Below are 57,046 nucleotides of genomic sequence, written 5' to 3' on the forward strand. Positions count from 1 at the left end.
TCCACAGGGCCAAAATACCAGACCTCATGGCGTCCGTTTTTCGGGGGCCAGTTCAAACCGCGCAAGTCCAACGGTCGCGGAGCAGGCCATGCCAGCGGCAGCCGTGGCCGGGGTTTTCCCTGGCCACAGGCTGCGCCCCTAGTGCAGTGTTTCGCCCTGACAGGCACTTATAGAAGCCAGAAAAGGGCTTGCGGCAAGGCGCGGTTCGCAGCCAATGCTGGCGGCCTTGGCAAGAATCGCAACGCCGCCGCGAGCCTTTTTCTGGCTTCCCGCAGGGCGAGCCGCCAAGGGGCCATCTGCCTTGTTGCGCGGCCTTGACATGGGCCCGCCATGCCTGCGGCCACGCGCCGCGCAGCTGGCCCCTTGGCGACTCGCTATAAGCACCTGTCAGGGCGAGACACTGCACCAAAGGGGGGAGGCGCAACATCGCGCAGCGAGTGGAGCCACGGGGGTGGGCACATCACGCCGGTCGGTCCGGTACCACGGGAAACCGGCGCGGCGCGACCAGCAGCATGACAAGCATCAGCACCCCCATCGCCGCCATGCCAAGGTAGAGTTGCACCATGGCGCTGCCGATGGCGTCGTGCAGGTAGTCGACCACGGGGGCCGACGCGGCGCCGCCCTGCACCACCGCCATGACGCCATCGACCGTTGTCGGCAGGCCGTCCTGCAGCGCCTGCGGCGCGTGGGCCAGGCGCGCTCCCAGCGCGCCGTTGAAGATGGCGCCGAACATCGCCGCGCCCAGGCTCTGGCCCAGGTAGCGCGAGAACATGTTGGAGCCGGTGACGACCCCGCGCCGGCCCCAGTCGACCACCGACTGCATGCCCACCAGCAGCGGCGTCGACAGCAGGCCAAGCCCTGCGCCCAGCGCGATCTGGTCCAGCACCACCAGCCACACCGGCTGCGGCCGCGGCAGCAGCACGAAGCCGAGCGACGCCACGATGACCAGCGCCGCCCCGGCCAGCGCCGCGTCGCGAAAGCCAATGCGCAGGTAGACGCGCGGTGACAACGCCGAGGCCACGGGCCAGCCCAGGCTGAGCGTCGCCAGCACCAGTCCCGCTCCGATCGCGCCCAGGCCCTGCACCGACTGCAGCAGGGTCGGCAGGTAGATGCTGGGCGCCATCATCACCACGCCCATGGCGATGGTGGCCAAGTTCGGCCCCACCAGCACGCGCCGGCGCCACAGCCAGCCGGGCAGCACCGGCTCGGCGGCGCGGCGCTCCACCCACACCAGCAACGCCATGGCCAGCGCGGCCGTGCCGAACACCAGGGCCGAGGGCAGCGACCACCAGGGCCAGGCCTGGCCACCCTGCAGCAGGCCGAAGATGAGGGTGCCCAGCGCCGCCAGCACCAGCGCGCCGCCCGCGTAGTCGATGCGCGGCTTGCGACGCTGGTGCGATTCGTGCAGGAAGCCGCCAATCAGTGCCAGCGCCAGCACGCCGACCGGCAGGTTGACGAGGAAGATCCAGGGCCAGGAGGCGTAGTCGACGAAGGCGCCACCCAGCAGCGGCCCGGCGATCGCCGCCACGGCCCACATGCTGGACAGCCAGCCCTGCACCACACCGCGCTCCTCGATCGAATACAGGTCGCCGGCCAGCGTGTTCACCGTGGCCATGATGGCGCCTGCGCCCAGGCCCTGCAGGCCGCGGAAGGCGATCAGGCTGTGCATGTTCCAGGCCAGCGAGCAGGCCACCGAGCCAAGCAGGAAGATCAGCGTGCCGATCATCAGCACCGGCTTGCGGCCGAACTGGTCGGACAGCTTGCCGTAGATCGGGATCGTGACCGTCTGCGCGACCAGGTAGATCGAGAACACCCAGCTCACCAGCGCCAGGCCGCCCAGGTCGCCGACGATCTGCGGGATGGCGGTGGAGACGATGGTGGTGTCCATCGCCGCCAGCATCATCATCGCCATCAGCCCACCCAGCACCCAGCGGCGCGAGGCCTGGCGCGACGGTGCGGGTGCGGGAGCGGGTGCAAAGGGCATGCGCGCCGATGTTCGCACAGCGGCGCGGCGCGCGCCCGGACCCGCGGCGCGACGCGGTTTTCAGCGCGGTCCTGCGCTAAGCCAGCCAGTCGCGCGGCACGCGCACCGGCATGGCCAGCAGGATCTGGCCCATGCCCTTGCCCAGGGCGTCGTTGCGCAGCGAAGCCATGCCGCCTCCGCCCAGTGCCTGCTCGCAGACGAAGTTGAAGGCGTGGATGCCGGGCACCTCGTAGCGCGTCACCTTGCCCAGCACCAGGTGCGCGAGCCATTCCTTGACCCGTGCCTCGGTCAGTTGCGCGCGCAGCAGCGGCAACCATTCGGGGCGGCGCGCGATCACACCGATGTTCGAGCTGTCGCCCTTGTCGCCCGAGCGCGCCCAGGCGACGCGGATCAGGGGTACCTCGACGCAGTTCGCTGGATCGACCTGCTCCACCGGATATTCGGTCACGGTCACTTCCTCGACCGGCCGCGCATCGGCCGGCACCGGGACCTCGGGCAGGGGCACGGCCTGGCCGTCGAGCCGCACCTGCGGCAGGACGCGGGACTTGTCCAGCAGGAAGGCGTACTGGCGGATCAGCGGCGACACGCCGGCGCGACCGCCCGCCCCGGTGGTGCCGGGCGCCCACGAGGTGCCGGCGGGCGCCACCTCGCGCGCCAGCAGCTGCAGGGCCGCCCGCTCCGGGTGGCGCACCGTGAGCCGCAGCACGACCTCGCGCATGTGGGCGGCCGCCGGATGCGCGTGCGGGCCATAGGGCGTCTCGGACCCCAGCACCTCGATGTGCGTGGCGCTGAACGGCCCGAGGCCCTGCCGTGCGAGCAGTTCACCCACGCGCTCGAGGATGGCCTCGCCGGTGCGCTGCGCCTTGGCCACGGCGTCGAAGCCGACGATGGTGAGCTGCGCCGAGGTCTTGTAGCCGTCGACGTAGGTGGCGCTGACCTTGTAGCTGGACGTTGGCGGCAGGCCGCGCGCCCCGGCCACGCGCACGCGCTCCGGGCCGTCGGGCGTGATCGTGACCCGGGTGAAGTCGCACACCACATCGGGCAGCAGGTAGCGCGCCGGGTCGTGGATCTCGTAGAGCAGCTGCTCGGCGACGGTCTGCGGCGCGATCAGGCCGCCGGTGCCGGCCGGCTTGGTGACGCTGAAGCTGCCGTCGGCCCGGCACTCGACGATCGGGTAGCCGATGTGCGCCCAGTCGGGCACGGCCTCCCAGTCGGTGTGCAGGCCGCCCGTGCCCTGGCAGCCGCATTCGATGATGTGCCCCGCCAGGCTGCCGCCCGCCAGCCGGTCGTGGTCGTCCGGCGACCAGCCGAACTCGTGCATCAAGATGCCCAGCGTCACCGCCGAATCGACGCAGCGGCCGGTGACGACGATCTGGGCGCCGGCATCCAGCGCGGCCTTGATCGGCAACGCGCCCAGGTAGGCGTTTGCCGTGACGACCCTGGCCGGCAGCGGCGCGCCGCTCTGCAGCTCGGCAACGGGTGGCTGCTGGCTGCGCAGCTCGGGGATCAGCGGCAGCACGTCATCGCCGCTGACGGTCGCGATCTTCACCTCGACACCCAGCTCCTGCGCCAGCGCCCGCAGCGCGTCGGCGCAGCCCTCGGGGTTGACGCCGCCGGCATTGCTGACGACGCGGATGCCCCTGGCCACCACGTCCTTGAGCACCGACTTCATGGCCACCGTGACGAAGTCGGTGGCATAGCCCAGCTCGGGCTGCTTCATCCGCGCGGCGGCCAGGATCGACATCGTCAGCTCGGCCAGGTAGTCGAACGCCAGGTAGTCGACCTGGCCGCTGGCCACGAGTTGCGGCGCGCCGACGCTGGAATCGCCCCAGAAACCGCTGGCGCCGCCGATGCGGACCAGTCTCTCTTGTGCAGGTGCGTTCATCGTCCGCTCCAGCTCGGCTTGCGCTTTTCACGAAAGGCCGCCTGGCCCTCGGCCGCATCCTCGGTCAGGGCAAAGAGGCCGATCTGGCTTTCGGTGAAGGCCATCGACTCCTCGAACGACATCGCGCCGATGCGCTTCATCAGGTAGAGGCCGCGCCGGATGGCAGCGGGCGACTTGTCCAGGAAGCGATCGAGCAGGGCCTGTACGCCGGCATCCAGGTCCTCGGCCACCCGATTGATCAGGCCGAGCTCCAGCGCCTGCTGCGCCGTGATCGGCTCGCCGGTGATGCACAGCTCGGCCAGCTGGCGCGGGCCGATCAGGCCGTTCAGCACCGACAGCACCTGGGCCGGGAACAGGCCGACCTTGACCTCCGGCAGGCCGAAGATGGCGTGCGGCGCGGCCACCACCAGATCGCACATCGCCATCAGCCCCATGCCGCCCGCCATGCAGGCGCCATTGATGCGTCCGACCAGCGGCACGTTGAGCTGGCGCGACAGGCGGAACAGGTTGGCGATCGACTGCGTGGGCTCGGAATAGTCGAACTTGAACGACTTGCCGGTCTGCAGGTCGGCCCCGGCGCAGAAGGCCTTGTCGCCCGTGCCGGTGAGCACGATGGCGCGCAGGTCGCGGTTCGCGTTGGCGCGCGCCAGCGCCTCGGACAGGCCCCCGATGACCGCGGCATTCATGGCGTTGCGCCGTTCGGGACGGTTGATGGTGAGCCACAGCACGCCGTCTTCCTCGCGCTGCAGCAGTTCGGTCGGTTCGGTCTGGCTGGTCATGATGACTCCCGTCGTTCGATGGTCAAGCGGTGGCGGCGCCCGGCAGCGGCATGCCAAGTACCTCGTCGATCGCCAGGCCCTGGCGCCGAATCGCGTCCTTCTGGGCCTGCTGGGCGCGCGCATAGCCGTCGCGCCGGGCGAGGCGCTGCCAGTAGGCGCGCACCTGCGGGCCATACTGGGCGTCGAGCTGCAGCAGGGTGCCCAGCAGCAGTGCGTAGCCGACGGAGATGTCGGCCACGGTGAAGCGCTGCGCGCACAGGAACTCGCGCCCGTCCGCCAGGATGGATTCGATCGCGCGCAGCCGCGCCAGGAACCACTTGGCGTAGTCGTCGGCCACCTGCGGCTGGCGCCGCTCCTTCGGCTCGAAGCGCGAGTAGCGCAGCACCAGGGTCTGCGGAAAGGTCAGCGTGGCCTCGCCGAAGTGGGTCCAGTTCAGGAACGCGCCGTAGTCCGGCTCGTCGACCGCCACGGCCAGCGGACTCGGCCCGTGGCGCGTTGCAAGGTAGTGACAGATCGCCGCCGACTCGGTCATGCGCGTGTCGCCGTCGAGCATGAGCGGGATGGTGCCGAGCGGATTGAGCTGCTTGTATTCGGGCGCCAGCGCCCGTGGCGGGAACGGCAGCACCGTGAGCTCGTAGGACAGGCGCATTTCCTCCAGCGTCCACAGGGGCCGGAAGGAGCGCGCGTTGATGCAGTGGTAGAGCCGGATCATAGCCATCCCCTCATTCGCCAAAGGCCCGGGCCGCGAGCTCGGCAAACTGCTGGCGCAGCCGGTGCTTCTGCACCTTGCCGGTGGAGGTGGCCGGCAGCTGGTCGACGAAATGCACCAGCTTGGGCACCTCGAAGTCGCCCAGGTGGGCGCGGCAGTGCGCCAGCAGGGCAGCCTCGTCGACCTCGGCGCCGGGTTTCTTCATCACGAAGGCGCATACGGCCTCGGTCCAGCGCGGATGCGGCATGCCGATCACCCCGGCCGCGGCCACGGCAGGGTGCGACAGCAGCACGGCCTCGACCTTGACGCTGGCGACGTTCTCGCCGCCGGTCTTGATCATGTCTTTCTTGCGGTCCAGGAACATCATCTGCCCGCCCGGCCCCCACATGCCGAGGTCGCCCGTGTGGTGCCAGCCGAACTTCTGCGCCGCCGCCGTGGCCTCGGGGTCCTTGAAGTAGCCGAGCATGGCGTTGGCGCCGCGGTGCACGATCTCGCCCGGCTGGCCCTCGCCCAGCAGCCTGCCGTCGTCGTCCATCACCGCGGTCTCGTTGTGCGGCAGCGAGACGCCCCAGTAGTTGGCGTCCAGGTCCGGGTGATCCAGCGGGCGGAAGGTCATGGTGCCGGGGTACATCTCGGTCTGGCCGGTGGCCAGCATGACGTTGGCCGACATGCGCTCGGCGATCAGCGGGATCAGCGGCTTGGGAATGGGCGCCATGGCATAGATGCACATGCGCATGTGCTCGTCGCAGCGGAAGGCCGGATCCGCCAGCAGCGCGCCGTACATCATTGGCAGGCCAGTGAAGGCGGTGTATTTCTCCTTCAGGATCGAGGCGCGCACCTCGTCGGGCACGAAGCCGCGCAGCAGCACCACGCAGGCACCGGCCGCGTGCACGGTGGCCACGAGGCAGTGCTGGGCGCAATGGAACAGCGGCAGCACGCCCGAGAACACGTCCTGCTCGGTGATCCCGAAGCCTGCCATGTTGCCCATCACCGACGCCGCCACCGAGGCGTGTGAATGCACGGCGCCCTTGGGATGGCCGATGGTGCCGCTGGTGTACATGATCAGGGCCGGCGCATCGCCGTCGATCTCGATGCCGGGCAGTTCCGCGCCCTGGCCGTGTTCGGCCTGCGCCAGCGTCGTCGCGCCGGCGATGGCGCTGCCTGCCTGGCCGGCCATCGTCACGACGAGCGGCACGCCGAGCCTGGCCAGCATGTCGGCAATGCCCGGCGCGGCGTGGTAAGCCTCGTCGACGACGACCGCCGAGACCTCGGCGTGGCGCAGGATGTAGTCGATGGCCGCCACGTCGAGCCGGATGTTGACCGGCACCCAGACATTGCCCGACTTGTGGATGCCGTTGTAGGCCACGGCCATGTCGGCCGAGTTGGCGCACAGCATGCCGACCTGCCGCCCGCTGCCGACCGCGCCGATCAGATAGTGGGCAAAGCGCGAGCTGCGCGCGTCGAACTGGCGGTAGGACAGGCGCGTGTCGCCGTCGACCACGGCGATGCGCTCGGGGAACTTGAGCGCGCTGCGGTGCACGAAGTCGCCCAGGGCGACGCGGCGGACGCGGCGCAGTTCCGGGCTCTCATTCATCTGAATCATGGATTCCGACCTCCGAATTGCCGCCACCTGGCAGCGAAACATCAAGATCTGGCCGTGAGGCAAGACCGGACCCGATCACTTGTTCCTGAAACGCCTGGCATAACGAGCGCGGACCTCCGTGGCTTCTGGCTCGACCCCCGTGTACATCATGGTGAACAGGTCACTCGCGGGATCGGGCAGCAGGCTTCGGGCCGCCTCCCGGATCGTGGTCACGGAACTCAGGACCACCGACTGCGCGTGCCCCCCGATCCGCTTCGCCACGTCATCGACGTATGCGGCAATCCGATCGCCCGGGACGATGTTGCTCAGAAAGCCCGACATCCTCGGGTCGCTCATGGGGATCCGGTTGCAGGTCAGGACCAGCTCCGCGACCGTCGCCAGCCCGATGTGCCGGGCCAGCAAGGCATTGGCGCCGAGCGAGAAAGGCACCCCCAGGTCGAGCTCGGGCACATAGGCAACCGCGTCTTCGGTGGCGTAGCGAAGGTCACACGAGGCAGCAAAGATCAGTCCCAGGCCCACCACCATGCCCTTCAGTTCGCAGATGGTGGCCACCGGCAGATCGCGCACACGCTCGAACGCCTTCTGGATGCTGCGATTCAGCATCCACTGCTTTTTTGCAGCCAGGTCATCCAGCTCGGTTGCCAGGTCGAAACCCGCACTGAAGTTCGGCCCGACCGTCCGGAAGACGATGCATCGGACATCGTTCCTGCGGCTGATCTCCTCCGCCCGATCCGCGATGTCCAGGCACATCTGCGGCGTCAGTGCGTTCATCTTCTGGGGGCGATCGACGATGATCTCCGCCCAGGTCTGATGCTCATTCGATTTGATGTATTCCATTTCAGTCCCCAACGCGGGATGTTGCATTTCACTTCGGAGATGGCCGTGCACAGCGATAGGCAAAGTCTCCCAGCGCGATGCGCTGGATGCGGCGCAGGGCGTCAGAAGCGGGCATGTCGATCATGGTCTTGTCACCGGTTCGATCAGCGGGTCACCGATGCAGGGGTGCGCAGTCAGCGCTGCACGGCGGCACCCGCACCACCGAACTGTTGGCGCAGCTCGCGCTTGAGCAGCTTGCCGGTGGCGGTGCGTGGCAGCGTGTCGACGAACTTCACGACGCGCGGGCACTTGAAGCCGGCCAGGCGCTCGCGCGCCCAGGCGATGAGCTCGTTCGCGTCCAGCTGCTGACCGGGCTTGAGCGCGATCACGGCGGTGACGGCCTCGCCCCATTTCGGGTCGGGCGTGCCGAGCACGGCGACTTCGGCGATCTCGGGGCGCTGGTAGAGCACCTGCTCGACCTCGGCCGGGTAGACGTTCTCGCCGCCGCTGATCACCATGTCCTTCTTGCGGTCGACGATGAAGTAGTAGCCCTCGGCGTCCACACGCGCCAGGTCGCCCGAGTGGAACCACCCGTCCTCGTCCAGCACCTCGCGCGTGGCCTCGGGCTTCTGCCAGTAGCCGACGAACACGTTGGGACCGCGGATCAGCAGCTCGCCGACCTCGTCGGTGGCGACGTCGCGGCCGGCATCGTCGACGACGCGATATTCGACGTGCGCGATCGGCTTGCCGACGGAGCCGGCATGCGCGATGACCTCGTCGGCACCGAGCGCCGAGGCCACCGGCGCGGTCTCGGTCAGGCCGAAGCCTTCGGTGAACACCATGCCGTGCTCGCGCAGCTGGCGGATCAGGACCAGCGGGCACGGTGCGCCGCCGGAAATGGCGTAGCGCAGGAAGGAGAAATCGCGCCCCTCCAGGCCCGCCGCCGCGATCGCGGCCCACATCGCCGGCACGCAGAACGCCAGCGTCGGGCGGTGCTTTTCTACGGCGTCGAGCCACGCGACCGGGCTGAACGACTCCAGGATGACCGAGGTGCCGCCCAGGTAGATCAGCGGCAGCGTGAAGATGCCGAAGGCCCCGATGTGGAACAGCGGCGCCGACACCAGCGAGACGTCGCGCGGCGTCAGGCCCTCGGTCATGGCGAAGTGGGTGAAGGCATTCCACAGGTGATTGCCATGCGTCAGCATCGCCCCCTTGGGGAAGCCCGTGGTGCCCGAGGTGTACATCAGCGAGGCGACGTCGTCGGCACGCACGCGCGCTGGCGCACGCGTTGCCTCGCCCGCGGCGATCCACTGCTCGTAGGCGGCGCCATCGCCGGCGGCCCGCTTGTCGGCCGAGGCGATCTCGACCACCTCGCGCACCAGGCTGCCCGCGGCGGCCTCGCGCGCGGTCTGCAGCGTCTGCGTGGACGCGAACAGCACGCAGGGCGCGGCGTCGTCGAGGATGTAGCGCACCTCGGGCGCGGTCAGCCGGAAGTTGATCGGCACGAAGATGGCGCCCAGCTTGGCCACCGCGATCGCCACCTCGAGGAAGTGCGGGCTGTTCAGCGCCAGCAGCGCCACGCGGTCGCCCGGGCGCACGCCCCGCCCGCGCAGGGCACTGGCCAGCGCGTTCGTGCGCGCCTCCAGCTCGCCGAAGCTGAAGCTGCGGCCGGTGTTGGCGTCCACCAGCGCCAGCCGCTCCGGGTTGCGCTGCGCGTGCACGGTGGTCCAGTTGCCGATGCCTTGATCCAAGGTGTGTCTCCTGTCGATCGTTTGTTCAAGAATGAAAAGCCGCTTCAGCCGACCGGCGCCCCGTCGTGCCCGAGGCATGGGCGGCTGCGCTTCGTCACACGAAGCCCCACTGGCGCGCCGCCAGCTCCTTCATGATTTCCTCGGTACCGCCGCCGATGGTGACGACCTTCACCTCGCGGTAGATGCGCTCGCACACGGTGCCGCGCATGAAGCCCATGCCGCCCAGGATCTGCACCCCGGCGTCGGCACAGAACTGCATGGTCTGCGTGGCCTGGTTCTTGAGCGTGCAGACCTCGGCCACCCAGTCACCGCCACTCTCGCCGGCGTCGCCGCGTGCGGCCACATCCTCCAGCCAGGCGCTGGTGGCACAGATGCGCTGGCGCATGTCGACCAGCTTGTGGCGGATCACCTGGTGCGCGACCAGCGGCTGGCCGAAGGTCTGGCGCTGCTGTGCCCAGGCCAGTGCCTCGTCCAGGCAGGCCTCGGCGTAGCCGATGGCGCCGGCCGCCAGGCCCAGGCGCTCGCCGTTGAAGTTGGCCATGATGGCCTTGAAGCCCTGGCCCTCCTCGCCCAGCAGGTAGCGTGCCGGCACGCGCACATCGTCGAAACGCAGGTGCGCGGTGTCGGAGCACAGCCAGCCCATCTTGTCGAGCCGGCTGCGAGACAGTCCCTTGCTGTCACCCGGCACCAGCAGCAGGCTGATGCCGGGGGCGCCCTTGCCTTCACTCGTCCTCACGGCCAGCGTGATCCAGTCGGCGCGCATGCCCGAGGTGATGAAGGTCTTCTCGCCGTTCACCACGTAGTCGTCGCCCTCGCGCCGCGCCGTGGTCCTGAGCTGCGCCACGTCCGAGCCGCCGCCCGGTTCGGTGATGGCCAGCGCCGCGATCTGCTCGCCTGCCAGCACGGGCGGCACCACCGCCTGCCGCACATCGTCACGTGCCAGCAGCACCACCGGCGGCAGTCCGATGTTGTGCGAGAACAGGCTCGCCTGCACGCCACCCGAGGTGCCGTAGCGGCACAGCGCGCGCCACACCGGCAGGCGCAGCGCCAGGGGCGCGGGCGTGCCGCCGTACTCCTCGGGATAGCCCAGGCCGAGCAGGCCGAGCTCGGCGGCGCGGCGATACAACGTGCGTGGGAACTCGCCGGCCGTGTCCCATTCCGTCACGTGCGGGGCGATCTCGGTGCGGGCGAAGCGCGCCACCGTGTCGACCAGCGCGCTGCGCGCCTCGCGCAGTTCATCAGGCGTCATCTCAAGCATCCGTGGTTTCCTTTTGCGTGGCGGACGCGGCCGCGTCCTCGGCAGCAAAGCGCAGCAGCACCTGGCCCGGCGTGACCTGCTGACCCTCGCTCACCAGCACCTCGGCCACGGTCACGGCGGCACGCGGCGCCAGACTGTGCTCCAGTTTCATCGACTCGATCACCACCGCGGTCTCGCCGGCTTCAAGCGCTTGGCCGGCCTGCGCCGCCACACGCACCACGCGGCCGTTGAAGGGTGCCTTGAGTTCGGCCGCCGCGCGCGCGCCGCCGCCGGCCACCACGGGCTCGAACGAGACATCGTCGAACCACCAGTCCACGCCGCCGGCCTGCGCATGCCAGCGCGGCGCGTCCTGCGTCGCCGGCACGCGCACCGCGCGCACGAGCCGGCTCGCGCCGCCGCTCTCGGTGCAGCGCACGCGGCCATCCGGCAGTGCCTGCAGGGCCAGGCTGCGCGCCTCGGCCGACTCGCCACCGGGCTGCACCTGCACGCGACCGGCGTCGGCTCGCACCGCGAGGGCCAGCACCTGTTCGCGATGCGCCAGCCTGAGCGGCAGCGCGAAGCGGCACGGCAGGCCGTCGATCCCATGGGGGAAAACCACCGCCAGCGCCTGGCCGGCATGCGCCAGCCGCTCCTTTTCCAGGAGCCGATCGCGCAAGGCGTCGCCATGCTCGGCGAGGAACGAAATCAACGCCTCGCCGCGCCGGAAGCGCGCGTCATCCAGGCATTCCATCAGGAAGCCGCGGTTGCTCGGCAGCCCGAGCAGCTCGGTCTGCGCCAGGGCCGCCAGCAGCGCGTCGATGGCCTCGTCGCGCGTCGGCGCATGCACGATCAGCTTGCCGAGCATGGCGTCGTAATACGGCGTGACTTCGCTGCCGGATTCGATCGCGTGATCGAAGCGCAGCGCACCGCGCTCGAACGCCGCCGCGGCGGGTGCGCTGAAGTGCAGGATGCGGCCGGCGTGCGGCACGTAGTTCTCGTCCTCGGCGCACAGGCGCACCTCGATCGCGTGGCCCTGCAATTGCACCTGCCCCTGCGCGAGCGGCAACGGCTCGCCACGTGCGACGCGGATCTGCCATTCCACCAGATCCAGCCCGGTCAGGGCTTCCGTGACCGGGTGCTCGACCTGCAGGCGCGTGTTCATTTCCATAAGGAAAAATTCCGTGCCTTCCAGCAGGAACTCCACTGTGCCGGCACCCACGTAGCCCGCGCCGCGCGCCAGCGCCACCGCGCATTCGCCCATGCGCGCACGCAACTCGGGCGAGACCGCCGGGCTGGGCGCTTCCTCGATGATCTTCTGGTGACGTCGCTGCACCGAGCAGTCACGCTCGCCCAGGTGCACGGCGTTGCCGTGCGCGTCGGCAAAGACCTGGATCTCGACGTGGCGCGGCTGCATCACGGCACGCTCGATCAGCAGGTCGCCGTTGCCGAAGCCGGCCTGCGCCTCGGAGCGTGCACTGGCCAGCGCCGCGGCGAGCTGGCCCGGCTCGGTCACCAGCCGCATGCCGCGCCCGCCGCCGCCGGCCACGGCCTTGACCATGACGGGGTAGCCGATCTTCTCGGCCTCGGCGACGAAGCGCGCCTCGGACTGGTCGTCGCCCGCGTAGCCCGGCAGGCAGGGCACGCCCTGCTTCAGGCCCAGCGCCTTGGCAGCGGCCTTGTCGCCCAGCGCCCGGATGGCAGCTGGCGGCGGGCCGATCCAGGTCAGGCCGGCGTCCTGCACCGCCTGGGCAAAGCCCGCGTCCTCGCTCAGGAAGCCGTAGCCCGGGTGCACGGCGTCGGCACCGGTGGCGCGTGCCGCCTCCAGCAGCTTGTCCACGCGCAGGTAGCTCTCGGCCGAGGTGTTGCCGCCCAGCGCCCAGGCCACGGTGGCCTCGCGCACGTGCGGGGCATTGGCATCGGCGTCGGAATGCACGGCGACGGTCTCGATACCCACGCGATGCGCCGTGGCGATGACGCGGCGCGCAATCTCGCCGCGATTGGCGATGAGGATCTTCTTCATGTTGCAGATGTCAGTAGTAAAGCGCAGCGGCCCTCACCCCAGCCCTCTCCCGAAGAGAGAGGACGAAGGGCCGCAGAGCAGGCCAATCCAGCGGCAGCCGGGCCCGGACCTGCGCCGGGCACTGGCTGCGTCTCCCCTCGCGCAGCAGAGGGGGGAAGCGGCTTCAGCCGCTCAGGGGGGTGCTTCATCTTTTCGCCATGCCCATGGTCTTGGCGATGATCCCCATCATCACCTCGTCGGCGCCGCCGCCGATGGAGGCCAGGCGGCCGTCGCGGTACAGGCGCGAGACGCGGTTGTCCCAGGTGTAGCCCATGCCGCCCCAGAACTGCAGGCAGGTGTCCGAGACCTGGCGCATCAGGCGCCCGGCCTTGAGCTTGGCCATGCTGGCCCACTGCAGTACGTCGTCGCCGGCGATGTAGCGCTCGCCCGCGGCCCAGGTGAGGGCGCGCAGGGCCTCGACCTCGGTCTGCAGTTCCACCAGCTTGAACTGCACCCACTGCTGGTCCAGCAGCGTGCTGCCGAACATCCGGCGCTCGCGTGCCCAATCGATGGTCTCGCGGATGCATTCGTCCAGGGCCAGCAGCGCGTTGGCGGCCGCCCACAGGCGCTCCTCCTGGAACTGCTGCATCTGGTAAATGAAGCCTTGCCCCTCGGCGCCGATCAGGTTGCGCTGCGGCACCCGCACCTCGTCGAAGTAGATCAGGCCGGTGTCGCTCGAATCCATGCCGATCTTGCGGATCTTGCGCGCGACCTCGATGCCTTTCATCAGCTTGCCGTTCGGACGGTCGCGCATCGGCACCATGACCAGGCTCTTGTTCTTGTGCACCGGCCCATCGCTGGTATTGACCAGCATGCACATCCAGTCAGCCTGCAGGCTGTTGGTGATCCACATCTTCTGGCCGGTGATGACGTAGTCGTCGCCATCCTTGCGTGCGTGGCTCCTGATGGCCGAGACGTCGCTGCCCGCGCCGGGCTCGGACACGCCGATGCAGCCCACCATGTCGCCGGCGATCGCCGGAGCCAGGAATTCGCGCTTGAGCTCGTCGCTGCCGAAGCGCGCCAGCGCCGGCGTGCACATGTCGGTCTGCACGCCGATCGCCATCGGCACGCCGCCGCAGCGGATCAGGCCCAGGGTCTCGGCCATCACCATGCTGTAGGAGTAGTCCAGCCCCATGCCGCCGTATTCGACCGGTTTGGTCAGGCCCAGCAGCCCCAGGTCGCCCAGGCCCTTGAACACCTGGTGGGCGGGGAAGATCTGGGCCTCCTCCCATTCGTCGACGTGAGGATTGATGTGCTCGTCGATGTAGCGCTTGAGCGTGTCGCGGATTTGCTCGTGTTCGTGGGTCAGTTGCATGGTTTGTTTCCTTGAATTTCAAGACAGCCGGACGCGAAGGACGCGAAAACTCGCGAAGGACGCAAAAAAGTCAATTTCCTGGTGCGCAAGCAGCACCCCGATCGTCAGGCAGGATTCCTGAACCCCACTCTGGCGCCGCCCCATTCAAATGGTTTCTTTCGCGCCCTTCGCGCATCTTTCGCGTCCTTCGCGTCCGGCCGTTCAAGCGCCTCACATCCTCGCCACCCCGAACTGCATCGGCCGCATGGTGCGTGCCGCGCCTTCGGCCAGGGTGTCGAGGCAGAACGCCAGCACCGCGCGCGTGTCGCGCGGGTCGATGACACCGTCGTCCAGCAGCAGGCCGCTGGTGGTGAAGGCATCCTGCTGGCGCTCGAACATGGCGACCACGGCGTCGAACTGCTGCTGCATCTTGGCCGGGTCGGGCTCCACGCCCTTGCGCCGCAGCGCCGCCTCGGTCACCATGCGCATGGTGCCGGCGGCCTGCTCGCCGCCCATCACCGCCGTGGTCGCGCAGGGCCATGAGAACAGGAAGCGCGGCGCGAAGCCGCGCCCGCACATGCCGTAGTTGCCGGCACCAAAGCTGGCGCCGCACTGGATCGTGAGCTGCGGCACAGTGGCGTTGGTGACGGCCTGGATCATCTTGCTGCCGTGCTTGATCATGCCGGCCTGCTCGACGTCCTTGCCGACCATGTAGCCGGTGGTGTTCTGCAGATAGATGATGGGGTGGCCAAGCTGGCACATCCACTGGATGAAGTGCGTGGCCTTGTTGGCGCCCGCGTTGTCGATCGGGCCGTTGTTGGTGATGATGCCGATGGCGTGCCCGTGGATCGCTGCCTGCGCGCACACCGTCGCGCTGCCGTAGCCGGCCTTGAACTCCAGCAGCTCGCCGCCATCGACCAGGCGCACCGCCACCTCGCGCATGTCCACCGGCTCGCGGTGGTGCACCGGCATCAGCGTCAGCAGCTCCTCGGCCGGCCAGGGTGGCTCGGCAAAGGCAGCGCGGCCCGGGCGCGCACGGTCCCACTGCAGCTGCGCCACCACGCGGCGCGCGATGCCGAGCGCCTCGCGGTCGTCGCGCGCCAGGAATTCGCCCAGGCCCGAGACCGTGGTGTGCATCAGCGCGCCGCCCAGCTCCTCCTCGGTGGCGATCTCGCCGGTGGCGGCCTTGAGCAGCGGCGGGCCGGCCAGGAAGGCGCGCGAGCGGCCCTCGACCATGATCACGATGTCGGACAGGCCCGGCATGTAGGCGCCGCCCGCCGTGCCGGATCCGTGCTGCACCGTGATCACCGGGATGCCGGCGGCCGAGAGCCGCGCGAGGTTGCGAAAGAGCGAACCGCCAATCACGAAGCCCTCGACGCGGTAGCGCATCAGGTCGGCGCCGGCACTCTCGACCAGGTGCAGGAATGGCAGGCGCTCGGCCAGCGCGATCTCCTGCACGCGCAGCATCTTGTCCAGGCCGCCTGGCTGGATGGCCCCGGCATCGATCCCGGAGTCGCTTGCCACCACCATGCAGCGTGTGCCCGCGACGAAACCGATGCCCGCGACCAGCCCGCCGCCGGGCACGGATTTTTCCGGATCGGGCACGTCGCGCAGGTAGCCCGCCAGCGACGCCAGCGGCAGCCAGGGCGCGCCGCGGTCCAGCAGCAGCGCCACGCGCTCGCGCGGCAGCAGCTGCCCGCGCTTGGCAAAGCGCGCCGCCGCCGCGCCGGACTTGGCCTCGGTGCGCTGCTCCAGCGCGCGCCAGCACGCGATGCGCTCCAGCATGTGGGCACGTCGCGCCTCGGCCTGGGGGTTGCCGGTGTTCCAGCCGGATTCGAATGGGATCATGGGTATGTCAGGGTTGATGGACGAACAGGCGCAGCGCCTGCTCGGTCAGCTCGTCCAGGGTCAGCGGCCCCTGGGGGTTGAACCATTGCGCGGCCCAGTTGAGCGCACCGAAGATCAGCAGGCGCGCAACCTCGGGCCGGGCCCTGAGCTGGCCGTCGCGGTGCAGGCGACGCAGGGCCGGCATCCAGGCGGCCTCGTAGGCATCCTTCTGCTTCGCCACGTCGCGCCGCTGCTCGGGCGTGAGGGCGCGCCACTCGTAGAGCATGACCGGGATGAAGTGGCTGTCCGGCCCCACGACCACGGCCAGATGGTGGCGGACCAGCGCGCGCAGCCGCTCCAGCCCCGTGGCGCGCCGGCCGAGCTGGCGCAGGAGCAGCGCCTGGCTTTCCGAAACCGCTGCCATTCCCGCCTGCATGACGGCGTGGAGCATGGCACCCTTGCTCTCGAAATAGTAGAACGGCGAGCCGCTCTGCATGCCCGCCGCTGCGGCGATGTCGCGCGTGCTGGTGGCGTCGTAGCCCTGGCTGCGGAACAGCCGTGCCGCCGCCTGCAGCAGCTCGGCACGGCGCTCGCTCTCCTCGCGCTCCTGCAGTGTCTTGCGCGGCCGTCCGCGCCGCGCCGGCGGAGGCGAGGCGGCGTGGGCTGCGGTGGACGATTCGGTCATGGCCGAAGAATAATCCATCGCCTTAATTAATTCAAGCGTATGCTTTGTAAAAATCGTCCGGGATTTCCCGATGCCCCCCAGCGGCTGCGCAGGAAGCTGGCCCAGCCACCCCGCACCGGGGTAGGCGGCAGCACCTCGCGCGGGACACGATCGGGTCCGGCGCGGGTCCGCCACAACGCCCCCCGATGCGAAGCGCCGGGGTGCTGGAAGGATCTGGGACGCCGCGGCGCGGCAGCTTCAGGCGGGCAGCAGCAGCTCGGCGCAACCCGCGCGGTGCGTCAGCGCAACGGCTGCGACGACCGCGTCGCAGGCGGCCTGTGCCGCCTCGGCCAGCGAGGCCCCCGCCAGCAGGCGTGCGCCCAGCGTGGCACTGAACAGGTCGCCCGTGCCCTTGGGCGCGGCGTCGACGCGCTCGTGCTCGATCACCTGTGTTTCATGGGCACTGACCACCGCCACGCGCATGCGGCCGCGTGGCCACTCTCGCGGGGCGGCGCTGGTCACCACGACCCAGCGGGTGCGACCCTGCAGCAGCCCGCGTGCCGCGGCCAGCACCTGCTCCAGCGTCTGCACCGGCGCACCGGTCAGCGTGCCGAGCTCGAAGCTGTTGGGCAGCAACCCCGTCGCCAGCCCCAGCAGCTCTTCCCGGTAGGCCTGCACCAGCGCCGGATCGACGTAGACGCCCACGTCCGCGTCGCCAATCACCGGGTCGATCAGCACGTTCAGATCCGGCAGCGCCGCGCGCCGCGCCGCGATCCAGCGCCCCAGCACTTGCGCCTGCGCCGCGCGGCCCAGGTAGCCCAGTTGCACCAGGCGCAGCCGGCGCAGGCAGTCGCGCGCCACCAGATCCTCCAGCCAGCCGGCAAACCACTCGTCCGGCGGCGGCCCACCGTGCAGCGTCGGATAGTGCGGCGTGTTGCTGAGCAGCACCGTGGGCACGGCCGCCGCCGTCAGCCCATGGCGCTGGAACGCGGCCAGCGCGACGTTGTTGCCCACGCGTCCGTACACCACCTGCGACTGCACCGACACCACGTCAAGCTGCAGCGGCTGCAGTGCGCTCGCGTCAGGCGTCTCTGCGTTCATGACCCACCTTTCATTTCAGCTGCTCCACCGCGCTTCGTGATCCGCGACGCATGAAACTCCGAGGTCGAACGGCCGCGGAGCAGGCCATGCGGGGCACCCGTGACCAGGGTCTCCCTGCTTGGTCAGGCCGGGTGCGTCCCCCTCGGGGTGAAGGAGCGCAGCGACATAGGGGGGATGTCATTTCAGCCCAGCGCGCGCCCGAGCGCCTCGCCCACGCGCACGGCGCCACCCGGCTCCCAGTCCGGGTTGAACTTCAGCGTGCCGCGCGGCCACAGCAGGACCACGGTGGAGCCCAGCAGGAAGCGCCCCATCTCGGCGCCCTTGTCCAGGTCGATTTCCTGGCCACGGTATTCGAAGCGGCGCACGCTGCCCGGCCGCGGCGGGTTGACCACGCCGTGCCACACGGTGGCGATGCTGCCGACGATGGTGGCGCCCACCAATACCATGGCGAGCGGCCCACGCGGCGTGTCGAAGGCGCAGACCACGCGTTCGTTGCGCGCGAACAGGCCAGGCACCCCGCGCACCGTGGTCGGGTTGACCGAGAACAGTTCGCCCGGCACGTGCACCATGCTCTCGAGCCGGCCGCCGCACGGCATGTGGATGCGGTGGTAGTCGCGCGGGCTCAGGTAGAGCGTGGCGAACTGGCCGTGCTCGAACTCGCGCGCCAGCCGCAGGTCGTCACCCAGCAGGGCCACGGCGCTGTAGACGTGGCCCTTGGCCTGGAACAGCTGGCCCTGCTCGATGGCGCCGAACTGGCTGATGGCCCCGTCCACCGGGCACACGTAGTCGGTGCGCGCCAGGGGTCGCACACCCGGCTTGAGCGCGCGCGTGAAGAAGTCGTTGAAGCTGGCATAGCCCTCGACGCGCGGCTCGGCCGCCTCGCTCATGTCGACGCCGTAGCGCGCCACGAAACGCCGGATCGCCGCGTGCGTCAGCCCGCCCAGCTGGGCGCCCGCAGCCAGGCCCGCCAGCTCGGTGAGCAGGCGCTTGGGCAGCAGGTACTGGGCGCCGACGGCCAGGCGCTCTGCCAGCGGGACGGACACCGGCGCCTCCTTCATTGCGACTGGCCGATGGCGAGCTCGATCTCGCCGACGCCCTCGATGCGGCCCGTCAGCCGATCGCCCGGCTGCACGGGCCCCACGCCCTCGGGCGTCCCGGTGTAGATCAGGTCGCCGGGCCCCAGGTGGTAGTAGCGCGATAGCCGGGCCACCACCTCGGCCACGCGCCAGACCATGTCGGCCAGGTCGCCGTGCTGGCGACGCGTGCCGTTGACAGCCAGCTCGATCGCGCCACGCGCCGGATGGCCGATCTGGTGGGCCGGCACCAGTTCACCCAGCACGGCGGCGCCCTCGAAGTCCTTGCCAAAGGCCCAGGGCTGCCCCTTTTTCTTGGCCGCGCCCTGCAGGTCGCGCCGCGTCATGTCGAGGCCGCAGGCGTAGGCCCAGACACAGTCCTGCGCCTGCTCGGGCGTGACGCGAAATGCCGGCTGGCCCAGCGCGACCACCAGCTCGATTTCATGTTGCAGGTCCCGCGTCTCGAGTGCATAGGGCAGGGTCACGCCGCTGGACACAAGGTGTGCCGGTGTCTTGTTGAAGAAGAATGGCGGTTCGCGCTCCGGGTCACCGCCCATCTCGCGCGCATGCGCCGCGTAATTACGACCGACACAGAAGATGCGCTGCACGGCGTAACGCTGCGCGCTGCCGCGCACGGACGCGGCGGCTTGCGGGGCGGGGTCAAAGACGTAGGCGGTCATGGCTTGGAAATGGACGCGTGACCCCGATTGTCGCGGCAATCGACATCGGCGCGCAGCCGGGGCGTCGGGCCGGCACAATGGCAACCCCATGAGTGCACCGCCCCTGCTCGACGCGCGCGACCTGGTCAAGACCTACGGTGGCACGCGCGTCGTCGACGGTGTGTCGCTCGCCATCGCGCCAGGCGAGTGCCTGGGCGTGATCGGGCCGAACGGTGCCGGCAAGACCACCACCATTCGCCTGTGCCTGGGCCTGACAGCGCCGGATGCCGGCAGCATCCGCTACTTCGCGCGGCCGGACGGCACGGCGCTGGAAATGCCGCGCGACGCACTCGCCATCAAGGCCCGCCTGGGCGTGGTGTCGCAGTTCGATTCGCTGGATCCGGACTTCGACTGCGGCGAGAACCTGTTCGTGTTCGGGCGCTACTTCGGGCTGCCGCGCGCGGTGCTGGCCCAGCGCGTGCCGCAATTGCTGGAATTTGCCGCGCTGGCGCACAAGGCGCGCGCGCGGCCATCCGAGCTGTCGGGCGGCATGCGCCGGCGCCTGTCGCTGGCGCGCGCGCTCATCAACAACCCCGACCTGCTGCTGCTGGACGAACCCACCACCGGCCTGGACCCACAGGCGCGCCACCTGATGTGGGAACGGCTGCAGCTATTGCTGCAGGCGGGCAAGGCGATCCTGCTGACCACCCACTTCATGGACGAGGCCGAGCGCCTGTGCCAGCGCCTGCTGGTGATCGACCACGGCCGCAAGATCGCCGAGGGGGCGCCACGTGCCCTGATTGCCGAGCACCTGGAGCCCGAGGTGGTCGAGGTCTACGGTCAGGGCGCGCTGGCGCTGGCCGGCTCGCCCCTGGCGGCCTACGCCGAGCGCGTCGAGACCAGCGGCGAGACGGTGTTCTTCTACACCCGGCGCGCGCAGGCGCTGCTGGATGCGCTGCAGGCGCACCCCGAGCTGCGCACCCTGCACCGACCCGCCAATCTGGAGGATCTGTTCCTCAAGCTGACCGGGCGCCAGATCCGCGAGGAAGGATGACGCTCCCCACTGAGCCGCTGCGGGTCTTCCCCCCTGAGGGGAGACGCACGAGGCCCAGCAAAGCGGGGCCACGGGCGCCCCCGCATGACCAGCTCTGCGACCACTGGAACCGCGGCGCGCGGAGCACGCCCGGCACAATTGGCGCCAGACCATGACCTCTGCCGCACCCTCCACCTGGGCCCCGCCGCGCGTCTCGCTGCGCTGGTGGCCGGTGTTCGCGCGCAACCTGCGCGTCTGGCGCAAGCTGGCGCTGCCCAGCCTGCTGGCCAACATCGGCGAGCCGCTCCTGTGGCTGGTGGCCTTCGGCTACGGCCTGGGCTCGATGATCGGCGAGGTCAGCGCGCACGGGGTGCAGATGCCCTACATCCTGTTCCTGGCCAGTGGCTCGGTCTGCATGAGCGCGATGAACGCGGCCAGCTTCGAGGCCCTGTATTCGGCCTTCTCGCGCATGCACGTGCAGAAGACCTGGGACGGCATCCTCAACACCCCCGTGCAGCTCGACGACGTGGTGCTGGCCGAGATGCTGTGGGCCGGCTTCAAGGCGCTGTTCTCGGCCACCGTGATCCTGGCGGTGATCTGGGCCCTGGGCATCACGCAGTCGCCGCGCACCCTGCTGGCGCTGCCGATCCTGCTGGCCACCGGCGTCACCTTTGCCAGCCTGGCGCTGGTATTCAACGCCAAGGCCAGCGGCTACGACTTCTTCACCTACTACTTCGCGGTGTTCCTCTCGCCCATGATGTTCGTCTCGGGCGTGTTCTTCCCGCGCGAGCAGCTGCCCGCCTTCGCCCAGGTCATCACCGACTGGCTGCCGCTCACCGCGGCGGTGGAGCTGGTGCGCCCGCTGTTCCTGGAGCAGTGGCCGGCCGAGCCGTGGCGCAACCTGGCGATCCTGGCGGCCTACGCCAGCGTCGGCCTGTGGGTAGCGCTGGCCTTCACGCGCCAGCGCTTCCGGCGCTGACGCCTGCTGCGGCCCCGCCCGACGCAGAAGCGGTCGCATTCGACGATGCGGAAGGTCCCTTGCGGATCCAGTGCGCCACGCGTTCGGCGATCATGATCACCGGCGCGTTGGTGTTGCCCCCGACCACCCTGGGCATGACCGAGGCGTCGACGACGCGCAAGCCCTCGACGCCGCGCACGCGCAGGCGCGCATCCACCACGTCGAGCGGCCCGCTGCCCATGCGGCAGGAACCGACCGGGTGGTAGATGGTGTCGGCGTGCTGGCGGATGAAGGTCTCGATCTCGGCGTCGCTGCGGGCCCCGGCAGACTGCTCGCGTCCGCCACGCCGCGCCAGCGCCGGCTGTTGCAGCAGATCGCGCATCAGCCGAAAGCCCCGCACCAGGCGCCGCAGGTCGTCCGGCTCCTGCAGGAAGGCCGGGTCGATCAGCGGCGCCGCGAGCGGGTCGCTGCTGGCCAGGCGCACGCTGCCGCGGCTCCTGGGCCGCAGCACGCAGACGTGGCAGGAAAAGCCGTGGCCGAACACCGTGGCGCGGCCGTGGTCCACCAGCTTGCCGACCACGAAGTGCAACTGCAGGTCGGGCAGCGACTCGGCCGGATCGCTCTTGAGAAAGCCCCCGGCCTCGGCAAAGTTGCTGGTCATCGGCCCGCGCCGGGCCTCGCGCCACCGCCGGATGTCGCCCACCGTGCGCCAGGCGCCGGTCGGCGACAGGCCGAACAGTTCGTGCGCGCCAGGAACGTTCCAGACCTGCACCACGTCGGGGTGGTCGTGCAGGTGCAGGCCGACGCCGGGCAGCTCGTGCTGCACCGCGATGCCATGTTCGCGCAGATGCCCGGCCGGGCCGATGCCCGAGAGCATCAGCAGCTGGGGCGACTGGAAGGCGCCGGCCGACAGGATCACCTCGCGCTCGGCGCGCAGCGTCCTTTCCGCGCCGCCTTCCAGATAGGCCACGCCCACGGCGCGACCGTGCTCGAGCAGCACGCGCGTGACATGCACACCCGTCAGCACGCGCAGGTTCGGGCGCGACAGATTGGGCGTGAGATAGGCCTTCGCGGCCGAGCAGCGCTCGCCGCCCTTGTGCGTGACCTGGTAGAGACCCACGCCTTCCTGTTCGGCGCCGTTGAAGTCGCGGTTGTGCACATGGCCGGCCTGCACCCCCGCCTCGACGAAGGCCTGGGCGAACGGGTTCGGGTCGCACAGGTCCATCACGTTCAGCGGCCCGCCGGCGCCATGCCATGCATCGGCGCCGCGCTCGTTGTTCTCCGCGCGCTTGAAGAAGGGCAGCACCTCGTCCCAGCCCCAGCCGACGTTGCCCTCGGCGGCCCAGGCGTTGTAGTCGCCCGGTACGCCGCGCATGTAGATCATGGCGTTGACCGAGCTCGAACCACCCAGCACCTTGCCGCGCGGCTGATAGCCGCGCCGGCCCGCAAGGCCCGGCTGCGGCACGGTCTGGAAGCCCCAGTTCTCGCGCCCGAACTTCGCCAGCAGTGCGAGGCCCGCCGGGCAGTGGATCAGCACGCTGCTGTCGGGCGGCCCCGCCTCCAGCAGCGTGACCCGCACCTGGGGATCTTCCGTCAGGCGTGCCGCCAGCACGCAGCCGGCCGAGCCGGCGCCCACGATCACGTAGTCCATCCTCGCCTTTCTCCATGTGATTGGCAACGGCCGCTAATATCCATGGTTTCACGCTTTCGCACCAGCAGGAGAACACCATGAGCATCCAGACCGTCGGCATCGTGGGCGCCGGCACCATGGGCAACGGCATCGCGCAGGCCTGCGCCGTCTCGGGCATCGACGTCGTGATGGTCGACATCGCGCAGGCCGCGGTCGACAAGGGCCTGGCCACCATCCACAAGAGCCTGGAGCGCCTCGCCAGCAAGGACAAGATCAGCGCGGCCGACCAGGCGGCGGCGCTGGCGCGCATCAAGGGCTCGACGAATTACGACGACCTGAAGGGCGCGCAGCTCGTGATCGAGGCCGCGACCGAGAACCAGGAGCTGAAGAACAAGATCCTGGGGCAGCTCGACGGCCTGCTCGCGCCCGAGGTGATCATCGCCACCAACACCTCGTCGATCTCGATCACGCAACTGGCCGCCGTCACCAGCCGGCCCGACCGCTTCGTCGGCATGCACTTCTTCAACCCGGTGCCCATGATGGCGCTGGTCGAGATCATTCGCGGCCTGCAGACCTCGGACGCCACGCACGATGCCGTCAAGGCCATGGCCGTCAGGCTCGGCAAGACGCCGATCACGGTGAAGAACGCGCCCGGCTTCGTCGTCAACCGCATCCTGGTGCCGATGATCAACGAGGCCTTCTTCGTGCTGGCCGAGGGCCTGGCCACGCCCGAGGACATCGACGCCGGCATGAAGCTCGGCTGCAACCACCCGATCGGTCCGCTGGCCCTGGCCGACATGGTCGGTCTGGACGTGTGCCTGGCGGTGATGGACGTCTACCTGAAGGAGTTCGGCGACAGCAAGTACCGCGCCTGCCCGCTGCTGCGCGAGATGGTGGCTGCGGGCCATCTGGGCCGCAAGACCGGGCGCGGGGTCTATCGGTACTGACGAGCCGGGCCGGGGCGGCCGCGAGCGGGGGTCAGGGGCCGTCCTTGCCCAGCCGCTGGCCGTCGGGCCGGAAGCTGGCCGTTCGTCCGTCGACCAGGGTGACGACGAAGCGGCCGGCCGCGTCAAAGCCGATCGCCTGCGCCCAGACCCGGTGCGACGCGCTGCGCGGCAGCGCGTCGAGTTCCTCGTAGAGCGCGCCCAGCGTCACGCTGCGCAGCAGCCGGCCCTCGTGGAAGAAGCGCAGTACCGGCCGCGCGAGGGTGGCATCCAGCGGAACCAGGTTGGCGCCGTCGGGTGCCACAACGGCAGAGCGGCCGTCACCGGCAAGGAACAGGGTCCGGTGCCAGCCGGGCAGTGTCCAGAGGGTGCGTCCGTCGGCATCGCGCGCCGTGGTACGGCCTGCCACCGGATCGGACTCCGCACACACCGCCCGATCCGCGGTGCAGACGGTGTGCAGCGCAGGCGGCGGCTGCGGGGCATCCGCAGGGGCCAGGCTCGCGAGCCCCAGGAGCGACAGCCCCCACCAGCTGCCCGGCCGGCACACCGTGCGCACGCCACGCCGGCCGTCAGAGCCGCGCCAGTGCATTCCTGACTTCGCCCACGCTCAGGATTTCGCTCAGCACGATGGGCGCCTGGCCCGGCGCCTGCAGCACATAGACCGGCACGCCGCTGCGACCGAGCCGCTGCAGCTCGGCGCTGATGGCGGCGTCGCGCCGCGTCCAGTCGGCGCGCAGGGTCTGCACGCCGGCGGCGTCGAAGGCGGCCAGCACCGCCTCGTCGCCCAGCGTGGTTTTCTTGTTGTACTGGCAGGTCACGCACCAGGCGGCGGTGAAGTCGACGAACACCGGCTTGCCATCGGCCAGCAGCGCCTGCACGCGCCCGGCCGACCAGGGTTGCCAGCGCTCGCCGGGCGCCGCAGTCACCGCGGAGATTGCGCCGCCCAGCGGCGTCACCACGCGCGGCGCCAGACCGGGCAGCAGCAGCAGGGCCAGCGCGGCGGCGACGCCGCCGACCCACCAGCGCGCGCGCCCGCCCAGACCCAGCGCCCAGAGGACAAAGGCCAGCAGCACCAGCAGCGCCAGCAGCGCCGCTGCACCATCGATGCCGCTTTGCTGGCCCAGCACCCAGAGCAGCCAGACCGCCGTGCCGAACATCGGAAAGGCCATGAATTTCTTGAACGTGTCCATCCAGGCCCCCGGGCGTGGCAGCGCGCGCGCCACCGCCGGCAGCCAGCTCGCCGCGAGGTAGGGCAAGGCCATGCCCAGGCCGAGCACGGCAAACAGCGCCAGCGCCTGCAGCGCGGGCAGGCCGACCGCGAGACCCAGCGACGCCCCCATGAAGGGCGCGGTGCAGGGCGAGGCCACGGCCACCGCCAGCACGCCCGAAAGCGCGGCGTTCACGGTGGGATGACGTGCCTCGAGCGCGGCCACGCCGCTCGGCAGGAACTGGCCGAACTCGAACACCCCCGCCAGGTTCAGGCCGATCACCGTGAACAGCGCGGCCAGCGCCGCCACCACCGCCGGGGATTGCAACTGGAAGCCCCACCCGAGTTGCTCGCCCGCCGCGCGCAAGGCCAGCATCAACGCGCCCAGCAGCACGAAGGACAGCACGACGCCGGCGCTGTAGGCCAGGCCGCTGGCCCGATGCGCGCGCCGGTCGCCGCCATGACGGGTGAAGCCCAGCACCTTGATCGCCAGGATCGGAAACACGCAGGGCATCAGGTTGAGGATGGCGCCACCGACCAGCGCGCCCAGCAGGGCCAGCGCGAAGGTTGCCGCCGGCACCTGCGTCCGGTCCGCGCGCACGGACGGCGCAGCCGCTGCCGCATTGGCCTGCAGCGCCGCCTCCAGCGCCGGCGACATGCCGGGCAGCGGCGCCAGCGCCGGCCACTCGCCCTCGACCTCGGCCTCGGCGCGCCAGCCGCGCGTGCCCGCGGTCAGCACGAGCGGCATGCGCCGCGGGCTGTCGGCACGGTCGGTGGACACCGGCACGTCGGCCACCCAGACATCGCCGTCCCAGGCCTGGGTCCAGCTGCGCGGCGTCGGCGCGTCGGCGAGCCGCGCGCCCGTCAACAGCACGTTCGGCGTCTCGGGGAACAGCTCCAGCGTCTCGCCCCGGGCCTCGGGCGGCAGGCCGCTGACGCGCACCTGCACGCGCTGGCCATCCTGTTGCAAGCGCACCTGCTGAACCCCATCCAGCGCCGCCGGCTGGCTCGCCAGGGCGGCCTGGAACACCGCCCCATGCAGTGCCGTGGAGCCGCGCAGCGGCAGCTTCAGCGCGAACTCGCCCTCCTGCGGGATGCATTCCTGCCGGCACACCAGCCAGCTCGCCTTGAGGCCGATGTCCAGGCTGTCGGCCAGCGGTCCGGGCTGGTATTCGGGCGTGATGGTGAGCGGCACCGGCAGCAGCACGGTGCCCTCGTAGCCGTAGTTGGCCAGGTCGCCAATGAAGATCTTGCTCGGCAGCGGCCAGGCGACGTCGCCCGCCAGCACGCCCGGCGGCAGCGTCCAGTGCAACTCGGTCGGCAGGCCCGAATCGCCCGAATTCTTCCAGTAGGTGTGCCAGTCCGGCTGGTGCGTCAGTTGCAGGCCCACCCAGACCTGCGCGGTCGCGTCTGGCACGGCCTCCCCCGTCGGCACGCTAGCCGGCGCCCAGGCCAGCAGCACCGCGCGCACCTGGTCGGTCTGCATTTGCGACTGCGCCACGCCCTGCGCTCCGGCGGCCAGCGGCAAGGCACCCATGGCGAGCAGGAACAGCGCCACCACGCGCAGCAGCAAATGGGCCAGAACGTTCATCAGGATTCGTGTCGAAACCAGCAAAATAGGATGCTGCACCCGCCCACGAGTTCCGGCCACGCAGGCCATCCTGGGCCGGAAATGGTGCAAAACGCCCGCAGGCATGGTAATTTTGACCCTGTTTGCATGGCCGCGAGGATTTCCGGGTTTGACCGGCGGCGCGGCTGCGTGTCAGGCCAAGGGAACGAAAGGAGTCCGAGCGAGATGTCGATGAGCCGGTCTTTCAGCATGGAAGCGAATCTGGATCACTGGGCCGAGCGCCTGCGCCAGCGGCTGGACCTGCCACTGCTGGTGCGTTGGAAGGGCGGCGCGGGACTCAAGCTGGGGCAGTTCGACATGCCGCGCGTGACGCTCGATGCGCGCGACGCCAAGGGCATCGCCGCGCTGCTCAATCCCTCGCTCGACAATCTGGGCGAAGCCTACGTCGAGGGGCATCTGGACGTCACCGGCAGCGCACCCGACGTGATCGAGATCGCCCACCGGCTGGCCGCATCGGGCAGCGCGGACGATGACAAGCCCGGCTGGATGGGCCGCATCGCGCGCGGCATCGCCGACGCCGCCAGCCACACCAAGGCGCAGGACCGCGCCGCCATCGAGTACCACTACGATGTCTCCAACGATTTCTACGCGGAGTGGCTGGACCCGCGCATGCTGTATTCGTGCGCCTATTTCGAGAACGGCGACGAGACCCTGGCCGAGGCGCAGACGAAGAAGCTCGACCACATCCTGACCAAGGCGCGCGTGCAGCCGGGCGACCGGCTGCTGGACATCGGCTGCGGCTGGGGCGCGCTGGTGCTGCGCGCGGCCGAGAAGTTCGGCGCACGCTGCGTCGGCATCACGCTGTCGCAGAACCAGCACGCGCTGGCGACCGAACGGGTCAAGGCCGCGGGCCTGGCGGACCGCATCGAGATCCGGCTGCAGGACTACCGGGAGGTCACCGAGACCTTCGACCGCATCACCAGCGTCGGCATGTGCGAGCACGTGGGACTGAAGAACCTGGAGACCTACTTCCGCGTCATCCACGACCGCCTTGCCCCCGACGGCTGGGCGCTCAACCACAACATCACCTCGACCGACGCGCACAATGCCGAAACCAGCCACGGTGGCGGCACCTTCATCGAACGCTACGTCTTCCCGCACGGCGAACTGCCGCACATCAGCACCATCCTCTCGACCATGCAGCTCGGCGGCCTGGAGCCGCTCGACGCCGAGGGCCTGCGCCGCCATTACGCACGCACGCTGGGTTGCTGGAGCAACAATTTCGAGGCCAAGGCCGACAAGCTGAAGGCCATGGTGCCCGAGAAGACCTGGCGCATCTGGCGCATGTACCTCGTGGGCTGCCAGTGGGCCTTCGAGAACGACGAGATCTCGGTGTTCCAGGTGCTGTGCCGGCGCGCCGGCCAGCCGGCCCGGACGCTGCCCTGGTCGCGCCGCTGGATGTACGCACCTGGATCCGGCAGTTGACCGCTTGCGATGTCTTGAAGCTCGCCTAAGGCGACGCTGAACAAGTCTCCGTGATGCGGCGCACCCTGCATGGGGATGGGATGCAAGGCGCGAAGCGCAGCAATAGCCGAAGCTATTGCGAGCATTTGCAACGCCGCAGACCGCCGCAGGCAGGGATGCGCAGCGCGCGAGGGACTTGTTCAGCGTTGCCCTAAATGTCGAGCCCTTCGCCTTTGTTGACGGTCACCTGTCGGGAGAGCTCGCCATACACCCGCCAGCGCCACTGCGACCACGCCATGCGGCGTTGCTCCGCCTCGCGCACATCAGTGCGCGTCGTTGTCGCGCCTTGCCTAACGCGCCCGCAGCAACGCTGGCAGGCGCATCCAACTGCCGGATCCAGGATGAAGGCCGCTGAACGCCGTCAGCGCGCCGCGCGCGCCTGGGCGTTCACGGCGTCGTGCCGGGCACGGATCCCGGCCGGCCAGCGCGACTTGATCCAGGACAGCACGGCGACGATCTCGGAGTCGCTCAGCACACCGCCGTACGCCGGCATGGTGGTGCGATAGTCGGGCTGGCCGATGACCTGCGGCAGGCCGAGCTTGACGATGGCCAACAGTTGTGCATCGGGGTGGTGCCAGGTGTGGCCGTTCTCGTCGTGCGGCGGTGCCGGCAGCAGGCCCTCGGCATCGCGATCGCGCCAGTCCGGCTGGCCCTCGAGCCGGGCACCATGGCAGGCCGCGCAGTGCGCGCCATAGACGCGCTCGCCCAGCGCCAGCACGGCCGGGTCATCGGGTTGCAGCAGCCCCGCCTGCGTCGTGGACCGATCGTACGCGAGCCAGGCCGCGGCAGCGGCCAGCGACCAGCGACAACCCGAGCGCAAGCCAGGCGCCGTGCCGCCAAGCCGCCGACCGAGTCCGGCCAGGCACGAGGCGCGACGCCGCTCAGGCGTGGCGGCGGAAGACGCGGCTGCTGCCGTCGCGCAGCACCAGCAGGGTGTCGTAGCGGTCGCGCTTGCCGCCGTAGGCCGGGCCGTCCATGCCAGGCGAACCGATCGGCATGCCGGGCACGGTCAGGCCCAGCGCCTGCGGCCGTTCGCGCAGCAGGCGCCGCACATCGTCGGCGTGCACGTGGCCTTCGACCACGTAGCCCCCGACCAAGGCGGTGTGGCAGGAGCCGTACTTCGCGGCCAGTCCGAGACGGGCGCGTACCGCATTGTTGCCGGTGTCGTGCGCCGTCACCTCGAAGCCGTGCTGCGTCATGTGGGCGATCCAGTCGTTGCAGCAGCCGCAACTGGCGTCCTTCCAGACCTCGACGGCATGGGCATCGGCCAGGCGCTGCGCGCGCGCCAGCGGCGCAAGCAGGACGGCAGCCAGGGCGCCGGCACCCCATTGCAGGGCACCGCGGCGGGCGGGAACGACAGGATCCGACGTGTTCATGTTCATTTTTCAGGGGGAGTCCAGAAGGATTGAACCGCAATCGCGGCCGAAGTTCAACCCGCGAACTCCAGCACGACCCGGCGCGTGCGTGCGCTCTTCTTTTCGATCCTGGTCACCACCACGGCGCCGATCTCGGCCGTGTTGGCGACGTGCGTGCCACCGCAGGGTTGCAGGTCGATGGCTTCGACGCCCGGCGCGCCGATGCGGATGGTGCGCACCGTGCCGCTGCCGCGTGGCGGCTGCACGCTCATGCTCTTGACCAGCTCTGGATGGGCATCCAGTTCGGCGTCGGCGATGCTGCCGACCGCGACCGGCAGGGCTGCGGCGACGAGGCGTGCCAGGCCGGCGCTGAGTGCGTCCCGCTCCAGCGGTTCAGTCATGTGGAAGTCGATGCGGCAGCGCTCTGGCGTGATCGAACAGCCATCAACCGGGCGCCCTACCAGATGGCACATCAGGTGCGAGGCGGTGTGCAGGCGCATCAGGCGCTGGCGCCGCGCACCATCGATGCGCGCCGTGACGACATCGCCAGGCCGCAGGCGCGCCAGCACTGCCTCCTGTCCGGCCGCGGGCAGATGGCAGATCCGGCCCGTGGCCTGGCCCGCCGCGTCCTTTTCCTTGCGCGTGTCGATCATCGCGATGCACCCGCCATCCGCCAGCTCCAGCCAGCCGGCATCGCCCGCCTGGCCACCACCCAGGGGGTAGAACACGGTGCGGTCGAGCACGATCCCCGGGGCGTCCACGGCCTGCACCCGGGCCGTGCAGGCAACCAGGGTGGCATCGCGGCGAAACAGTTCCTCGGTCATGGTGCGATGGGAGCCACGGTGCGTGCCGGATTCGTGCACTCCGATGCGATCGGTTCACTCCCGTGCCGGGCGCGCAACGTAACGATATGATACGGTAGATGCCACCCCTGCCTCCCCGTACGCGCCAATGGTCGGACCTCGCAACGACCGACTTCGCGGCGCTGGACCTGGCGCGCGCAATCGCCATCCTGCCGCTGGGGGCGACCGAGCAGCACGGCCCGCACCTGCCGCTGTCGGTGGACGCCAACATCGCGCACAGCATCGTGCACGCGGCGCTGCCCCACCTGCCGTCGGACCTGCCGGCGCTGTTCCTGCCGGTGCAGCGCATCGGCTACAGCCCCGAACACAGCGCCTTTGCCGGCACCCTGAGCCTGAAGGCCGAGACCGCGATCCGGCTGTGGACCGACATCGCGGAAGGCGTCCTCGCCAGCGGCGTGCGCAAGCTGGTGCTGTTCAATGCGCATGGCGGCCACACGGGCCTGATGGACGTGGTGGCGCGCGACCTGCGGACCCGGCTGGACATGCTGGTCTACAGCATCAGCTGGTTCAACCTGCCGTTGACCGAACCCGACGGTCGCGACGCGCTGGCCCGCTTTCCGCCCGAAGAGCAGCGCTTCGGCGTGCATGCGGGCCAGATCGAGACGGCGCTGATGCTGGCGCTCAAGCCGCGCCTGGTGCGGCAGGCGAAATTCAAGAACTTCCCTTCCAGTTCCGAGCAGCGCGCGCAGGACTTTCCGATCCTGGGAAACGGGCGAAGCGCCCGCTTCGCCTGGGCCATCCAGGACCTGAACTCGGAAGGCGCGGCGGGCAACGCCGCCGCCGCCCGGCTGGAGGACGGCCTGGTGTTGATCGACGCCGCCGGTCGGGCGCTGGCCGAAGCGCTGCGCGAGATCGACCGGCTGCCGCTGCACACGCTGCGGCACGGCTGACCGATGCGCCCGCCCCGGTACCGGGTCGTGCCCCAGGGGACAACGGTACACTGGCACCGTCCTTGCACCGAGGTCCAGCCACCATGATGCACCGCCGCCGCCTGCTTGCCACCCTGTTGTCGGGCACTGTCCTGGGCGCTCTGGGGCCCGCCCGGGCCCAATCGGACGCACCGATCCACCTGCTGGTCGGCTTTCCGGCCGGCGGTGGCTCGGACGCCATCGCGCGCCTGCTGGCCGAACCGCTGCAGGCCGAGCTGGGACGCCCGGTACTGGTAGAGAATCGCCCCGGCGCTGGTGGCCAGATCGCCGCGCAGCAACTGAAGGCAGCGCGCGCCGACGGCAGCACGCTGTTCCTGTCGCACGACCACACGATCTCGATCCTGCCGCAGGTCGTCAGGAAGGCGGGCTTCGCCCCCCGGACCGACTTCGAGGCCGTGGGCGGCCTGGCGACATTCGTGAACGGGCTGGCGGTGTCGCCCGGCACGCCGGCGCGCAGCGTGCCCGAGTTCATCGACTGGGTGCGCGGGCAGGGTGGACACGCGGCGATCGGCATCCCGGCGCCGGCCTCGACGCCCGAGTTCCTGGTGCAACTGCTGGCCCGCAAATACGAGCTGCAGCTGACGCCCGTGCCCTACAAGGGCAGCGCACCGATGATGGCCGACATGCTGGGCAACCAGATCCCGGCCGGCATCGGCTCGGTGCCCGATTTCATCGAGTTCCAGCGCGCCGGCAAGCTGCACATGATCGGCGTGCTGGGCGGCCAGCGCCAGGCAGCGCTGCCCCAGGTGGCCACCTTCAGCGAGCTGGGCTTCAAGGGGCTGGAGGACACGCCGTTCTACGGCCTCTGGGCACCCCGTGGCGTGCCGGCCGAGTTCGTCGATCGCTTCACGCGCGCGCTCGAGAAGGTGCTGGCGCGGCCCGAGGTGCACCGCCAGCTCACCGCCATGGGGCTGACGGTGGGCTACATGACGCCAGCCGAGCTCGATGCGCGCGAGCGCGCCTACACCGAGGTGTGGGCACGCATCATCCGGGAAAGCGGGTTCCAGCCGCAGTGAGCCCGGCACGATGGCGCGGTGCCCGCCCTTCGGGCCGCGACCTCTCCGCCGACAGTACGGCAGCGGCGGGACGCCGGCGCCGCAGGCCCGAATCGCCCGCTGTGGCGCCCGTGTCGCGTGAGCGTCCAGGCGCGCCCGCGGTTTCCTTCGTTTCTTCACTGAGCCGACAACCACGAGGAGAATCCCCATGAATCATCGCACCCGGTTTGGACAGTGGGCGCTGCTGGCCGGCCTGCTGCTTGGAGGCGGCCTGGTCCAGGCGCAAGGGCAGCCGCCCATCAAGATTGGAGTCAACGCCGCGATCCAGGTGCAGGCCGGGCGCGACATCCGCGACGGCGCCCAGCTGGCGGTGGATGAAATCAACGCCAAGGGCGGCGTGCTCGGTCGCCAGCTCGCCATGGTGGTGGCCGACGAGACCGAGGATCCGGAAAAAGGCATCAGCGCCATCAAGAAGCTGATCGCCGACGACAAGGCCGACGTGCTGATCGGCGGCTACACCTCGGGCGTGACGCTGGCGCAGCTGCCGCACATCACGCGCGCCAAGACGCTGTCCATCGTGGTCGGCGCCGCCTCGCCGGCGATCACCGCCAAGGTCAAGCAGGACTACGAGACCAACAAGTACATCTTCCGCACAGGCGTGCTCAACTCGCTGCACCTGGCCAACGGCGTGCTCGGCTACATGACGGGCTTCCTGCACGACGAGCTGGGCATGAACAAGTTCGCGATCGTCGGTGAAAGCGCCAAGTGGGTGCAGGATCTGCTGCCATTCCTGAAGAAGAACGCCGAAGCCAAGGGCCTGGAGATCGTGCTGGCCGAGACCTTCGACACCGGCACCACCAACTTCTCGCCCCTGCTGTCGAAGGTGAAGAACAGCGGCGCGCAATACATGATCGTGATCCTGTCGCACGCTTCCAGCGACATCCTGGCCAAGCAGTGGTATGACGCACGAGTGCCCGTGCCGTACGGGGGCATCGACGTGAAGAGCCAGGACACCGACTTCTTCGAACGCGTCGGCGGCAAGAGCATTTCGGAGGTGGCCTTCAACTTCATCGTGCGCGCGCCGCTGTCGGAGCGCACCCTGCCCTTCTTCGATGCCTTCGAGCAGCGCTACAAGCGCGAGCCGGTCTACACCGGATCGGGCGCCTACGACGCCGTCCATGCCTATGCCGATGCCGTGACGCGCGCCGGCTCGCTCGATACCGACGCCGTGATCAAGGCACTGGAGAAGATCGACATGCCGGCCACCACCGGCCGCATCCAGCTCGACGACAACCACGACCTCAAGGGCGGCGAGGGCCTGGTCAACCTGCTCTTCGTCCAATGGCAGGAGGGCGGCAAGCGCGTCATCGTCTGGCCCAAGTCGGCGCGCACCGGGACCTACATCAACCCGCCCTGGATGCAGTGAGGCCCCCGTGTCGCCGCGCGCCTTCCCCCTGCAAGGAGAGCGCACTCCGTGGCCGGGGCAGCTCCGGCCACGGGTGCCCGCGCCCGACCCGGAGCGCGCCCGTGGACGGCGCGTGCCGCGCTGCGTGGCGGCTGGCGCGCGGTGGCGCCATGAACCCCTGAAGTGATCGGGCCGACGCCGTCGTGACGACCGAGATCCTGATCTATGGCGCCGTCACCAGCGCCATCTACGCCCTGCTGGCGGTGGGTTTCACGCTGGTGTTCGGCGTGGCGCGCATCCTGAATCTGGCGCACGGGGCCTTCTACATGCTGGGGGCCTACCTGACCTACCTGTTCGCCACCGTGGTCGGATTGCCGCTGCTGGCGGCTGCGCTGCTGGCGATCGGCTGCACCGCTGCGCTCGGCTGGGCCACCGAGCGCTGGCTGATCCGACCGCACCGCCAGGTGCAGATGGCGGTGCTGATGGTGACCTTTGCCTTCCTGCTGGTGGTCGAGCAGGTGCTGCTGGTGAGCTTCGGCTCCGAAGTCATCAACGTGCCCGCCTTCGTGCACGCCAAGGCGACGCTGGCGGGCGTCGACATCGGCGGGCAGCAGCTGCTCACCTTCGCCGTGGCACTGGTCACACTGGTGCTGCTCTGGCTGCTGATCCAGCACACGCGCGCCGGCTCGGCCATCCTGGCCTTGTCGCAAGACCCGCTGGCAGCGCAATACGTCGGCATCCCGGTCAACCGGGCCTACGGTGGCGTCGTGGCACTGGCGGCGGCGCTGGCCGCGCTGGCCGGCGTCATGGCCGCGCCCTTCCTGTCGGCCTCGCCCGCCATGGCGATGCCGGCGCTGATCAAGGCGTTCGCGGTCGTCATCGTGGGCGGCCTCGGCTCACTCTCGGGCAGCATCCTGGCGGCCATCCTGCTGGGTTATGCCGAGACCGCGGTGGCCTACTGGGTCTCGTCATCGTGGACCGAAGTCGTGTCCCTGGCGGCGGTGCTGCTGACGCTGCTGCTGCGCCCCGCCGGCCTGCGCGGCAGGCGCGCCGCATTCTGAGGACCACCATGCGCATTCCGATGCATCAAGCCGCGCTTGCCGTGATCGTGCTGGCGCTCGCGGTGGCGGCCCCATGGCTGGGCAGCAGCTACCTGACGGGTGTGTTCACGCTCTGCCTGATCTACGCAATCTGGGCCATGGGCTGGGATTTCTTCACCGGGCTGTCGGGGCGCGAGAATTTCGGCTACCAGCTGTTCATCGGCGCCGGTGCCTACGCCAGCGCCTGGCTGGACACGAATTTCGGCGTCTCGCCCTGGATCGGTCTGGCCGTGGCGGTGGCGGTGGCGATCGCCTTCGGCCTGCTGATCGGCTTTCCGACGCTGCGCCTGAAGGGGCCCTATTTCGCCCTGGCCACGCTGGCGGCGGCAGTGATCATCCAGCACCTGCTGGTGATCCTGTGGGAATACACCGGCGGCGAGGAAGGCATCAACGGCCTGACGCCGCTGCTGCTCGACCCGGTACCGTTCTACTACCTCACGCTGGGCACGGCACTGGCCTGCGGCGTCCTGCTGGTCGCGCTGGCGCGCTCGCGCTGGGGGCTGCTGCTGCGCGCCATCCGCGGCGACGAGGCGAGTTGCCAGGCGGCCGGCATCAACATCACCTTCTACAAGATCGCGGCGCTGGTGATCAGCGCCGCCTGCGCCGGGCTGGGTGGCGCGCTGTACGCCAGCTACCAGATGCAGGTCAGCCCGCAGATGATGTCGGTGATGATGCTGATCGCGGTCATCAGCATGGCCTACATCGGCGGGCTGGGATCGATCTACGGCGCCGCCGGCGGAGCGGTGGTGCTGACGCTGCTGGGCGAGACCCTGCGCAGTGCCGGCGAGTACCGGCTGCTGGTCTATTCGCTGCTGCTGATCGCGGTGATCTTCTTCCTGCGCAACGGCCTGATCGCGCCGCTTTGGCGGCGGCTGGGCGGCCAGCGCGAGGTGGCGCCATGAATGCCGCTCCCCTGCTCGAGGTGCACGAACTGACCAAGCGCTTTGGTGGCCTGGTGGCGGTCAACCAGGTGTCGTTCAACGTCGCATCCGGCGAGATCCTGGGCATCTTGGGCCCCAACGGAGCCGGCAAGACCACCCTGTTCAACCTGCTGACCGGCTTCATCCGCGCCGACCGGGGGCGCGTGCGACTGCGGACGCGCGAATTGAGCCGCCAGACGCCGGCCCAGATGGTGCGCCTGGGGGTCGCGCGGACCTTCCAGCTGTGCCGCCCCTTCGTCGGTCTGAGCGTGCTGGAGAACGTGATGGTGCCGTGCTACTCGCCGCGTGGCCTGGCCACGGGCGAGGCGCCACGCCAGCGAGCGCTCCGGTTGCTGGACGACGTCGGGCTCGGCCAGCGGGTGCACCTGCCCTCCGAGCTGCTGGCCTATGGCGATCAGCGCCGGCTCGAGATCGCCCGGGCACTCGCCACCGATCCCGAGCTGCTGCTGCTCGACGAACCGTTTGCCGGTCTCGGCTCGAGCGAGATCGAGCCGCTGTCGGCGCTGATCCGCCGCCTGCATGAGGAACGCGGCCTGACGATCCTGATCATCGAGCACAAGCTGCGCGAGTTCATGCAGCTCGTGCAGCGCGTCGTGGCGCTCGACTTCGGCGAGGTGATCGCCGAGGGCAGTGCCGAGGAGATCGTGCGCAACCCCAAGGTGATCGAAGCCTACATCGGACGCACGGAGGCCGACCTTGCCCTTGCTTGAGATCGACGGCCTGGCAGCGTCCTACGGCAAGGCATTGGCGCTGGAGTCGGTCAGCCTGCACGTCGAGCCGGGCGAGCTGGTGGGCGTGCTCGGTCCCAACGGCGCGGGAAAGACCACGCTGCTCAGGGCCATCTCGCGCACCCTGGACTCAAGCGGCGGCCTGCGACTGGAAGGTCAGTCGCTGCATGCGCTGGAACCACACCAGGTGGTGGGCCTCGGAATCTGCCACTGCCCCGAGGGGCGCCATCTGTTCAGCGAACTGACGGTGCGCAAGAACCTCGAATTGGGGGCCTACCTGCTGCGTTCGCGTGCACAGGTGCAGGCTGGCCTGGACCAGGTGTTCGAGCTGTTTCCCATCCTGCGCGAGCGGCTGGACCAGGTGGTGGCGACGCTGTCGGGTGGCCAGCAGCAGTTCGTCGCCATCGGTCGCGCCCTGATGGGCCGCCCGCGCCTGCTGCTGCTGGATGAGCCCTCGGTCGGCATCGCGCATCGACTGAAGATCCAGATCTTCGACGCCATCGGCGCGATCGCCGCCGGCGGCGTCGCGGTGCTGATGGCCGAACAGGATGCCCAGAACACGCTGCGCGTGGCGCAGCGCGTCTACGTGCTGGAAAACGGCCGCATCGCGCGCCACGGTCGTGCCCATGAACTGGTGCACGACGACCACATCCGCCGCATCTATCTCGGCTTGTGACGGCCACGTGGCCGCGGCCGGCAGGCGCGGCGCGGTCAGGCGTAGGTGACCCAGTCGCGGTAGGCAGCTTCCGCCAGATGCGGCAAGGCGTTGTAGCTCACCAGCACATGGCGCCTGGGCGTGAAGGCAAGCTCCGTGACGGCCGAGTTGCGATAGCGCATGTTCAGCTCGATCGAGGTCTCGGCCGGAGTACTCAGGACCTGCGCGACCGCGGTGCTGATCGGCCCGCCGCTGGACACCAGCAGCACGTTGCCCGTGTGATGGGTGCGCACGTGGTCGAGCGCGCCCACCACGCCCTGCACGAACTCGCGGTAGCTCGGCATGCCCGCGGGCTGCGTGTCGCCGCGCATCCACGCGGCCAGGCCGTCGCGCAGCAGACGGAAGTGATGGCGATACAACTCCGGCGTGTCGGGCCTGGGCAGCGGCTCGGGGTGAATCGCGGCAATCACCGCGTGGCTGTCGTACTCGTCGAGACCGGGCCATAGCAGCGTCTCCAGCGCGCCCAGTCCGGCGCCTTCGGCAATGCCCTGCCAGGTCTGCTGCTGGCGCTGCAGCGTGCCGGTGAGCACGGCGTCGAACGCCAGCCCGGCGCCGAAGCGCTCGCGCCAGTAGGCGCCGAGGCGCCGCGCCTGGCGCCAGCCGAGCGCACTGAGCTGGTCGTAGTCGTCGGCACCAAAGCTCGCCTGGCCGTGGCGCACGAGGTAGAGGGTTCCCATGGTCAAATTGTGCCCGCGCCGCCGCGTGCAGCCGTCCAGTGCGCGACAGCGCGACCGCCACACCGCCTTGATGAACCCGCCCGTCACCGAACACGCCCCGGATCCCGTCCACGCCAGCCAGCGCGAGCAGTTCCTGGCCGAGCGCCTGAACTTCCAGCTCTTCACCCTGGGGCGAGCCACGCAGGTGGCGGCCTTCGCGGCGGCGGTCCTGCTGTGGCTGGTCTTCCTCGCGCTCACGCGCGCGCCGCTGGTGCTGGCCTGGGCAGGGCTGGTGCACGCGGCGCAGCTGGCGCGCGCCTGGGCCTTCCGGCGCAATGCGCGCGCCTACCCGGCCGCCCGCTACCCGGACGCCCAGCCCGACCCCGCGGTGGCGCACGTGGTGCCGATGCTGGCGCTGGCCTCGGTCGCCTGGGGGCTGTCGGCCTGGCTGCTGATTCCGCCGTCCGGGCGGCACGACGCCCAGGCACCGGTGCTGGTGGTGCTGCTGTTCGGCATGATGGCGGCGTCGATCCCGGCCATCATGCCGCGCCGGCGCGCCATCGTCGCCTGGATGGCGCCGATCACGCTGCTGCTGGCCACGCGCTTTGCCTGGATGGGCGACGCGCAAGGCTGGGTGATGGCGGCCGCCACCCTGCTGTTCGGCGTCACGATGGCGCGCTTTGCCATGACCCAGCACCAGTTGCAGGTGGCCTCGCTGCGCAGCGAGCTGGAAAAGGAGGAGCTGGCGACCGAGTTGATGGCGCGCTCGCGCGAGCTGCAGCGGCTGAACCAGGAACGCAACCGCTTCTTCGCCTCGGCCAGCCACGACCTGCGCCAGCCGGTGCACGCGCTGGCCCTGCTGTCGCGCGCGCTGCAGCGCGACCTGACCGATCACCCGCTGCAGCCGGTGGCCAGCCGGGTGGTGCAGGCGACCGATGCGGCAAGCGACCTGCTCAACGCCATGCTCGATATCTCGCGCATCGACGCCGGCACGGTGCGGCCCAGCCCGCGCCGCGTGGCGGTGGACCAGATCTTCCTGGCGCTGGCGCAGCAGTTCGAGCCGCGCGCCGCCGACGCCGGCCTGGCGCTGCGCTTTCACACCGGACCGCTGGTGATCGTCACCGACCCCGACCTGGTGCTGCGCGTGCTGTCGAACTTCGTCGACAACGCGATCAAGCATTCGGCGGCGGGCCGCGCCCTCCTGGTCAGCGCGCGCCTGCGCGGCGGCTGGCTGCGCCTGGCGGTATGGGACCAGGGCCGCGGCATCCCGGCTGAGCACCTGGACAGCATCTTCGACGAGTTCTACCAGGTCGGCAATCCGCAGCGCGACGTGGCCCGTGGCCTGGGCATCGGCCTGGCGATCGTCAAGCGGCTGGGCCAGTTGCTGGGCGCACGCATCGGCGTGCGTTCGGTGCCGGCGCGCGGCAGCGTGTTCTGGCTCGACCTGCCGCTGGACGCGTCGCTCCCGACCATCCCTGAAGTGGCGCTGGAACCGATGGCGGAAGCGCGTGCCGCGGCCACGCCGGACGGGCACGCGCTGCGCGTGCTGCTGCTGGACGACGAGCCGGCGGTGGGCGAGGCGATCCGCCTGTGGCTGGCGCCGCATTGCGCGCACATCGCGATCACGCAATCGCTCGAGCAGGCGCGCGCACGCGTGCAGGAGCGGGCCGACGGCTTCGACGCCTTCATCGTCGACTTCCGCCTGGCCGACGCCCAGGACGGCATCGCGGCCACGGCCGAGCTGCGCGACCTCGCGGGCCGGCACGTGCCGACCATCCTGGTCACCGGCGACACCGACCCGGCGCGCGTGCGCGCCGCCTTCGCCAGCGGCCTGGCGGTGATGTTCAAGCCGGTGCAGCCGGACGCCCTGCTGCAGACGCTGCACACGCTGATCGAGCGCGACCAGGCGACGGTGGGCCAGACGTAATACGAGATCGCTTGCAGAATGACGAAATGACTTCGCTGCGCTTCAACCCGGAAACCGCAGTTGGATGCGCCCGTCAGTGCCGTGATGGGCGCGCCAGGCAAGGGTGAGTGCTGCCGCCGCAAGGGCGCCTGCGCGCCTTCGGACAGCGCGAACGGGTGCGACCTCTGGCTGCAGCGCGGTGCTGGCGGGTACATGGCGCGCTCACCCGACAGGTGAACGCCAGCGAAGGCGAGGAAGTCAATATCCACGCGGGTTTCGAGATGTCCGCAAGCGGTCCGCTGCGGCTTCCAGGTTCAACCTGAAAACGGCAGTTGACCGCTTGCCTTCTTCACGAGAGCCGCATCAACCTTGACTTCCGCTGCTTCGACCACCTGCAGCTGTTGGGCGAGCGCGTCCAACTGCCGTTTTTGGGTTCAATGACCAACCAGCCATTCCGTCATGCCGGCACCAGCCGACGTCACCGGTCATCGTGTTGAGAGCACCGGTTTCTCAAGGCGCCATGCACCACATCCGCGACGCCTGGAGCGACGCGCCTCCGACGGCCGCGGAGCAGGCCAGCCGGGGCACCCGTGGCCGGGGTCTCCCTGGCCACGGGTGCGTCCCCCTTCCAGGGGGAGGGCGCGCCGCGCCACAGGGGGTTTCACTTCAACGTGAGGCGCCGTTCAGCACGCGGGCGAATACCGTGGCGTCGACGTTGGCCCCGGTGAGCGCGATGCCGACCACCTGCCCAGCGAGCCGCTCGCGCTCCTGCAGGGCTGCGGCCAGCGCCGCGGCGCCGGCACCCTCGGCCAGGTTGTGCGTGTCGACGTAGAGCGCGCGCATGGCGGCGGCCACCTCGGCGTCGCCCACCTGCACCACGTGATCCAGGCCGCGCGCCAGCAACGCCAGCGCGTCGGGGTGGGCACGACGCACGGCCATGCCGTCGGCCAGCTGCGTCGTGGCTGGCGACTCGACGACGCGGCCGGCGGCCAGCGAGTCGGCGTAAGTGGTGGCGCCGCTGCTCACCACGCCGACCACGCGCACCGCGTGCCCGAGCGCCGCCTTGGCTGCCAGCAGCCCGCAGGCGCCCGAACCCAGGCCGATCGGCACGTAGGCCACCTGGAGCCGCGGCACGGCGCGCAGGAATTCCCACCAGTAGGTGGCCACCCCCAGCACCAGGTCGCGGTGAAAGCTCGGCACCATCAGGCCGCCGCGCGCGGCGGCCAGCGCCTGCGCATGGTCGGCGGCGGCGGTGAAATCGTCGCCGTGCTCGACCAGTTCGACGCCCAGCGCGCGCATGGCGGCGTTCTTTTCGGGCGAGTTGCCGCGCGGCACCACGATGGTGCAGCGCACGCCGTGCGCGCGTGCCGCCCAGCCGATGCTCTGGCCATGGTTGCCGCGCGTGGCGCTGAACACCGCGTCCGGCAGCGCCCCGCGGCGCGCCAGGGCCTCGAAGAAGGTCAGTCCGCCGCGAATCTTGAACGCCCCGACGGGCGTATGGTTCTCGTGCTTGACCCAGCACGCGGTGCCCAGGCGTTCGCTCAGCAGGGCCCAGCGGTACTGCGGCGTCGCGGCAAACTCGCGGTACACGACCTCGGCCGCGGCGGCGATCTCGCCGGCCGTGGGGAAGGCAAATGCGGCATCACTCATGGTCGGTCTCCTTCATCGGCAACGCCTCCCGGCTGCAGGGAATCCAGCACCACGCGCCCGCGCGGCGTCATCAGCTCGGCGCGCAGCCGCGACTGCGCTGCCACCTCGACCTGCCCTGGGTCCAGGCCGGCCAGTGCCAGCGCCTGCTGCAGCACGTCCGCATCGGGATGCTGCAGGCGCAACGCGGCCAGGGTCACGCCGCTGGCGGACATGTCGTGGGACGGATGCACGCCGCCCCACTGGATCAGGGTCGGCAGGCAGCCGTCCAGCAGCCGCTGGCCGTCCGGCCGCACAGTGATGCGCCAGCGCAGCGCGCCGGCCGGGGTCATGCGGCTGGCGTCCAGCACGGGACCACGCTCCAGGCCTCGGTCGGCCCAGGCAGCAGCCACGGCCGCCGCGTCGGGCACGCGCGCCACCCAGTGGATCAGGCTCGGCCCCTGCGTGCGCACCCGCTCCTGCAGGTGCGCGTCGTCCATGTCGAACCAGCGCGGACCCGGCCGCATGACGGCGCGGTCGGTCTGCGGATCGATCGCGATGATCTCCAGGTAGGCCAGCGGAAACGCCGTCGAGCCGATCGCCAGCAGGCGATTGTGGGTTCCGAACTGCGCATGTCGACCGCCCGGCCCGGCCGGCACGCCCAGCACGCGCTCGCACCAGGCCGCGCCCTGCTCCAGCGTGTCCGCCAGGACCACCAGGTGGTCCAGCCCCGCATGCACTGCTGCTTCTTCACTCACGACGAATCCTCGATGTTCACCCGCAGCGTCCGCGCTCGGGAGTTCAGCGAGCATCCGGCACCGGCCCATTGTCGGCCACGGCGGCCGCGGCGGGCAGCGTGAGGCGCCGGCCGATGAACACCGTCAGCACCACCGCCGCGGCAAAGCCGAGCGACACGGCATCCAGCCGCTCGCCCAGCAGCGGCACCGCGAACAACATGGTCAGGAAGGGTTGCAGCAGGAGCACCTGGCTCACGCGCAGCGCGCCGCCCCAGTCCAGCCCGCGCAGCCAGATGAACATGCCCGACCACATCGAGACCGCGCCGACGTAGGCCAGCCCGAGCCAGGCCGGCAGTTGCACGCGCGCCTGGGCCGCCGCGTCCGGCCACAGCCACCAGGTCAGCGGCACGGACAGCGGCAGGCCGAGCAGGCACATCCAGCAGATCACCCGCTCGGCGCCCAGTTCGGGCGTCACCTGGGCGCCGGCCACGTAGCCAACGGCCGCGGCAATCACCGCGCCGAGCAGCAGCAGGTCGGCGGGTGCGAGGTGGAACGCCCCTTCGGCGCGCGCACGCAGCCAGGCATAGAGCACCACCAGCACGCAACCCAGCATCGCGCAGAGCCAGAAGCCCAGCCGCTCGCGCTGGCGCAGCAGCAGCGCCGCGGCGGCGGCCGTCGCCAGCGGCAGCAGCGCCAGGATCACCGCGCCGTGCACGGCGGTGACGCTGCGCAGCGCCAGCGCCACCAGCAGGGGAAAGCCGGTCAGGTTGCCGGCCACCGCCAGCATCAGCCAGCGCCAATGCGACCGGCGCGGCCAGGGCGAACGGGTCAGCAGCAGGAAGGCCAGCGACAGCAGGCCGGCCAGCGCCGCGCGCGCGGCCGTGACGAAGCTGGGCGAGAGTTGCGGCGCGCTGTCGGAGCCGGTGGCCATGCGCGTGGCCGGCAGGGTGACGGCAAACAGCGTCACCCCCAGCACCCCGAGCCAGAAGCCCAGGCGCTGGCGCCGCGCCGCCTCCGGCGTGCTCACCCGGCCAGCTCCGGCGCCGGGATGGCCAGCGCGCTCCAGGCCATCCAGGCCGCCGTCAGCACCAGCGCCAGCGCCATCAGCCGGTTGAACCAGAGCAGGCGGCGGCCGCGCGCCAGCCAGCCGCGCAGCAGCGAGCCCACCAGCGCATACGTGAAGTTGCTGGAAAAGCCGAACACCACCATCAGCGCGAGCGTCCAGGCCAGCCGCGCCAGCCAGTCCGGATGGCCGACCACCCAGCCCGCCACCGCCGTCAGCGCCAGCAGCCAGACCTTGACGTTCAGGAACTGCAGGCCCACGCCCTCGAGGAAGCTGACGTCAAGCTGGCGCGCGTCGGCCTGGCCCAAGGTGCCGCTGCGCGCCAGCCGCGCCGCGAGCCACAGCATGTAGGCCACGCCCACGCCCAGGATGCCCCAGCGCAGGGCTGGCAGCGCCAGCACCAGCGCGCCCAGGCCGACGCCGCACAGCAGCAGCAGCACGACCCAGCCAGCCGGCACCGCGCAGACGAAGTGCAGCGAACCGCGCAGGCCCCGATTGGCGGCGAGCGCCGTCGCCAGCGTGGTGTTGGGCCCCGGCGTGAAGGTGGCTGCGGCGAACAGCAACAGCAGGGCACTGAATTCGGCGGCGCTCACGGCGAGCACTGTAACGAATCCGCGCCAGTCATGCGCCGCCCGGCCTAGGCCCCCCGGGCCAGGGCGGCACGCACGTCGGCGGGAATGTCGATCGACTTGTGATCCTGCAGATCGGTGAACACCAGCACCTGGCGCGACGCCACGCGCAACTCCGCGCCCCGGCGCGCCTGCAGCGCCAGGGTCAGCGAACGCCCGCCGATGCGCTCGGCCTCCAGGCCGAAGGCCACGGCCTCGCCCATGCGACTGATGGCACGGAAATCGCATTCCAGCCGCACGATCGGCAGGCCGATGCGCCGCTCGCCCAGCATCCGCGCGTAGTCGATGCCCAGCCCTTCGGTGAACCAGTCCTCGACCAGGTGGTTGAACAGGACCAGGTACTGCGGGAAAAAGATGATGCCGGCCGGGTCGCAGTGCGAAAAGCGGATCGAATAGACGCGCTCGAAACGCGGAGCCTGGGGAGGGTCAAGTTGCTGCATGTCGCGGTGTGATCAAGGCGCCGGGACGGCCGGCGCCGCCGGCGCGGGTGACACCAGGAGCGTCAGAACGCCGCGATGCCGGTGATGGCCCGCCCCAGGATCAGCGCGTGGATGTCGTGCGTGCCCTCGTAGGTGTTGACCACTTCCAGGTTGACCAGGTGGCGGGCCACGCCGAACTCGTCGCTGATGCCGTTGCCCCCCATCATGTCGCGCGCCAGGCGGGCGATGTCCAGCGCCTTGCCGCAACTGTTGCGCTTGACGATCGAGGTCAGCTCGACCGCGGGGTTGCCCTCGTCCTTCAGGCGCCCCAGGCGCAGGCAGCCCTGCAGGCCGAGCGTGATTTCGGTCAGCATGTCGGCCAGCTTCTTCTGGATCAGCTGGTTGGCCGCCAGCGGCTTGCCGAACTGCTGACGATCCATGACGTACTGGCGCGCGCGGGCGTAGCAGTCCTCGGCCGCGCCCAGCGCACCCCAGGCGATGCCGAAGCGCGCGCTGTTCAGGCAGGTGAAGGGGCCCTTCAAGCCGCGCACCTCGGGGAAGGCGTTTTCCTCGGGGCAGAACACCTCGTCCATGACGATTTCACCGGTGATGCTGGCGCGCAGGCCGACCTTGCCGTGGATGGCGGGGGCGGAAAGGCCCTTCCAGCCCTTTTCCAGCACGAAGCCGCGGATCTGTCCGGCTTCGTCCTTGGCCCAGACGACAAAGACGTCGGCGATCGGGCTGTTGCTGATCCACATCTTGCTGCCCGAAAGCAGGTAGCCGCCATCGACCTTCTTCGCGCGCGTGGCCATGCTGCCGGGGTCCGAGCCGTGGTTCGGCTCCGTGAGGCCGAAGCAGCCGATCCACTCGCCGGTGGCGAGCCGGGGCAGGTATTTCTTCCTGGTCGCCTCGTTGCCGAACTCGTGGATCGGCACCATCACGAGGGACGACTGCACGCTCATCATCGAGCGGTAGCCGGAGTCGACGCGCTCGACCTCGCGCGCGATCAGGCCGTAGGCGACGTAGCCCAGGCCGGCGCCGCCGTACGACTCGGGGATGGTCGGGCCCAGCAGGCCCAGCTCGCCCATCTCGCGAAAGATCGCCGGGTCGGTCTGCTCCTTGCGAAAGGCCTGCTGCACGCGCGGCAGCAGCTTTTCCTGGCAGTAGGCGTGCGCCGCGTCCTGCACGGCGCGCTCGTCGTCGGTGAGCTGCGCGCGCAGGGCGAAGGGATCGTCCCAACTGAAGGGGGTCTTGGTGGTGGACATGGAAACTCCGGTCGGCAAGGGGGGAAATCAATCGGGGATGACGGCCGTGACCTCGATCTCGACCTTGGCGCGCGCCTCCATCAACGCCGCCACCTGCACGCAGGTCATGGCCGGGAAGTTCTTGCCCATGACGTCGCGGTAGACACCGCCAAGCTCCTTCAGGCGGGCGTTGTATTCGACGCGGTCGATCACGTACCAGGTCATGCGCACCATGTGCTCGGGGCCGGCGCCGGCGGCACGCAGCACGTCGGCGACGTTGCGCAGCGTCTGGTGCACCTGCTCGATGAAGTCGTCGGTCTCGAACTGCTGCTGGGCATTCCAGCCGATCTGCCCACCGACGAAGACCTGCGTGCCGCGCGCCGCGATGCCGTTGGCGTAGCCCTTGGCAGGCGCCCAGCCCTCGGGTTGAATCAGCTTGAACGTCATGCCATCTCCCTCAGCTTGAAGCGCTGCAGCTTGCCGGTCTCGGTGCGCGGCAGCGCGGTTAGAAACTCGATCTCGCGCGGATACTTGTAGGGCGCGATGCTTTTCTTCACGTAGTCCTGCAGCTGCTCGGCCATGGCCTCGTTGCTGGGGTTGCCGGCGCGCAGCACGATGAAGGCCTTGATGATCATGCCGCGCACGGCGTCGGGCTTGCCCACCACCCCGCACTCCGCCACCGCCGGATGCGTGAGCAGGCAGTCCTCGACCTCGGGACCCCCGACGTTGTAGCCGGCCGTGACGATCATGTCGTCGTCGCGCGCCTGGTAGTGGAAGTAGCCGTCCTCGTCCTGGATGAACGAATCGCCCGGGTGATTCCAGCCGCTGGACACGTAGTGGGTCTGGCGCGCATCGTCCATGTAGCGGCAGCCCGTCGGACCGATCACGGCCAGGCGCCCCACGGTGCCGCGGGGTACTTCGTTGTCGTTGCCATCCACCACGCGCGCCTGATAGCCGGGCACGACCTTGCCGATCGAGCCCGGCCGCACATCCTTGCCCGCTGCGGAGATGTAGATGTGCCACATCTCCGTGCCGCCGATGCCGTCCAGCATCTCGATGCCGGTGGCCTCCTTCCAGAGCTGGCGCGTGGCGTCCGGCAGCGCTTCGCCGGCGCTCACGCAGATGCGCAGGCTGGGGATGCCCAGTGCCTTGACGTAGGGCGCCATCTGGCGATAGAAGGTCGGCGCCGTGTAGCAGATGGTGATGCCGTTGTCGCGCATCTTGCGCACCATGGTCTCGGGATTGAAGCGGACGTCGGGGTAATACACCGAAGCGCCGGCCCACATCGGATAGATCAGCAGGCCCCCGGTGCCGAAGGTGAAGGCCAGCGGCGGCGAGCCGGCCACGACGTCGCTGGGCGTGGCCTTGAGCACGTGACGCGGCCAGGCATTGCATGCCGCCAGGATGTCGCGGTGCGTGGTGATGACTGCCTTGGGCACGCCGGTGGTGCCGCTGGTGAAGGCCAGCAGGGCGATGTCATCCGCGGCCGTGGCGCAGCCCGCGTAATCGGGCGAGCGGCGCGCGGCACGCTGCTCGACGCCGTCCTCGCGCTTCGGATCGCCGAATGCGACCACCGGCAGCTTGTCCTTCGCATCCGCCGCCGCCAGCACCATCTCCTTGAGCAGGCCGACCTCGCACAGCGCCAGCGCCGGCCGGGCCTTGTCGATCACCTTGCTCAGTTCGACCGCGCGCAGCAGCGGCATGGTCGGCACCACGATCAGGCCGGCCTTCACCGTGGCCAGCCAGGCCAGCGCCATGCCGATCGAATTGCCGCCGCGCAGCAGCACGCGGTTGCCGGGCTCCAGCTTGAAGTCCTTGATCAGCATCTCGGCCATGCGGTTCACCTGCGCCTCGGCCTCGGCGTAGGTGTAGGTCTCGCCGGGTGAGCGCAGCAGCAGGTTGTTGCCCCAGCCGTTGGCGCGCGCGGCGTCGAACAGCGTGGTCACGACATTGGCCTGGTCCGGAATCTGCAACTCGGGCAGGTCGTAGCGGAACTCGGGCCACTGCTCGCGCGGCGGCAGGCGGTCGTGCACATAGCGATCGGTTTGTGCGGATGAAATGCTCATGTCGATGTCTCCTGCAAAACGCTCTTGCCGATGATGAGTTGCTGCACCTCGGTCGCACCCTCGTAGATGCGCAGCGCGCGGATGTCGCGGTACAGCGATTCGACCTTGCTGCCCACCATCACGCCCAGGCCGCCGTGCATCTGCAGCCCCATGTCGATCACGCGCTGGGCGTTCTCGGTCGCCGTCATCTTGGCCATGGCGGCGGCCACGGTGCGCTGCGGACGATCGCCCTGGTCGGTATCGCGCATCCAGGCGGCGCGGTAGGTGAGCAGGGCGCCGGCGTCGACCAGGGCCGCCATCTCGCCCAGCTTCGCCTGGGTGAGCTGGAAGTCGGCCAGGGTCTGCCCGAACATGCGGCGCTTCCTGGCGTGGGCGATGGCCTCGGCCAGCGCACGGCGCGCCATGCCCAGCGCCGCCCCGGCCACGCTGGCCCGGAAGATGTCGAGGGTCTGCATGGCCAGCTTGAAGCCGCCGCCCGGCGTGCCCAGCAACTGGCCGCCATCGACCCGGCACTGGTCGAACACCAGCGTGGCCAGCGGATGCGGCGCCAGCAGCGGGATGTGCTGGCTGGCGTCCAGCCCGGGTGCGTCGGCATCGACGATGAAGGCGCTGATGCCACGGCTGCCGCCCTGCGGATCGGTCTTGGCGAACACGCAGTAGAAGTCGGCAATGCCGCCGTTGCTGATCCAGGTCTTGCTGCCGTCGAGCCGCCAGGAGCCATCCGCCGGCACCGCCGTCGCCTGCAGCTGCAAGGCGGCCACGTCCGAGCCGGCGTCCGGCTCCGACAGCGCGAAGGCCGCGATCCGGTCGCCGCGCGCCACCTGCGGCAGATAGGCCTGGCGCTGCGCCGCGCTGCCGGCCAGCGAGATCGCGCCGCTGCCCAGGCCCTGCATGGCGAAGGCGAAGTCGGCCAGCGGCGAATGGAACGCCAGCGTCTCGCGCAGCAGCACCAGCGCGCGCGAGTCCAGCTGCGCCAGCGCGCCGCCGCTGTCGCCCGGCACGCAATAGCGCAGCCAGCCGCCCGCGCCCAGGCGCCGCACCCAGTCGCGGCAGGCGGCGCGGTCGTCGCTTTCATCCACCTGCTGCGCGGCGATCCAGGCCGGCAGGCGGGCGGCGATGTCGCGGTGCGCGGCGTCAAAGAACGGCAGGTTCAGATGGGCGGTGCTGGGGATCATGGGTTGGACTCGGATTCAAGATACCGTACGCAGAGGGCGCTGAGGATTCGCACAGGACGCAGAAGAAACCTGAAATTCTCTTTTGCGCCCCCTGCGTCCTAGCTGTTGGTCTTCAATCCCCGCCGAACACCGGCTTCTGCCTGGCGGCAAAGGCCTCGTAGGCGCGGCGGAAGTCCTGCGTCTGCATGCAGATGGCCTGCGCCTGCGCCTCGGCCTCGATCGCCTGCTCGATGGTCATCGACCATTCCTGGCCCAGCATGGTCTTGGTCATGCCGTGCGCGAAGGTCGGCCCGGCCGCCAGCTTGCGCGCCACATCCTGCGCCCTGGCGAGCAACTCGCTGCTGTCGTGCAACGCGTTGAAAAAACCCCAGACCAGGCCTTCCTGGGCGTTCATGGCGCGCCCGGTGAACAGCAGTTCGCTGGCGCGACCCTGGCCGATCATGCGTGGCAGCAGCGCGCAGGCACCCATGTCGGCACCGGCCAGGCCGACGCGCGTGAACAGGAAGGCGGTCTGGGTGGCGGCCGTGCCGTAGCGCAGGTCGCAGGCCAGCGCCATCATGGCGCCGGCGCCGGCGCACACGCCATCGATGGCGCCGACGATCGGCTGCGGGCAGCCCCGCATGGCCTTCACCAGGTCGCCCGTCATGCGCGTGAACTCCAGCAGCTCGGGCATGCTCATCTTCGTCAGCGGGCCGATGATCTCGTGCACGTCGCCGCCCGAGCAGAAATTGCCTCCCGCTCCGGTCACCACCACCACCTTGACGTCGGTGGCGTAGCGCAGGCCGTGGAACAGGTCGCGCAGCTCCGCGTAGCTGTCGAAGGTCAGCGGATTCTTGCGCTCCGGGCGGTTCAGCGTGATCGTGGCCACGCCCTCGGCGTCGCACTGCCAGGCGAAGTGGCGGGGCGCATAGGCCGCGCGCGCACCATACTGCGAACGCATCGGGTTGCTGTCGGGAACGTAGTGCTTCACGTCATCTCCAGGTAATGTTGCTTGACCTTGCCCAGCAACTGGTACAAGGCGGCGATCTCGGTCGGCGCCAGTCCTCCGAAGGCGTCGACGACCCAGGCCTCGTGGGCTTCGGCCATGGACCGGAACAGCTTGCGCCCCTTGGGCGTCAGCCGCACCAGGAAGGCCCGCCGATCGCTCTCCAGCACCACGCGTTCGACCAGGCCTTCGCGCTCGAGCTGGTCGGTGATGCCGGTCACGTTGCCGCCGGTCACCATCATGCGGCGCGACAGCTCGTTCATGCGCAGGCCCTCGGGCGCGCGCTCGAGCTGGGCCATGAGGTCGAAGCGCGGCAGGGTCGTGTCGAACTCCGCGCGCAGGTGCGTGCGCAAGTCGCGCTCGATGAGCTGGGTGCAGGCCAGCAGGCGCAGCCACAGGCGCAACTCATCGGGGTGTTCCGCGTGCGCACGCGCTTCCAGATCCAGGGTTTGCAACTTACATCACCTCCCCGCCACTGACGGAAATCGCCTGGCCGGTGATCGACGCACTGCCTGGCTGGCACAGCCACAGCACGGCGCTCGCCACTTCGGCCGGCTGGATCAGGCGCCGCTGCGGATTGCCGGCCGCGAGCTCCGCGCGCGCCTGGGCCTCGGTGCGGCCGGTCTTGGCGATGATATCGGCAACACTGCCCGCCAGCAGGTCGGTCTCGGTGTAGCCGGGGCAGACGGCGTTCACCGTCACCCCCCTGGTCGCCAGCTCGAGCGCGAGCGAACGCGTCAGCCCCAGCACGCCATGCTTGGCCGCGCAGTAGGCACTCACGTAGGCGTAGCCGCGCTGGGCCGCCGTGCTGGCCACGTTGACGATGCGGCCCCAGCCGGCGGCCAGCATGTCGGGCAGGGCCTGCTGGGTACACAGCCAGGTACCCGTCAGGTTGATGGCCAGCATGCGCTGCCACAGCGCCGCGTCGGTCTTGAGCACCGGCGCGCTGCTGGCCTGGCCGGCGTTGTTGACCAGGGTGTCGATGCTGCCGAAGCGCTGGCGCGCCACCGCGAAGGCGCGCGCCAGCGCTTCGGCGTCTGCCACGTCGGCCGCCACCGCATGCAGTCGGGCGGCGCCGGCGTCGCTGCCGGCCAGCGCGGCCAGCCCCGGCCCGTCCAGCGCACTGCGCCCCAGCACCGTGACGCGGGCGCCGGTGCCCAGCAAGGCCTGCGTCACGGCGCGGCCGATGCCGCGCCCGCCGCCGGTGACCAGCGCATGGCGCTGCGCCCAGGCTGGATCCGTCATGGCCGCCATCGCCCCGCTCAGGCAACCACCGGCTTCGGGATGGCCACGGTCTGCTCGGCCGTGGCGCGCTGGCGCGCGAAGCCTGCCTCGTAGGGGCGCTTGCCCAGGAAGTAGGGCCGGGGCCACTGCACGTCCGTGTAGCCGATCTTCGCCGCCTCGGTCAGCGTCCAGGCCGGATTCGCCAGGTGCGGACGTGCAATGGCGCACAGGTCGGCGCGGCCGGCGGCGATGATGCTGTTGACGTGGTCCGCCTCGGTGATGGCACCGACGGCGATGGTGGCGATGCCCGCCTCCTGGCGGATGCGGTCCGCGTAGGGCGTCTGCCACATGCGGCCGAACACCTGCTTTTCCTTCTTGCTCACCTGGCCGGTAGAGCAGTCGATCAGGTCGGCGCCGGCGGCCTTGAAGGCCTTGGCGATCTCGACCGCGTCATCGCCGGTGATGCCGCCCTCCACCCAGTCGGTGGCCGAGATGCGCACCGACATCGGCTTGTCCTCGGGCCAGGCGGCGCGCATGGCGCGAAACACCTCGATCGGGTAGCGCAGTCGGTTCTCCAGGCTGCCGCCGTATTCGTCACGGCGCTGGTTGGTGAGCGGCGAGATGTAGGCCGACAGCAGGTAGCCGTGCGCGCAGTGCAGCTCGAGCCAGTCGGCGCCGATCTCGTGCGCGTCGCGCGCGGCCTGCACGAACTGCTGCTTGATCACCTCCATTTCGGCGTGATCGAGTTCCTTGGGCGTCTGGCTGACCCCGGGGATGTAGGGAATCGGCGAGGCCGAGACGATCGGCCAGTTGGCCGCTGCGTCTTCCAGCGGCAGGTCGGTGCCGTCCCAGGCCCGGCGCGTCGAGGCCTTGGGGCCGGCGTGGCCGATCTGCATCGCGAACCGGGCGTCCGAATGGGCGTGGATCCAGTCGGCGATGCGCTTCCAGGCGGCCTTCTGCTCGGCGTTGTAGATCCCGGGACAACCGGGGGTGATGCGGCCTTCCGGCGTGATGCAGGTCATCTCGGCCATCACCATCGCGGCGCCGCCCATGGCGCGGGCTCCGAGGTGCACCAGGTGATACTCGCCCGGCACGCCATCCTCGCACGAGTACTGTGCCATCGGCGAGACCATGACGCGGTTCTTCAGCGTCACGCCACGCACCATCAGCGGCGTGAACATCGGCGGCGGCGGCGTTGCGTTGTCCGGCTCATCCAGGCCATCGCGCCGGGCGAACCAGCGCTCGTAGCCTTCCAGCCACTTGCGGTCGCGCAGGCGCAGGTTCTCGTGGCTGATGCGCTGGCTGCGCGTGAGCAGCGAATACATCAGTTGCGGCGCTTCCAGGTGGTCGAGGTAGCGCTGGCCGCACACCTCGAACCATTCCATCGCGTTGCGCGCCGCGTTCTTGACGCGCAGCGCGCCGACCTTGCGCTCTTCCTGGTAGTTGGTCAGCACCTGTTCGATCTGCTCCGGCCGGTCGCCGTGGCGGATGAACTCGCTGGTGAGCTCCATCGCGTCCTCCAGCGCCAGCTTGGTGCCCGAGCCGATGGCGAAGTGCGCCGTGTGCACGGCATCGCCCATGAGCACCACGTAGGAGCCGTTCTCGTTCCTGAACCACCACTGGTCGCACTCGACGTCGGTGAAGTTGATCCAGGACGCCGAGCCGCGCTGGTGGCGGGCATTGCTCATCAGCTTCTCGCCCTGCAGATTGCTGGCGAACAGCTTCTCGCAGAACGCAATCGACTCTTCCTGCGTCGCCTGGTCGAGGCCATGCGCCAGCCAGACGTACTCCGGGCACTCGACGATGAAGGTCGAGGTGTTCTCGTCGAACTTGTAGATGTGGGCCTGGAACCAGCCGTGCTCGGTCTTCTCGAAGATGAAGGTGAAGGCGTCGTACAGCTTGTTCGTGCCCAGCCAGATGAAGCGATTGGGGCGCCGGATCAGGGTCGGCTTGAACTGGTCCTCGTGCAGCGTGCGGATCTTCGAGTTGATGCCGTCGCTGGCAATGATCAGGTCGGCGTCGCGGAACTCGGCGTCCGAGTCGACGTCGCGCTCGAACACCAGCTTGATGCCGATCTGCTCGCAACGCGCCTGCAGGATGTTGAGCAGCAGCTTGCGGCCGATGCCGACGAAGCCGTGACCGCCCGAGCGCACCACCTCGCCCTTGAACAGCATCTCGATGTCATCCCAGTGGTTGAACGCCTGCTGGATCTCGTCGGCGGACTGCCTGTCCCACACGCGCATGTTCTCCATGGTGGCGTCGGAAAACACCACGCCCCAGCCGAACGTGTCGTACGGGCGGTTGCGCTCGACCACGGTGATGTCATGCGCGGGGTTCTCACGCTTCATGAGCAGGGCGAAATACAGGCCGGCCGGACCGCCGCCAATGCAGACGATTTTCATGCTGAGTCTCCGGTGCGTTTGTGTTTAGACATGAATAGTTTAATCTTCAATGAATTGCTGTCAAGCACCGGGCGCTTGGAACTTCTAGGGAATTACCCTGATCGGTGACAATCGCCCCGTACGCTCCTGATACGCTGGCACTCGGAGGTTCTGACCATGCTCTACAAGTTCAAGTCCCAGGCGACCGGCGACGTCGTCATGTTGCAGCCCAATGCCGAGGAGCTGCTGAAAATCATCGGCAAGAGCGCCGGGCCGACCGGCATCATCACGGTCGAACAATGCGGCCCCGCGATCGCGGCGCTGCGCGCGGAAATCCAGCGCCGCGAGGCCCACCCCGAGCAACACGGCCAGGCAGACCAGGATCCCAGCCAGGACCCGGCCGATCACGAAGACCCGGTGACCCTGCGGCGCCGCGCCGCCCCGTTCATCGAGCTGCTGGAGCGCAGCAGCGCCGCCGGCAAGGACGTGGTCTGGGGAGTCTGATCCGGGCCGGCCGACCGATGGCCTCGGCTGGCTCCGGCCAGGCCTGCACCCCCTGGCCTGCGGGGTGCGGCAAGTTCATGCGTCGTTCGAGGGAGCGGCGCTCGGGCGGGCGGCCGCGCACCGCGGCCGGTTGACGCAGGCGCACATGGCGACGCGCCGTGCCGAGGCGCGGCCTCAATTGCCGGCGGCGTCGCCGGTGCCGCCCCGCAGCGCATCGAGCAGCGCCCGGCAGGACTGCCCCGGCGCCGCGCCGAGGGCCAGCGCCAGCGCATTCACATGGCTGATCCGCCCCTCTTCGAGCGTGCTGCGCGCCTCGCCGATGCGCGCGCTGTCGTGCGCGACGGTACAGGCGGCGATGCCATGGCCCTGCAGGAACTCCAGCGCCGCCAGGCCGGCCCGGTCCTTGCCGACTCCCGCATCGTTGAACACCGCCAGCAGCGGCCGCGCGGCCCAGGCGTACTGCGCCGAGCTGATGCCGCCATGCGAGCCACTCACGGCAATGCAGCCGGCATCCTGGCCCGGCACGAGCTCCGTGATCGAATCAACCAGGCGCAGGCGCGGGCGCACGGGTGTCGGTTCAGCGGGTGGGCGCACGCACCGCCGCCTCACCGGTAGCTGCGCGCGTCCTCGATCACCTTGCCGTCGTTGGGCAGGCTGCCCGGCGCCACCAGCTCGACCTCGCAGCGCAGCTTGGTGACATCGCGCACGGCCTCGGCAATGCGCGCCGCCAGGCCCTCGGCGCCGGGGCATTCGACCCGCAGCGTCATCTCGTCGCGTGCCATCTCGCCACTCACCACCAGGCGCGCCCTGCTCACCTCGGGGAAGCGCTTGACCACCTCGGCCACCTGCCCCGGATGCACGAACAGGCCACGCACCTTGGTGGTCTGGTCGGCGCGCCCCATCCAGCCCCGGATGCGGACATTCGTGCGCCCGGTCGGGCACGCGCCGGGCAGCACCGCCGACAGGTCGCCGGTGCCGAAGCGGATCAGGGGGTAGTCCGGGTTCAGCACCGTGACCACCAGTTCGCCCACTTCGCCCTCGCCCACCGGATCGCCCGTGCCGGGACGCACGATCTCGACGATCACGCCCTCGTCCAGCACCAGACCCTCGCGTGCCAGCGTTTCGTAGGCGATCAGGCCGATGTCGGCGGTGGCATAGCTCTGGTAGGCGGTGATGCCGCGTTCGGCAAACCAGTCGCGCAAGCTGGGCGGGAACGGCTCGGCGCTGACCATGCCCTTGCTCAGGCAGCGCAGGTCGACGCCCCCCTCCTCGGCCTTCTCCAGCAGGATGCGCAGGAAGCTGGGCGTGCCGATGTAGGCGTTGGGCCGCAGTTCGGTGATGGCCTGCAGTTGCTGCTCGGTCTGGCCGGTGCCCGCCGGGAACACGGTGCAACCAAGCGCCAGAGCTCCCGACTCGACGATGAAGGCGCCGGGCGTCATGTGGTAGCTGAAGGCGTTGTGCGCCAGGTCACCGGCGCGAAAGCCGGCCGCGTAGAGCGCGCGCGCGGTGCGCCAGTAGTCGGTGGCCGTGCCCTCGGGTTCGTAGATCGGTCCCGGGCTGGCGTAGACGCGCCGCATCGCCGCGCCCCAGCCCACGGCGGCAAAGCCGCCAAAGGCATCGCGCCCGGCGGCTCGGCTGGCCTGCTGGCGCGCCAGCAGCTCGCTCTTGCGCGTCACCGGCAGGCGAGCCAGCGCGGCACGCGAGGTGACGGCTGCCGCATCCACCCCGGCCAGGATCTCGGCCATCGCCGCGCTGCGCGCCTGCGCATGCGCGATCTGGCGCGGCAGCGCCGCCATCAGCGACGCCTCGCGCTCGGCCGGCGCGCGCGTTTCAAGATCATCGAAGAATTCGCGCATGCAGCGACTCCAGTGATTCAGGTTGTTGTCGGGTGCGATTCATGAAGCGAAGCCAGCCACTGTCGCGTGGGAATCGCTCGGCGGGCGGCACCGCAGCGTAATGCAGGGAGGCCCTCACCCCGTCCCTCCCTCCCCCTGGGAGAGGGCGCAATAAACCCAGCGCGGCAGACCAATCCATCCGACCTCCCCCACTGAGAGAAGGCCCAAAGGCCGCGGAGCAGGCCATGCGTGGGCACCCGTGGCCGGGGTCTCCCTGGCCACTGGGTGCGTCCCCCTCCGGGGGAAGGAGCGCAGCGACACAGGGGGAGCGTCATCCCTACGCCAGCCAACGCTTGCGCCGCTTGTAGCTCTTGACATCGCGAAAGCTCTTGCGCCCATCGCCACCCATGCCCAGGTAAAACTCGCGCACGTCCTGGTTGCCCGCCAGCACCTCGGCACTGCCATCCATGACGACGCGACCGCTCTCCAGGATGTAGCCGTAGCCCGCGTACTTGAGCGCCACGCTGGCGTTCTGCTCGGCCAGCAGGAAGGTCGTGCGCTCATTGGCGTTCAGGCTCTGCACGATGTTGAAGACCTCCTCCACCAGCTGCGGCGCCAGCCCCATCGACGGCTCGTCCAGCAGCACCACCCTGGGGTTGCTCATCAGCGCGCGACCGATCGCGCACATCTGCTGCTCGCCGCCCGAGGTGTAGGCGGCCTGGCTCCTGCGCCGCTCCTTCAGGCGCGGGAAGTAGTTGTAGACGCGCTCCAGGTTGGCGGCGATCTCGCCCTTGTCGCGCCGCGTGTAGGCGCCCGTGAGCAGGTTTTCCTCGATCGTCAGGTGGGCGAAGCAATGCCTGCCTTCCATCACCTGCACCACGCCACGCTTGACGAGTTCGGCCGGGCCCAGGTCCTGCACGCGCTCGCCGCGGTATTCGATGCTGCCCTTGGTGACTTCGCCGCGCTCGCCCTTGAGCAGATTGGAAATCGCGCGCAAGGTCGTGGTCTTGCCGGCGCCGTTCCCGCCCAGGATGGCGACGATGGCCCCCTGGGGGACCGTGAGCGAGACGCCCTTGAGCACCAGGATCACGTGGTTGTAGATGACCTCGATGCCGTTGACTTCGAGCAGCGCGGAAGAGGCCTGTTCACTCATCTTGTCGGGTCCGTGTTCAACCAAGAAACCGCGGCTGGATGCACCCGTCCATGCCGGGACGGGCGTGCCGGGCAAGAGCGTGGGCGCCGCGCATTCCTGTGCGCT

Annotated in this window: 51 protein-coding genes; 13 read left to right on the forward strand and 38 right to left on the reverse strand. The window is 69.9% G+C overall.

The annotated features are described in order from the left end of the window. Positions 1-460: 460 nt before the first annotated feature. The 15 genes from PKA16_RS07950 to PKA16_RS08020 form a co-directional block, all read right to left on the reverse strand. The gene (locus PKA16_RS07950) at positions 461-1,984 is read right to left on the reverse strand and encodes an MDR family MFS transporter (protein ID WP_324402073.1); all 1,524 of its coding nucleotides are present in this window, start codon (positions 1,982-1,984) and stop codon (positions 461-463) included. Positions 1,985-2,060: 76 nt separating this feature from the next. After that, on the reverse strand, positions 2,061-3,869 hold the full coding sequence (locus tag PKA16_RS07955; protein WP_324402074.1) for an acyclic terpene utilization AtuA family protein: 1,809 nt from the start codon (positions 3,867-3,869) through the stop codon (positions 2,061-2,063). After that, the gene (locus PKA16_RS07960) at positions 3,866-4,648 is read right to left on the reverse strand and encodes an enoyl-CoA hydratase/isomerase family protein (RefSeq protein ID WP_324402075.1); all 783 of its coding nucleotides are present in this window, start codon (positions 4,646-4,648) and stop codon (positions 3,866-3,868) included. Before PKA16_RS07960 ends, PKA16_RS07955 begins: the two co-directional genes overlap by 4 nt. 22 nt (positions 4,649-4,670) lie before the next feature. Continuing rightward, positions 4,671-5,360 (reverse strand): glutathione S-transferase family protein, encoded by a 690-nt coding sequence (locus PKA16_RS07965; protein ID WP_324402166.1) that lies wholly within the window; start codon positions 5,358-5,360, stop codon positions 4,671-4,673. 10 nt (positions 5,361-5,370) lie between these two features. Next, positions 5,371-6,960: an AMP-binding protein gene (locus tag PKA16_RS07970; RefSeq protein ID WP_324402076.1), complete on the reverse strand. Its 1,590-nt coding sequence runs from the start codon at positions 6,958-6,960 to the stop codon at positions 5,371-5,373. Between the two features lie 75 nt (positions 6,961-7,035). Continuing rightward, a complete protein-coding gene (locus PKA16_RS07975) occupies positions 7,036-7,797 on the reverse strand; it encodes an enoyl-CoA hydratase/isomerase family protein (protein ID WP_324402077.1) in 762 nt (253 codons plus the stop codon). 173 nt (positions 7,798-7,970) lie between these two features. Beyond that, complete coding sequence (locus PKA16_RS07980) at positions 7,971-9,527, reverse strand: long-chain fatty acid--CoA ligase (RefSeq protein WP_324402078.1); 1,557 nt, start codon at positions 9,525-9,527, stop codon at positions 7,971-7,973. A gap of 94 nt (positions 9,528-9,621) precedes the next feature. Next, positions 9,622-10,776 (reverse strand): acyl-CoA dehydrogenase family protein, encoded by a 1,155-nt coding sequence (locus PKA16_RS07985; RefSeq protein ID WP_324402079.1) that lies wholly within the window; start codon positions 10,774-10,776, stop codon positions 9,622-9,624. A gap of 1 nt (position 10,777) precedes the next feature. Beyond that, entirely contained in the window at positions 10,778-12,784 is a 2,007-nt protein-coding gene (locus PKA16_RS07990) for a biotin carboxylase N-terminal domain-containing protein (RefSeq protein WP_324402080.1), read from the reverse strand. A 184-nt stretch (positions 12,785-12,968) separates the two neighbouring features. Continuing rightward, positions 12,969-14,138, reverse strand: coding sequence for an acyl-CoA dehydrogenase family protein (locus PKA16_RS07995; protein WP_324402082.1), 1,170 nt, complete (start codon positions 14,136-14,138; stop codon positions 12,969-12,971). Between the two features lie 210 nt (positions 14,139-14,348). Continuing rightward, positions 14,349-15,965, reverse strand: a complete 1,617-nt coding sequence (locus PKA16_RS08000; RefSeq protein ID WP_324402084.1) for a carboxyl transferase domain-containing protein — start codon at positions 15,963-15,965, stop codon at positions 14,349-14,351. A 7-nt stretch (positions 15,966-15,972) separates the two neighbouring features. Further along, positions 15,973-16,629, reverse strand: coding sequence for a TetR/AcrR family transcriptional regulator (locus tag PKA16_RS08005; RefSeq protein ID WP_324402085.1), 657 nt, complete (start codon positions 16,627-16,629; stop codon positions 15,973-15,975). A 237-nt stretch (positions 16,630-16,866) separates the two neighbouring features. Beyond that, a complete protein-coding gene (gene pdxK, locus PKA16_RS08010) occupies positions 16,867-17,709 on the reverse strand; it encodes a pyridoxine/pyridoxal/pyridoxamine kinase (protein ID WP_324402087.1) in 843 nt (280 codons plus the stop codon). 182 nt (positions 17,710-17,891) lie between these two features. Continuing rightward, positions 17,892-18,740 (reverse strand): archaetidylserine decarboxylase, encoded by an 849-nt coding sequence (gene asd, locus PKA16_RS08015; protein WP_324402168.1) that lies wholly within the window; start codon positions 18,738-18,740, stop codon positions 17,892-17,894. A 23-nt stretch (positions 18,741-18,763) separates the two neighbouring features. Next, on the reverse strand, positions 18,764-19,462 hold the full coding sequence (locus PKA16_RS08020) for a fumarylacetoacetate hydrolase family protein (protein WP_324402089.1): 699 nt from the start codon (positions 19,460-19,462) through the stop codon (positions 18,764-18,766). Between the two features lie 88 nt (positions 19,463-19,550). On the opposite strand from PKA16_RS08020, the gene PKA16_RS08025 reads away from it, so the two are divergent. Together PKA16_RS08025 and PKA16_RS08030 are read left to right on the forward strand one after the other, a co-directional pair. Next, complete coding sequence (locus PKA16_RS08025; protein ID WP_324402091.1) at positions 19,551-20,495, forward strand: ATP-binding cassette domain-containing protein; 945 nt, start codon at positions 19,551-19,553, stop codon at positions 20,493-20,495. A gap of 151 nt (positions 20,496-20,646) precedes the next feature. Beyond that, positions 20,647-21,453, forward strand: a complete 807-nt coding sequence (locus tag PKA16_RS08030; protein ID WP_324402093.1) for an ABC transporter permease — start codon at positions 20,647-20,649, stop codon at positions 21,451-21,453. Here the strand turns inward: PKA16_RS08030 and PKA16_RS08035 are convergent. Next, positions 21,428-23,083 (reverse strand): choline dehydrogenase, encoded by a 1,656-nt coding sequence (locus PKA16_RS08035; RefSeq protein ID WP_324402095.1) that lies wholly within the window; start codon positions 23,081-23,083, stop codon positions 21,428-21,430. The genes PKA16_RS08030 and PKA16_RS08035 overlap by 26 nt on opposite strands. A 77-nt stretch (positions 23,084-23,160) precedes the next feature. Here PKA16_RS08035 and PKA16_RS08040 point away from each other — a divergent pair, with 77 nt between their 5' ends. After that, positions 23,161-24,009 carry a 3-hydroxybutyryl-CoA dehydrogenase gene (locus PKA16_RS08040; protein ID WP_324402097.1) on the forward strand — a complete coding sequence of 283 codons (849 nt, stop codon included), beginning with the start codon at positions 23,161-23,163 and terminating at the stop codon, positions 24,007-24,009. 31 nt (positions 24,010-24,040) lie between these two features. Here the strand turns inward: PKA16_RS08040 and PKA16_RS08045 are convergent, their stop codons facing one another. Together PKA16_RS08045 and PKA16_RS08050 are read right to left on the reverse strand one after the other, a co-directional pair. After that, positions 24,041-24,595: a hypothetical protein gene (locus PKA16_RS08045; protein ID WP_324402099.1), complete on the reverse strand. Its 555-nt coding sequence runs from the start codon at positions 24,593-24,595 to the stop codon at positions 24,041-24,043. Then, the gene (locus tag PKA16_RS08050) at positions 24,576-26,804 is read right to left on the reverse strand and encodes a thioredoxin family protein (protein ID WP_324402101.1); all 2,229 of its coding nucleotides are present in this window, start codon (positions 26,802-26,804) and stop codon (positions 24,576-24,578) included. Before PKA16_RS08050 ends, PKA16_RS08045 begins: the two co-directional genes overlap by 20 nt. Positions 26,805-27,032: 228 nt before the next feature. Between PKA16_RS08050 and PKA16_RS08055 the strand changes: the two genes are divergently transcribed. Then, positions 27,033-28,268, forward strand: coding sequence for a cyclopropane-fatty-acyl-phospholipid synthase family protein (locus tag PKA16_RS08055; RefSeq protein WP_324402103.1), 1,236 nt, complete (start codon positions 27,033-27,035; stop codon positions 28,266-28,268). Between the two features lie 400 nt (positions 28,269-28,668). Here PKA16_RS08055 and PKA16_RS08060 read toward each other — a convergent pair whose 3' ends face one another. The 3 genes from PKA16_RS08060 to PKA16_RS08070 all read right to left on the reverse strand — a co-directional run bounded on the left by PKA16_RS08060 (position 28,669) and on the right by PKA16_RS08070 (position 30,486). Further along, positions 28,669-29,049 (reverse strand): c-type cytochrome, encoded by a 381-nt coding sequence (locus PKA16_RS08060; protein WP_324402170.1) that lies wholly within the window; start codon positions 29,047-29,049, stop codon positions 28,669-28,671. Positions 29,050-29,188: 139 nt separating this feature from the next. Further along, positions 29,189-29,683, reverse strand: coding sequence for a DUF411 domain-containing protein (locus PKA16_RS08065; RefSeq protein ID WP_324402105.1), 495 nt, complete (start codon positions 29,681-29,683; stop codon positions 29,189-29,191). A 53-nt stretch (positions 29,684-29,736) separates the two neighbouring features. Next, positions 29,737-30,486: an alanyl-tRNA editing protein gene (locus tag PKA16_RS08070; RefSeq protein WP_324402107.1), complete on the reverse strand. Its 750-nt coding sequence runs from the start codon at positions 30,484-30,486 to the stop codon at positions 29,737-29,739. Positions 30,487-30,584: 98 nt separating this feature from the next. Between PKA16_RS08070 and PKA16_RS08075 the strand changes: the two genes are divergently transcribed. From PKA16_RS08075 to PKA16_RS08105, 7 genes are all read left to right on the forward strand, one after another. Then, entirely contained in the window at positions 30,585-31,415 is an 831-nt protein-coding gene (locus PKA16_RS08075; protein WP_324402109.1) for a creatininase family protein, read from the forward strand. A gap of 83 nt (positions 31,416-31,498) precedes the next feature. Beyond that, complete coding sequence (locus tag PKA16_RS08080) at positions 31,499-32,470, forward strand: Bug family tripartite tricarboxylate transporter substrate binding protein (RefSeq protein ID WP_324402111.1); 972 nt, start codon at positions 31,499-31,501, stop codon at positions 32,468-32,470. A 187-nt stretch (positions 32,471-32,657) separates the two neighbouring features. After that, the gene (locus PKA16_RS08085) at positions 32,658-33,875 is read left to right on the forward strand and encodes an ABC transporter substrate-binding protein (protein WP_324402113.1); all 1,218 of its coding nucleotides are present in this window, start codon (positions 32,658-32,660) and stop codon (positions 33,873-33,875) included. A 182-nt stretch (positions 33,876-34,057) separates the two neighbouring features. Continuing rightward, entirely contained in the window at positions 34,058-34,915 is an 858-nt protein-coding gene (locus tag PKA16_RS08090) for a branched-chain amino acid ABC transporter permease (RefSeq protein WP_324402115.1), read from the forward strand. Between the two features lie 20 nt (positions 34,916-34,935). Further along, positions 34,936-35,856, forward strand: coding sequence for a branched-chain amino acid ABC transporter permease (locus tag PKA16_RS08095; RefSeq protein ID WP_324402117.1), 921 nt, complete (start codon positions 34,936-34,938; stop codon positions 35,854-35,856). Then, positions 35,853-36,605 carry an ABC transporter ATP-binding protein gene (locus PKA16_RS08100; protein ID WP_324402119.1) on the forward strand — a complete coding sequence of 251 codons (753 nt, stop codon included), beginning with the start codon at positions 35,853-35,855 and terminating at the stop codon, positions 36,603-36,605. Before PKA16_RS08095 ends, PKA16_RS08100 begins: the two co-directional genes overlap by 4 nt. After that, positions 36,592-37,299, forward strand: a complete 708-nt coding sequence (locus tag PKA16_RS08105) for an ABC transporter ATP-binding protein (protein ID WP_324402121.1) — start codon at positions 36,592-36,594, stop codon at positions 37,297-37,299. The genes PKA16_RS08100 and PKA16_RS08105 overlap by 14 nt, the downstream gene beginning before the upstream one ends. Before the next feature lie 35 nt (positions 37,300-37,334). Here PKA16_RS08105 and PKA16_RS08110 read toward each other — a convergent pair whose 3' ends face one another. Further along, complete coding sequence (locus tag PKA16_RS08110) at positions 37,335-38,015, reverse strand: histidine phosphatase family protein (protein ID WP_324402123.1); 681 nt, start codon at positions 38,013-38,015, stop codon at positions 37,335-37,337. 70 nt (positions 38,016-38,085) lie between these two features. On the opposite strand from PKA16_RS08110, the gene PKA16_RS08115 reads away from it, so the two are divergent. After that, complete coding sequence (locus PKA16_RS08115; RefSeq protein ID WP_324402125.1) at positions 38,086-39,921, forward strand: hybrid sensor histidine kinase/response regulator; 1,836 nt, start codon at positions 38,086-38,088, stop codon at positions 39,919-39,921. Between the two features lie 645 nt (positions 39,922-40,566). Here the strand turns inward: PKA16_RS08115 and PKA16_RS08120 are convergent. The 13 genes from PKA16_RS08120 to PKA16_RS08180 form a co-directional block, all read right to left on the reverse strand. Continuing rightward, complete coding sequence (locus tag PKA16_RS08120; RefSeq protein ID WP_324402127.1) at positions 40,567-41,550, reverse strand: threonine dehydratase; 984 nt, start codon at positions 41,548-41,550, stop codon at positions 40,567-40,569. Then, positions 41,547-42,284, reverse strand: coding sequence for a VOC family protein (locus PKA16_RS08125; RefSeq protein WP_324402129.1), 738 nt, complete (start codon positions 42,282-42,284; stop codon positions 41,547-41,549). Before PKA16_RS08125 ends, PKA16_RS08120 begins: the two co-directional genes overlap by 4 nt. A 43-nt stretch (positions 42,285-42,327) precedes the next feature. Beyond that, complete coding sequence (locus tag PKA16_RS08130; protein ID WP_324402131.1) at positions 42,328-43,290, reverse strand: DMT family transporter; 963 nt, start codon at positions 43,288-43,290, stop codon at positions 42,328-42,330. Then, positions 43,287-43,919, reverse strand: a complete 633-nt coding sequence (locus PKA16_RS08135) for a LysE family transporter (protein WP_324402133.1) — start codon at positions 43,917-43,919, stop codon at positions 43,287-43,289. The genes PKA16_RS08130 and PKA16_RS08135 overlap by 4 nt, the downstream gene beginning before the upstream one ends. A 44-nt stretch (positions 43,920-43,963) precedes the next feature. Then, on the reverse strand, positions 43,964-44,395 hold the full coding sequence (locus PKA16_RS08140) for a thioesterase family protein (protein WP_324402135.1): 432 nt from the start codon (positions 44,393-44,395) through the stop codon (positions 43,964-43,966). A 62-nt stretch (positions 44,396-44,457) separates the two neighbouring features. Next, the gene (locus tag PKA16_RS08145; protein WP_324402137.1) at positions 44,458-45,639 is read right to left on the reverse strand and encodes an acyl-CoA dehydrogenase; all 1,182 of its coding nucleotides are present in this window, start codon (positions 45,637-45,639) and stop codon (positions 44,458-44,460) included. 27 nt (positions 45,640-45,666) lie between these two features. After that, complete coding sequence (locus PKA16_RS08150; RefSeq protein WP_324402139.1) at positions 45,667-46,065, reverse strand: RidA family protein; 399 nt, start codon at positions 46,063-46,065, stop codon at positions 45,667-45,669. Beyond that, positions 46,062-47,684, reverse strand: coding sequence for an AMP-binding protein (locus tag PKA16_RS08155; RefSeq protein WP_324402141.1), 1,623 nt, complete (start codon positions 47,682-47,684; stop codon positions 46,062-46,064). The genes PKA16_RS08150 and PKA16_RS08155 overlap by 4 nt, the downstream gene beginning before the upstream one ends. Further along, the gene (locus tag PKA16_RS08160; protein WP_324402143.1) at positions 47,681-48,859 is read right to left on the reverse strand and encodes an acyl-CoA dehydrogenase; all 1,179 of its coding nucleotides are present in this window, start codon (positions 48,857-48,859) and stop codon (positions 47,681-47,683) included. Before PKA16_RS08160 ends, PKA16_RS08155 begins: the two co-directional genes overlap by 4 nt. Before the next feature lie 112 nt (positions 48,860-48,971). Then, positions 48,972-49,829 carry an enoyl-CoA hydratase family protein gene (locus PKA16_RS08165; protein ID WP_324402145.1) on the reverse strand — a complete coding sequence of 286 codons (858 nt, stop codon included), beginning with the start codon at positions 49,827-49,829 and terminating at the stop codon, positions 48,972-48,974. Next, positions 49,826-50,290 carry a MarR family transcriptional regulator gene (locus PKA16_RS08170; protein ID WP_324402172.1) on the reverse strand — a complete coding sequence of 155 codons (465 nt, stop codon included), beginning with the start codon at positions 50,288-50,290 and terminating at the stop codon, positions 49,826-49,828. The genes PKA16_RS08165 and PKA16_RS08170 overlap by 4 nt, the downstream gene beginning before the upstream one ends. 10 nt (positions 50,291-50,300) lie before the next feature. Next, complete coding sequence (locus PKA16_RS08175) at positions 50,301-51,089, reverse strand: SDR family NAD(P)-dependent oxidoreductase (protein ID WP_324402147.1); 789 nt, start codon at positions 51,087-51,089, stop codon at positions 50,301-50,303. A 17-nt stretch (positions 51,090-51,106) separates the two neighbouring features. Then, positions 51,107-53,470, reverse strand: coding sequence for a bifunctional salicylyl-CoA 5-hydroxylase/oxidoreductase (locus tag PKA16_RS08180; protein ID WP_324402149.1), 2,364 nt, complete (start codon positions 53,468-53,470; stop codon positions 51,107-51,109). A gap of 156 nt (positions 53,471-53,626) precedes the next feature. Here PKA16_RS08180 and PKA16_RS08185 point away from each other — a divergent pair, with 156 nt between their 5' ends. Continuing rightward, entirely contained in the window at positions 53,627-53,953 is a 327-nt protein-coding gene (locus PKA16_RS08185; protein ID WP_324402151.1) for a DUF1840 domain-containing protein, read from the forward strand. Positions 53,954-54,127: 174 nt separating this feature from the next. On the opposite strand, the gene PKA16_RS08190 is transcribed toward PKA16_RS08185, so the two are convergent. The 3 genes from PKA16_RS08190 to PKA16_RS08200 form a co-directional block, all read right to left on the reverse strand. After that, entirely contained in the window at positions 54,128-54,547 is a 420-nt protein-coding gene (locus PKA16_RS08190; RefSeq protein WP_324402153.1) for a hypothetical protein, read from the reverse strand. 11 nt (positions 54,548-54,558) lie between these two features. Continuing rightward, positions 54,559-55,809, reverse strand: coding sequence for an AMP-binding protein (locus PKA16_RS08195; RefSeq protein ID WP_324402156.1), 1,251 nt, complete (start codon positions 55,807-55,809; stop codon positions 54,559-54,561). A 316-nt stretch (positions 55,810-56,125) separates the two neighbouring features. Continuing rightward, entirely contained in the window at positions 56,126-56,941 is an 816-nt protein-coding gene (locus tag PKA16_RS08200; protein ID WP_324402158.1) for an ABC transporter ATP-binding protein, read from the reverse strand. Between the last annotated feature and the right edge of the window lie 105 nt (positions 56,942-57,046).

Origin of the sequence: Ottowia sp., from assembly GCF_035325765.1 — a bacterium.
Classification (GTDB): domain Bacteria; phylum Pseudomonadota; class Gammaproteobacteria; order Burkholderiales; family Burkholderiaceae_C; genus Ottowia.

Bases quoted from the DNA above. Each gene is read 5' to 3' on its own strand.
- PKA16_RS07950 (WP_324402073.1), bottom strand. From the start codon at position 1,984: ATGCCCTTTGCACCCGCTCCCGCACCCGCACCGTCGCGCCAGGCCTCG.
- PKA16_RS07955 (WP_324402074.1), bottom strand. From the start codon at position 3,869: ATGAACGCACCTGCACAAGAGAGACTGGTCCGCATCGGCGGCGCCAGC.
- PKA16_RS07960 (WP_324402075.1), bottom strand. From the start codon at position 4,648: ATGACCAGCCAGACCGAACCGACCGAACTGCTGCAGCGCGAGGAAGAC.
- PKA16_RS07965 (WP_324402166.1), bottom strand. From the start codon at position 5,360: ATGATCCGGCTCTACCACTGCATCAACGCGCGCTCCTTCCGGCCCCTG.
- PKA16_RS07970 (WP_324402076.1), bottom strand. From the start codon at position 6,960: ATGATTCAGATGAATGAGAGCCCGGAACTGCGCCGCGTCCGCCGCGTC.
- PKA16_RS07975 (WP_324402077.1), bottom strand. From the start codon at position 7,797: ATGGAATACATCAAATCGAATGAGCATCAGACCTGGGCGGAGATCATC.
- PKA16_RS07985 (WP_324402079.1), bottom strand. From the start codon at position 10,776: ATGACGCCTGATGAACTGCGCGAGGCGCGCAGCGCGCTGGTCGACACG.
- PKA16_RS07990 (WP_324402080.1), bottom strand. From the start codon at position 12,784: ATGAAGAAGATCCTCATCGCCAATCGCGGCGAGATTGCGCGCCGCGTC.
- PKA16_RS07995 (WP_324402082.1), bottom strand. From the start codon at position 14,138: ATGCAACTGACCCACGAACACGAGCAAATCCGCGACACGCTCAAGCGC.
- PKA16_RS08000 (WP_324402084.1), bottom strand. From the start codon at position 15,965: ATGATCCCATTCGAATCCGGCTGGAACACCGGCAACCCCCAGGCCGAG.
- PKA16_RS08005 (WP_324402085.1), bottom strand. From the start codon at position 16,629: ATGACCGAATCGTCCACCGCAGCCCACGCCGCCTCGCCTCCGCCGGCG.
- pdxK (WP_324402087.1), bottom strand. From the start codon at position 17,709: ATGAACGCAGAGACGCCTGACGCGAGCGCACTGCAGCCGCTGCAGCTT.
- PKA16_RS08020 (WP_324402089.1), bottom strand. From the start codon at position 19,462: ATGACCGCCTACGTCTTTGACCCCGCCCCGCAAGCCGCCGCGTCCGTG.
- PKA16_RS08025 (WP_324402091.1), top strand. From the start codon at position 19,551: ATGAGTGCACCGCCCCTGCTCGACGCGCGCGACCTGGTCAAGACCTAC.
- PKA16_RS08030 (WP_324402093.1), top strand. From the start codon at position 20,647: ATGACCTCTGCCGCACCCTCCACCTGGGCCCCGCCGCGCGTCTCGCTG.
- PKA16_RS08035 (WP_324402095.1), bottom strand. From the start codon at position 23,083: ATGGACTACGTGATCGTGGGCGCCGGCTCGGCCGGCTGCGTGCTGGCG.
- PKA16_RS08040 (WP_324402097.1), top strand. From the start codon at position 23,161: ATGAGCATCCAGACCGTCGGCATCGTGGGCGCCGGCACCATGGGCAAC.
- PKA16_RS08045 (WP_324402099.1), bottom strand. From the start codon at position 24,595: ATGCACTGGCGCGGCTCTGACGGCCGGCGTGGCGTGCGCACGGTGTGC.
- PKA16_RS08050 (WP_324402101.1), bottom strand. From the start codon at position 26,804: ATGAACGTTCTGGCCCATTTGCTGCTGCGCGTGGTGGCGCTGTTCCTG.
- PKA16_RS08055 (WP_324402103.1), top strand. From the start codon at position 27,033: ATGGAAGCGAATCTGGATCACTGGGCCGAGCGCCTGCGCCAGCGGCTG.
- PKA16_RS08065 (WP_324402105.1), bottom strand. From the start codon at position 29,683: ATGAACACGTCGGATCCTGTCGTTCCCGCCCGCCGCGGTGCCCTGCAA.
- PKA16_RS08070 (WP_324402107.1), bottom strand. From the start codon at position 30,486: ATGACCGAGGAACTGTTTCGCCGCGATGCCACCCTGGTTGCCTGCACG.
- PKA16_RS08075 (WP_324402109.1), top strand. From the start codon at position 30,585: ATGCCACCCCTGCCTCCCCGTACGCGCCAATGGTCGGACCTCGCAACG.
- PKA16_RS08080 (WP_324402111.1), top strand. From the start codon at position 31,499: ATGATGCACCGCCGCCGCCTGCTTGCCACCCTGTTGTCGGGCACTGTC.
- PKA16_RS08085 (WP_324402113.1), top strand. From the start codon at position 32,658: ATGAATCATCGCACCCGGTTTGGACAGTGGGCGCTGCTGGCCGGCCTG.
- PKA16_RS08095 (WP_324402117.1), top strand. From the start codon at position 34,936: ATGCATCAAGCCGCGCTTGCCGTGATCGTGCTGGCGCTCGCGGTGGCG.
- PKA16_RS08100 (WP_324402119.1), top strand. From the start codon at position 35,853: ATGAATGCCGCTCCCCTGCTCGAGGTGCACGAACTGACCAAGCGCTTT.
- PKA16_RS08110 (WP_324402123.1), bottom strand. From the start codon at position 38,015: ATGGGAACCCTCTACCTCGTGCGCCACGGCCAGGCGAGCTTTGGTGCC.
- PKA16_RS08115 (WP_324402125.1), top strand. From the start codon at position 38,086: ATGAACCCGCCCGTCACCGAACACGCCCCGGATCCCGTCCACGCCAGC.
- PKA16_RS08120 (WP_324402127.1), bottom strand. From the start codon at position 41,550: ATGAGTGATGCCGCATTTGCCTTCCCCACGGCCGGCGAGATCGCCGCC.
- PKA16_RS08140 (WP_324402135.1), bottom strand. From the start codon at position 44,395: ATGCAGCAACTTGACCCTCCCCAGGCTCCGCGTTTCGAGCGCGTCTAT.
- PKA16_RS08145 (WP_324402137.1), bottom strand. From the start codon at position 45,639: ATGTCCACCACCAAGACCCCCTTCAGTTGGGACGATCCCTTCGCCCTG.
- PKA16_RS08150 (WP_324402139.1), bottom strand. From the start codon at position 46,065: ATGACGTTCAAGCTGATTCAACCCGAGGGCTGGGCGCCTGCCAAGGGC.
- PKA16_RS08155 (WP_324402141.1), bottom strand. From the start codon at position 47,684: ATGAGCATTTCATCCGCACAAACCGATCGCTATGTGCACGACCGCCTG.
- PKA16_RS08160 (WP_324402143.1), bottom strand. From the start codon at position 48,859: ATGATCCCCAGCACCGCCCATCTGAACCTGCCGTTCTTTGACGCCGCG.
- PKA16_RS08175 (WP_324402147.1), bottom strand. From the start codon at position 51,089: ATGACGGATCCAGCCTGGGCGCAGCGCCATGCGCTGGTCACCGGCGGC.
- PKA16_RS08180 (WP_324402149.1), bottom strand. From the start codon at position 53,470: ATGAAAATCGTCTGCATTGGCGGCGGTCCGGCCGGCCTGTATTTCGCC.
- PKA16_RS08185 (WP_324402151.1), top strand. From the start codon at position 53,627: ATGCTCTACAAGTTCAAGTCCCAGGCGACCGGCGACGTCGTCATGTTG.
- PKA16_RS08195 (WP_324402156.1), bottom strand. From the start codon at position 55,809: ATGCGCGAATTCTTCGATGATCTTGAAACGCGCGCGCCGGCCGAGCGC.
- PKA16_RS08200 (WP_324402158.1), bottom strand. From the start codon at position 56,941: ATGAGTGAACAGGCCTCTTCCGCGCTGCTCGAAGTCAACGGCATCGAG.